We start from the raw sequence: 57,671 nt of genomic DNA, 5'->3' as shown, positions 1-57,671 counted from the left end.
CGAAAGCCTCTTGCCAGAGAGGATGCCGAGCGTGGGCACGCTACCAGTGTTGTTCGCTATGAGCCCGGCGCCTCGTTTAGCCGACACGAACACCCTCTTGGCGAGGAAATACTGGTTCTTGAGGGTGTGTTTTCAGATGAGACCGGAGACTATCCTGCTGGTACCTACTTGAGAAATCCGCCCGGAAGTGGGCACTCACCATTCAGTAAATCTGGCTGCACCCTGCTGGTAAAACTACACCAGTTCAGCGAACAAGATTCATCCGTTGTGCGGCTAGATACAAATAGCATCCCTTGGCTACCGGGAATTGGCGGCCTCAAAGTTATGCCGCTACATGAAATTGAGCATGAACATGTTGCTCTCGTTAAGTGGCCAGCCAATGAGAAATTTCAGCCCCACAGGCACTTTGGTGGAGAAGAAATATTCGTTCTTTCAGGCGAATTCTGTGACGAGCACGGGCGCTACCCTGAGGGCACTTGGATAAGAAGCCCCCACTTAAGCCAGCACCATCCGTTTGTAGATCAAGAGACCGTCATATGGGTAAAAACTGGCCACCTGCCCTTTTAACGGAGCTTTAGTTAACTGGACTATGGTCAACGATAACAAGCTCTTCAAGATCAAAGCCCGCACGTTGAGCCACGCTTTTAAATCGAACAATCTCGTCATCACTCACATCGGGTGTTCTTGAAAGAAACCACAAATAGTCACGGCTGTAACCGGTAATGAAAGCGTACTGATACTCGTCCGTGTCCAGCTCGAAAATCACATAAGATGCATAGAACGGGCCGAAAAATGACACTTTCAGATGCCCCGAGCTTTCGCTATCGACAAACACGGCTCTTCCCTCAGCGATGCTCCATTCTCCAGCCTTGGCATCGTACCCTTTGTTGGTTACTTTTATGCTCCCGTCATCCTGCAGCTCGTAGTCCGCAGTTACACGGCTAAGGCCCTCCTCGAATGAATGGTCCAGCCTTGCAATTTCGTACCACTTGCCTAAATATCGATCCGCATTCAACCCAGTCACTGGCTCAATACCCTTGGGCACGCCGGTGCAACCCGCCAACATCAACATACATGAAAGGGTGAAACATAAGCTCACCGTATTGCGGAAAAATACCATAAAGCGCGCCCTGTCAATGGCAATGTAAATATATGAAACACTGTTACCTTATTCTGACTTCTCTCCGAATCAGCCAAACAGCCATCAGTATTCCATGAACAATGACGAAGGGTATAGCAACCATCACTAATGAAGACCAGCCTAACCAGGAAAGAATAACGCCAGCCGATAAGGCGGCTGTGGCCTGAGAGCCAAACACAAATATATCGTTGAGGCCTTGTACCCTAAAGCGCTCAGCCTCTGTATAGCCACTTGGCAACAGGGTAGTGCCACCCACAAATAGGAAATTCCAGCCTACGCCCAACAGCAACAGAGCAGAGAGGTAATGATGGAAGCTAACACCGCTGGCAGCTAAAATTATGCAGCCAAGATAGGCCAAAAGCCCCACAGCCATCATCACCGGTATACCAATAACCCGGGTAAGCCAGCCACTAATGAGCGAAGGAAGATACATGGCCATTATGTGAAGCTGAATAACCCGCTTGGCCGCATCCAGATCATGACCGGCCATCTCAGTCATACTTAGGGGCGTTGCTGTCATGATGAAGCTCATAACTGCATAGCCGATTGCTGCCGAACTGATAGCCACCCATATGAGGGGGTTGGCAAGAATTTCCTTCAAAGGGCGACCACCGTCAGCGTGGGCCTCCCTCACCCTCTCGCTCCGAGCCCGGTAGCCTAGCCCTAGTATTATCAGTGCCGCCAACTGGACACCCGCAAGGCCCAGCCAACTTGCGAGAAACGGGTGCTCCGTACCCGCTTCGTTACCAAGCGTGGCAATCTCAGGCCCAAGCCAAGCAGCAACTAATCCGCCAAGCAGCACTCTTGCAGCGGCCGAGCCTGCCATATTATCAGGCACTGATTCCATGGCGGCAAAACGGTACTGATGTACCACTGCCAAACCCGATCCGCCTAAAACTGCGGCTGCGCAAAGCAGCGGGAATAGCGCAAGCCAAGACGCCAGAGCACCAAGCAAGCCTGCGAGCATGCCCATCGATGCGCCTAACAGCATTACCCGCTTACGCCCTAACCTTTCCATAAGCCAAGTGGCAGGCTTAATGGCAAGAACAGTGCCGACTACAACGAGACCCACGGGAAGAGTGGCGTATTCCGGTGCTGGAGCAAGCAAGCGTCCTTGAATACTGCCGATAAACACGATAAACGGCGCTGTGCACATGGCCAGCGCCTGAGCGGCAACCAGCACCCATACATTAAAGGGCATTGATTATTTTTTCCTGTAGATGATTCCCGGATGGCATTGGACCATTTCATAAAGATCCGGCAAGCCGTTCAGTGACTCCGAGGCACCTAAAATCAAATAGCCACCGGGATTAAGTGTTGCGTGAATACGAGTAAGAATGTCTTTTTTAAGCTCTGCAGAAAAATAAATCAGCACGTTGCGACACATGACTATGTCAAACTTGCCAAGCATGTAACGCTCAAGAAGATTCAGTTCCTTGAACTCCACCATGCTCTTAATCTGCGGACGAATCTGCCACCCGCCACTAGCGGAAGGCGTAAAAAATTGCTTCTGGCGCTCCGGCGACAGACCTCTTCCAATAGCAATCATCTCGTATTCACCACGCCGAGCAACCTCGAGTACGCTCCGCGAAATATCCGTTGCCGTTATCTTTACATCCCGAAGCTTGCCAGGTTTCTGGCGCCTGAACTCATCCACAATCATGCCAACCGAGTATGGTTCTTGTCCTGTGGAGCAGGCAGCTGACCAGATTCGTAAAGGAGGTGCTGGCGAGCGAGCCGCAAATTCAGGAAGCAGTTTTTCCTGAAGGATGCGAAACGGATGATTATCACGAAACCAGAGAGTTTCGTTCGTGGTCATCGCATCGATAACCACCTCCCTTAGGCTTCCCCTACCCGGCCGCTTAAGAAACTCAAGCAACTCCCCCAACGAGTTGAGGCTGTTCTCCTCCAGAATCCGCCGTAACCGACTTTTCACGAGGTATTGCTTGTTTTCGCCCAGCAAAATACCACACGCGTCCTGCAGGAACGACTTGAAGGCTTCATATTCCTGTGGCGTAATTTCCGCTTTCATTAGATCTCAGTTTTAAGTGGATTACCCAGCGAGTAAAATGTCAGTTCTGATCAATAATTTCCATGATTCGTTCGGCGAGTTCATCCGGGCTGAATTTCGCCATAAAATCATCTGCCCCTACCTTCTTGACCATCGCCTTGTTAAATACGCCGCTCAACGAGGTATGGAGCATAACAAAAAGGTCACTAAGGGCGGGATCGCCTTTGATTCGCGTAACCAGTGTGTACCCATCCATTTCGGGCATTTCCACGTCTGAAATAATCAGAGAGAAGTGATCGGTCGCTTTTGAGCCATCAGCCGTGATTTCTTTTAAGTATTCGTAAGCTTGTTTACCGTCATTTCGCATGACCACTTCCATACCGATCGCAGTGAGACACCTTTCGATCTGTCGGCGTGCTACTGCCGAGTCATCCACAACAAGGACCGGTAGGTGCCCTGGAACTCTCTCTGCACTCTTACTCAAAATTGCTTCAGTAACATCCTCACGAAGCGGAGCAACTTCCGAAAGAATTTTCTCTACATCGATGATCTCTGCAAGTTTGTCGTCAATTTTAGTAACAGCCGTAAGGTAAATATCCTTACCTGCGCCCTTAGGGGGTGGAAGGATATCCTCCCAGTTCATATTCAGGATACGGTCTACACCGGTTACCAGAAACCCCTGAGTTTTACGGTTGTATTCGGTAATGATAACGAAGCTGCTAGGCAGCTCTTCCTGAGGGATACCGGGCAGACCAATAGCCATGCCCAAATCAATAACCGGAATAGTCTCGCCTCGAGTATGCGCGACACCGCGCACTACAGCCCGGCTGTTCGGCATGGAAGACAGCTTGGGGCATTGCAGTACCTCTTTCACCTTAAAAACGTTGATGCCGTATATTTGGCGCCCGCGCAGGCGGAAAAGAAGAAGTTCAAGACGGTTCTGCCCGACCAGCTGCGTACGCTTGTTAACACTGTCTAATACGCCTGCCATCGAAGTCTCTCCTGATTGGCCGGAATTACCGGCACGCATTTTGCTGTAACTTATTGGTAAGTTATTGAGGCGACGTAATAACGTCATCCGCAAACGAATATGCTTGTTTAACGGCCAGATAGTCGCAAGCCTTAGGCATATTCGGTGAAATTTGACTTATTACTGACAGCATAGGACAAACCAGCACATATGCGCACCCAGCTTTTATTATGGATCTCACTCATATCGGCTCTGGCCAGCCCGGTGCTGGCGAAAACGACGGCAGACGAGATCCGTAAAGCAACGAGTTCATTCCTTGAAACTTTTGCCAAAGTTCAGGCAGACAAAGGTTATCAGGTGACTTATGAGGCTGGGAATATTGACAGCAGGCTGGCACTGGCTCCCTGCTCCTCTGCTCTTGAAGTTGAGTTCACAGGTGACCCCTGGAAAAGCGAGCACCCATCGGTTCAGGTGGCCTGCAGCGGCGAGCGCCCCTGGAGAATGTTTGTTACAACCACTGTTTCCGTAAATGGCCCTGCGCTCGTGGCGGCACGCCCTCTTGGTCGCGGTGAGCGCGTAACCAGTGACATGCTGCAAACCCGCTCCGTTGTGGTGAATGCTAGCCGGCGAGGGATTATCAACGACGCACAGTTGGTTCAAGGCATGGTTGTACGTCGGCCCGTCAATGCAGGCTCGGTGCTCACTCCCGATCTTCTGGAGGCGCCAGACGCCGTTGCCCGTGGCGATCATGTTATTATCACCGCCCGTCGAGGGTCCTTTTCCGTTCGCTCCCGAGGCAAGGCTTTAGCCAACGCGTCGATTGGGGAGCAAGTGCTAGTGGAAAATCTTGCTTCATCACGCACAGTGAAAGCCAGCGTGATTGCTCCAGGGCATGTTGAAGTGCCGATGTAACGCAAGTTCGCGGCATTTTTTTTCCGCTGGCAAAAAAGTGCCGCAACTTATGGCCTCCGATAACAACATTGAACTTTGTGAAGTAATGTTAACAAAAAATAGATATCTGCCCCTAAAGTATGTCGGCACCAAGCCGTTAAGTAGATATAAACCCGAGCCAGCCCACTAACTAAAGTGTGGCTTAACCGTAAAGCAGGTACTGATATGTCAGTTGACTTAAATGGAATTGGCCAAGGCCAGGTCAACACCCAGAGAACCACGGCCGACAAGTCCGTAGGCAACCAGAGCCCTAAGCAGGCTGTCCCAGATCAGACGGCTGCAAAAGCTCAGAGCGCACGCGGTGAAAACGTTAATTTGAGCAGTCAGGCCAGAAATCTTAAACAGCTTGAACAAAAGCTGGGAGATTACCCTGAAATGGACGATGAGCGGATTGAACAGATTCGTTCTGCGCTCGAAAACGGCACCTATAAAATCGATGCAGAAAAACTGGCCCAGAAAATGCTTGATATGGATAAAAGCATTTTTGGGTGAGTAAATTATGGCCGCAATCGATGATCTGAAGAACCTTCTCTTACTGGATATCCGCCAACTGGAAAAGCTGGCGGATACTCTAAAGAAAGAAAAAACCTGCCTTTCCGGCTCTGACACCAAAGTCCTTGAGGCGCTAACACGGGAAAAGAACGCCATTCTCGGAGATATTCGGGAGCGCGCAAAGCAGAAAATTCGCGTTTTAGTCGCAATGGGATTTCGGCCTGATAGCGGAGACCCTTCGCGCTTTATTCGTAGCGCAGGGCTTCATGAGGCTTACGCCCTGTGGCAGGAAGCCGATTTGAATCTCAAGGAATGTCATGCTCTTAACGAGAACAACGGGCGTATTATCAATCATCTTCAAAAGCGATTGACTCGCCTTACAGACATTTTCAGGGGCGCATCAGGCCAGCAAAAGCTCTATGGGGCCAAGGGCCAGCAAACAACCGTCTCCAGCAGAACGGTGCTCGCCAGCGCCTAACTATTTAGCGAGTATAGATAGTCATTCTGGAGTCCGGGTGGAAGCTAATATCCTGAATACTGATATTCCCCATGGACGGGCTTCCGCCGACCCGAATATTATCCATACGGATCTCTTCGATACGCTCAGGGAGGGCCATAGTTATTCTTCCGCCTTCACCCACTACATACCTTGGCTCTCCTTCACGGTAATGAACCCCGTTAATCGAAAAATCTGAATCAAGAAGATTCAGTACCGGAAAGAAGACATTCGCTGTGAGCTTCAGGCCTTCGATAACGTCTGGCTCAAGCAGCTGTTCCCCGTCCTTTTCGGAGCCGACAACCAGCCCTATTCGATCCAGCAGAGAATTGTTGCCCTGCCCCGTTACCGATGATAGTTCGTCCTCTGTCATCGGCGACATGCCCGCCGGATTAAAAAGCTCTCCGGCTTCTACTTCTTGTGCCGCGCTGGCATCGTTGCTCGCCGCAAATGAAACCAGTGGCTGAAAAGGAAGTGCTACCATGGTGACCATGGCCGCAGCGTTGCGATAGCGAGACTGGTGCTTCAATACCCGGTTGAGTTCCCTTTCGCTTACCCAACCTGCTGCAACGAACACCTCACCCAAACGTAGGCCGCTCTCACGCTGTAAGCTGAGACCTTCTTCAAGCTGATCCTCTGTTAGATAACCACGATTAACCAGTAGTCGCCCAAGCCGTGACTTTTCCTCAAACCCTTTATGGAATCTCACGAAGCTTCTCCCCTTTCAAACAGTGATTACCGTACAATCTGGCCCGATGAGTTAGATCAAGCTTAATTGCTACCAATAAAGATTAGTCGATACAAGTACATTCTACGACGGCAAGTGTCCCTAAAAATGTAATAGATTTGTTAAGATCGAGTGGACAATTGAGTCCATTTGATTATTACAGGTAACACACCTCCCGATAACACAATGAGAGCCCCGCAATGACAAATTCGGTAAATTCCCCAAGTAATGTGATGCAAGTCCTGCTAATGGTTATAGGTTTGTCATTTATGGCGTTTCAAGCTCACGCCCAAACCGTTGCGAATGAACAAAGTGAAGTATTGCCCAAGGTCCGCATTTTGACCAACGAGGGCGCAATTGAGCTACAGCTTCGCCCGGATGTTGCTCCCAAAACGGTAGAGAATTTTCTACAATATGCCCGCGACGGTTTTTTTGATGGCACGATTTTCCATCGTGTTATACCGGGGTTCATGGTTCAAGGCGGAGGGTTTACTGAGAACATGACCCGTAAGGATCCCCGTGCACCTATTAAGAACGAAGCCTCACAAACCCTGCCTAACTTGCGCGGCACCATCGCTATGGCCCGCACCAATGCGCCGGACTCAGCCACCTCGCAATTTTTTATAAACGTCGCAAACAACGATTTTCTGAACGCGGGTGTTCGCGGCGCGGGCTACGCAGTATTCGGCAAAGTGACGGCGGGAATGGGTGTAGCCGATAAGATTTCTGGTGTTAAAACCACTCGCGTGAGAGGAATGGCCGATGTGCCCGTAAAGCCAGTGATTATTGAAAGCATTACATTAATCGACTAATGCATAAATCTAGGCCGCCATTATGACACCCACCCCAAAACCACCAGCAGTTCAGCCAGCGGAGCTGCAGTGGCGCGATGGCGTACCGGAGTCAAAACATGGCGGCCCTTATTTGCTGCCTACAAAGGGTTTAGAAAGCCCCCTCAACGCACACATCAACCCAAATGATTTACCCACACGCTTTGCCGAAGTTTCGCAAGCTGGCTCCTTCGTTATTGCTGAGAACCGTTTTGGTGCAGGCCTGAACTTTCTGGCCGCGTGGCAAACATGGCAAATGTTTGGCCCATCACATGCAGCTACACTCCATTTTATATCCGCAGAGAGCTCTCCACTTAGCCCCAAAGATCTTGAGAATGTGCTTTCGAGTTGCCCTGAGTTTCACGATTTTTCAGAGCACCTGCTTGCCCATTACCCCCCACTGGTCACTGGCACCCATCGCCTTGTGTTAGCTGATGGCAGAGTTCGCCTGACCTTGTTCTTTGGGGATTTAAACACTGCTTGGGACGAGCTTTGCTTTTTGGCCGATGCGTGGTTTCTGCATGGAAATGTGCTGGCAACTCACCAAGAATCAGGTCGAGACGCCACCGTTAAACAGATCTGCCAACATAGTAAACCGGGCACCACTCTTTCCATAACAAGCATTGCGGATAACCATCGGCAAGTATTGGAAGCCGCCGGCTTTCGGCTGCTGCCATGCTCCAGTGCCGAGGACAGACCCGCTACGTTTTACAGCTATTTTGACTCCGCCAGCGACCCCAACACCGAGCCTGCAACACCCATTAAGCCAGTAACGTCTATCGCAGTCATTGGGGCTGGCATTGCGGGTTGTATGCTAGCAAACAACCTCGCACAAAGGGGCTATGACGTTACTCTTATTGATGCTGCACCCGAGGCCGGTTCAGCCGCCTCGGGCAATCTTCAAGGTGCCATGTACGTAAAACTCGGCGTGGAGTTTAACCACCAAACGCAACTTGCCCTCTCCGCTCTAACTTTCAGCCAGCATTACTACGATTCTTATGGTGGCCAATTTTGGCATCCTACAGGCCTATTGCAACTCGCTTGGAGCGACAGTGAGCGGGACCGACAACGCCGTTTCGTAGAGCGCAACCAATACCCAAGGGAGCTGTTACAGCCGGTTCCAAAAGAAGAAGCTGAAACTCTCACAGGTGCTCGCCTTGAGACCGGCGGGCTGTGGTTTCCCGGTAGTGGCTGGCTTGAGCCCGCAAAACTTTGCAAATCACTTGCCTCGAATTCCTGCGTTCACAAAGCAATGGGCTGCTCAGTAAGCAAATTGAGCACTTATGATGGTAAATGGCACCTTTCCACGACTAGCGCCAATAAACCGGAGCTTACTGCAGATCAGGTTGTGATATGTGCAGGTCACTTGAGCCCGCAACTCATTCCAAGCTCGAGCGCCTTTCGCTTCAAAGCTATTCGCGGCCAAGTCACTCACTTGCCAGAAGCTTTTGCAGCCAGTCCGCGGGCTGTTATCTGCGGAGCCCGCTACCTTAACCCAGCTCACAACCTTCAAGGCCAACAGTTAGGGGTTATTGGTGCCACTTTTGATCTCCATAGCGAGGAGCCAGAGACCACAACGGAAAGCCACCGGGAAAACATGTTGGCGCTATCGGCCATGGTACCGCAGATGCTGCAGGCAGACTTGGCAGAAGGTGACCTTCCAAAACAGCTTGCGGGCCGCGTCGGGTTTCGCTGCACTACCCACGACTATCAACCTGTTGCAGGGCAATACAGTGATGCTCAGGGACAAGAGATAGAAGGCCTATATCTTTTAACAGGCCTCGGCAGCAAGGGCTTAACTTACGCTCCCTTGCTAGCAGAATTCGTTGCAGACCAAATAACAGGCCAGCCCGCCGCGTTGCCAGAATCGCTTGCCAGACGATTGGCAACGCGACGCATGCATCAACCAAAGGTGGCTGTTTCGTAATCATTTTCTACTAATGGTCTGAGCTCTTGCGCCGATACGTTGTTAAATAGGTGTACTTTTTCAGAGGGAAGGACGAGTGTCTATTTTTGTCAGCGAGCCAGGCCGCCCAGTCGGAACAAGATTACCGGAGGTATTTCGGGGTCGGCGCGTGGGTGATGTCAGTGAACTGACGGAGAGCCAGCCCATCAATCCTGAACGCGGCGAAGCAACAGACGCCGAGTTTCAGATGGCGGCTCGCTCAGGCCGTCATCGCGCTCTCGAAGAGTACGGAGCTGCAGCGTCTGGAGAGCGAAAGGACCAACAGCCTTACTTGCCAGTGTCCAACATCTGTTCTCCGGCGCTCTACTCTTTGCCTGCTTCAGCTACCGTAGCCGAAGCCATTAACCTGATGGACGAACATGGCACGAATCATCTGGTGGTCACAGCCGATACACACGTTGCCGGGCTTGTTGCACAGCAATGGCTTCTCGCATGGCTTCACGAACATAAAACAGACGCTCTGGAACAGAGTCTCACTCACATCGAGTTACCAGCATTCCTAACCGCTTCCCCGGAAACTGATGCCCATCAGCTCGCTAGATTGATGCTCGCACACCAACTGAATGCCGCTTTGGTGGTTGATGCTCAGGGTGAGCCTACTGGTATAGTCACCAGCACCGATTATCTTCGCCTCTACGCCAGCGCCAGCGGCCAACAAGGTAGCGCTTGAAGGACCACCTCTAAACTAAAGGGTCAGCAACGCGCCTTCAGGGCTAAGTAGAAGTATCACCCAATTTCCACCCTTACGAGCCAGAGCCACAACCTCATCATCCCGATAATTGGCCAGTCGGACAATTTCTGAATCAGCGGCATCCCACTGGAAACGCCACTCATTGCGGAATACGGGAGTTTCTGCATCAGGGTCTGCCTCGGGTGTCAGTGACACTCGCGCGACGATAGCAGAACTGGCACCGCTGGCTCCGGCAGAGCCGGTAAAGTCACCGTCGGTGGCTCCTGCAGCTACCAAGTCGCCATAAAAGTCACTGAGTGCTGCGAACTGCTCGCTGGAGACATCATTTGCATCATTCAGATTAAACGACTGGACAATCCCCCCGCCTAAGGTATACGCCAAAACGAACCCACTCTGGCTGGAAAGAGGTAGACTTGTAAGAATCAGGGTTTCCTCTTCATCTGCATTATCATCTCCATCCTCGCTTTCTTCTTGGCGCTCCACAACGGTGTATTCATTGCTTCCATTACCAAGCAACCATAAGGTGCTGCCTTCTGTCACGCCACTGGTAATCCGTTCATCCGCCTCTGTACCACGCTGGCGCACGGTGAGGTCACTATCCGCGGATGCTGCTGTATAGAAATAGGCATCCACTCCACCCAACGCCGGCTCGCCTTTAACGGCACCTTGAGCAGAACCGAATAGTAAAGGGCTTGCTCCCAGCGCATTTGCACCAGCTACCCGGTCATCGGCAGAGGAACCCACTTGCCGTGTCCAAGCCACTGAAGGCGTAAAACCATTCCCTTCAGGCAAAGAGTCTATGCGCTGGAGAAAGCTATCGAAGCCACCCGCAGACGTTTGCCCCGGCCATTGGCCATTGGTTTCGCCAGCAATAACGATAAAGCCGCTTGCCGGGTTTATTCCTGCCGAACGGACCAAATCGTCGCCTTCGGTGCCGGTGCGGGCTGTCCAGGTTTCAACATACTCACCGCCATTGCTCGCCTCGTCATACCAGTACAGCGAAGAAACAACGTCGTTACCGCCAATCTCTGTAGTACCCCCCACAGAATTAGCTGTGCTGTAGGCCACCACAAGCTCAAAACGGATGGTTCGAACATTGTTTTTTGCCACTTCGCGTCTAGCTACACCTATGACCGGCGCCGGTGTCGACAGTTGATCCTCTTCGGAAGAGACATCGAGCTGCTGGAGCAAGGCACCCTTCTGATTAAAGACACGCACCTTTACCCTGTCATTGTCTGTGCGGTCATAACCCGCAACAAACATCTTACCCGCATGGCCCACTGCGATATCCGTCGGGACAAAGCCGCTTCCAGAACCGACAGCTAAGGGAGATGTCAGCTCATTGATGCTAACCCTGAGCATTTCATCGGCGTCTGCACGGGCATAGTTTTCCCGTCCGAGCTGATAGCTATTGTTCAGGCCCAACAGGATGAAACGATCATCAGGCTGGGCGTTGAAATAAGACCCGGCACCTGAACCGCCAATAACGACCGAAAAATTCACCTCATCGACACCTTCCTCAAATACCAGCTCATTTCCCGGCAGGTTGGTGCTGAATTCCGTACCCAATCGAGCGGATGAGCCCTCAGAGTGGAGCAATTTGGCGCGGATGGTTCCCTCACGGTCTCCCGTTAGACGCGCAACATACGTCTGTGCTGCGCCGACGTTGAGCGCATCCCGCGCTCCACCTTTCATGGTCTCTAGGCTGACCTTCGGCTCATTGTCATCAATGACTATCGCGGTTCGGACGCCTGCATTGGTCTCCCCGAGCGCAGCGATGCCACTTCTTACTTCGGTCAGGCTCAGTCGAGCCGCTTCTGAGGGCTCGGGGAATGTGTCATCCACAACTTCCAAACGAATGTAGCACTCGGTAATTCCCGGCTCGAAGGTGATAACCCCGCCGGTATAAACATCTGGATACTCGCCTGTAGTATCTGTTTCGTAGGTCAAGTAAGGAAGGTCTTCGAATGCAGAATTGCTGCCCAAAGCCACAATGTCTTGCCCGAGAATGGCATCACCTGTGTTGGTTCTGCCGTGTTCACAGCGCTGGTGCGGAGCGCTAAAGCCAGAATCGCAACTGGCGGCATCGAAATCCGACGTAAGCTCGAACGCGACCGCCACCCGGGTTACCGAAGGCTGATCTAGCAATACTTTTACAAAAACCGGACGCGTAGGCCGCGTAAGGTCACGTGTACCGTTGACTGCGCCGATTTCGTCATAGGTATTGACTGTAAAGCTATGTTCTCCCGACGTTTCTAGATCGGGCAGCTCACACCGTTCCCGGCGCGTGTCCGGAATTTCAGGTGATACTGATCCCTCGGTAAAGGTTTCGGCTTCCAACGATAAAGCGTTGTATTTGACCTCAATATCGAAGGGTTGCGAACCAGCCATCTGGCCGTCCGTGCCCACCAGCGTAATGTCCTCATAGTTGCCAAGATCAGCTTCGCCACGAGCGCCGCCGCTCAGACCGGGCACGCCACGCATAATAATGCCCTGTCGAGCCTTATTGCTGGTGTCTTCAAGGGCTAACCAGGAAGGATTATTGGTTAGGGAGTAGTCGAGTATGTCTTCTCCGCCGTAGGCACCAAAATTATAATAGTACTCAACACCCAGATAGGCGGTTCCCGGTGTAGCAGCCAAAATTGTTGGCTGATCGGGATCTTTCTCGGTTTTACAGCCTGAGGCAGTAAGGGCCAAAAGAAGAACAATGGTCAGCTTTTTGGTAATGACAGGGCGAGGAAACAACTCGGCGCGCATGGAAAAAATCCGTTTCAGAACATTGTTTTTATGGCAGTGCGTGGGTGCTGGCGTGAGCCACCGATAACACACGGTTACAGAATGCAGCCATGTTAGCCACTTTCGGAAACGGGGTATCTGCGCGAGTTCTCAGATTCATCGGTCTGCGTATTAATGCCCCTGATCATTGAGCATCGCTAGGAGGGCTGGCTCATCCAAAATAGGAATACCTAGCTGCTCAGCTTTTGCCAACTTAGAACCAGCAGCCTCTCCTGCTACAACACAGGCTGTTTTTTTCGACACGCTGCCAGCCACTTTGGCACCCAGCAACTCCAATTTTTCTCTGGCTTCATCACGGGTAAGTTCCGATAGCGTGCCTGTTAGCACCCATGTTTGCCCCTGCAGAGGTTTACTACCAGCGGTACCTTCCTCTTGCTGCCACTGAACGCCCTCTTGGCGCAGAGCATCGAGGGTTTCGCGGTTATGGGGTTGTTCAAAAAAGCTGCGGATATGGCCAGCAACAATAGGCCCAACGTCAGGTACCGCGATGAGCGCTTCTTCATTCGCTTCTGCCACTGCCTCAAGAGTGCCGAAATGTGATGCCAGTGACTTAGCTGTGGCCTCACCTACTTCTCGTATACCCAGCGCATATAGGAAGCGCCAGAGTACAGGTTCCCGGGACTTATCTATGGCTTCTACCAGATTAGCTGCGGACTTTTCCCCCATCCTATCTAAACGCATCAGATCCTTTGCAGTCAGCTTATAGATATCCGCAACGGTCTCCACCATGCCTTGATCAACAAGAATATCGATCCACTTGTCGCCAAGGCCCTCAATATCCAACGCTTTTCTGGACGCATAATGCCGAATCGCCTCCTTTCTCTGAGCTGGGCAAAATAGACCGCCGGAGCAGCGGGCGATGGCTTCGCCTTCAATCTGGATAATATCGGAATCACAAACAGGGCATTGCTTGGGAAGCTCCACGGATCGCGCGTTCACCGGGCGTTTTTCCAAAACAACCTTCACAACTTTTGGAATAACGTCACCTGCTCTACGGATAAATACCGTGTCGCCAATATGAACATCCAGCCTGCGAATCTCGTCCATGTTGTGCAGGGTGGCGTTGCTAACCGTTACGCCACCCACAAAAACGGGCTTGAGGCGGGCAACGGGGGTGACAGCACCCGTGCGCCCTACTTGAAACTCCACATCTTCGATAACGGTCAGCTCTTCCTGCGCCGGGAACTTATGGGCAATGGCCCAGCGCGGCGCCCGGGAAACAAAACCAAGGGTTGCCTGATAATCCAACCGGTCAACCTTAAATACTATGCCATCAATCTCATAGGGCAACAGATCGCGCTTCTGCATCAACTCTTCATAGGCTTCAAGGCATTCGGATGCGCCAAGTGCTTTACGCATCTCGGGATTAATTCTGAATCCCCAGCGCTGAACTTGTTGCAGACTCTCCCACTGAGTATCGGGTAGCAAGCTTTCGTCAGTGACCGCAACGCTATAAGCGCACATTTCTAGAGGTCGCCGTGCGGTAACTGTTGATTTCTTTTGGCGCAGGCTACCGGCTGCAGCGTTTCTGGGGTTTACAAAGGTTTTCTCGCCATGATCCGCCAGCCGATTGTTCAAGGCTTCGAAACCAGCCCGTGGCATGTAGACCTCGCCCCTGACTTCCACGAGATCAGGTACATCATTCCCTCGTAGGCGCAGCGGAACAGAAGGGATGGTGCGAATATTCGCAGTGATGTCTTCACCGGCATAACCATCTCCACGAGTTGCAGCGCGCGTAAGAGACCCTTTCTCGTAATGCAGGCTGACAGCCAGACCGTCGAGCTTGGGCTCGCAAACATACTCAACTTCGCTGCTTGTATTGAGCCGTTCTCTAACCCGACGATCAAAGTCTCGAAGCTCATCAGCGTTGAAGGCATTATCTAACGACAGCATAGGCAAGCGGTGGACGACCTCCTCGAAACTGGTTTCGGCGCTACTTCCTACCCTTCGGGTGGGTGAGTCATCCGATGCCAATTCAGGGTGCTCCATTTCGAGCATTTGAAGCTCCCGAAAAAGACGGTCGTATTCCGCATCCGGGATACCCGGATCGTCCAGCACGTAATACCGGTAGTTGTGCTCATCAAGAGCAGAACGCAGCTCCTCTGCCCGCTTGATAGTCTCCGGTGACGGCTTGCTCATAGGTTGGCGCTCTTTGTTGCTGTCGTTGTTGCTGTCAAAAAAATGCCCGGATAACTCCGGGCATTTTTATTTCAGTTCTGACCCCGCCCAACTCAGTGGCGTGGTGAACGCTGCTTGCGCTCAAATTCACGGATTCGCTGTCGGCAATGCTCTATTGTCTGGGCCGTCATCACGCTGCGGCGTTCATCCTTGAGTTCACCTCCAAGGTTACGCACAACGCATTGCGCAGTTTCGAGCATAAACTCAAAGGCCTGCAATGCATTCGTCGGCCCTGGCATGCTCATAAAAAAGCTGATGCCCGGCGTTGTCATAGCCGCTACGTTATTAGGCTTGAAAGTGCCAGGTTCTACGGCGTTAGCGACACTGAATTGCACCGGAGTAGTAGTATCCTCTGCCTCATGACGGTGGTAGATGTCCATATCGCCATGGGCTAGTCCACAGGCTTCAAACAGTTTCTGCAGGGCTGCTCCGCTGAAGTCCTCACCCTGACGGGCAAGCACGTTAATCACGATCACCTCGCGGGCTTCCGGTCGGTTAGCTCCCGCTAGTGGTTGCTCCGGGCCATCACTAGGTTGCGGCTCACGGCGCGCAGTATCTTCTTCAACATCGGTGATCGCTTCAGCTGGTATTTCCGGCGATGACAGTTCTTCATCTTCCGCGCCCCAGCCAGTATCAGCGGTCAGTTCGTCTTGCTCAACGGAGGAAAAGCCGGAGTCGCCCACATCCTCATCTATTTGCTCTTGTGCCCATACACCCTCCTCATTTGGAAGGGGTTCATCAAGCTCAGAAGTACATTTCCCCTGAGTTTCACGAACGGGCCGGGTCGGCTTTTGCTGCGGAGCACGAAAACGAGAGGGCTTTTCACGCCGCACATAGCCGCGTTCTTCCAAAGTATCATTTGAAATTGGCCTCGCTCCACCGTTAGGAAGCTCGGGGTTATGATACTCATCCAGCGGGGATTCTTTTAAGTCATCAACGCCCATCCCGGAAGAAATCGCAATAGATTCTTTGCGGGCCCGACGCATGCGCCTCAAGCCGTCTATTACAATACCGATAATAACAAGGGTGCCGATGGCAATTAACCATTCCCTAAGTGACATAGTGCTGCTGTCCTGTTTGCAGATCAGATCCGGAAGCGAATAAAAGGGCTCCGGCTGCTACTCTAAAAAAAGCCGGTACTGAATACAACGCAAAGCCGCATCACATGGCCTTTTTGTCATTCTTGGCGGTTTTCTGGCCAGCTACTGCCCGCCTTGCGTAAACAGGCGGAACTCTAGGCTTCTGCCAAAGCGGCCGCCTCTTCAACATCAACGGTAACCAAGCGCGAACAACCGGGCTCGTGCATTGTAACCCCCATAAGTTGATCCGCCATTTCCATAGCGATCTTATTATGGGTTATGTATATAAATTGTACCTGTTTCGACATTTCTTTGACCAGACTGGCATACCGGCCAACGTTCGCATCATCGAGGGGGGCGTCCACCTCATCCAGCATACAGAAAGGTGCCGGATTGAGCTGGAAAATGGAGAATACCAGCGCAATGGCAGTGAGTGCCTTTTCGCCACCGGACAACAAATGGATAGTGCTGTTCTTTTTTCCCGGCGGGCGAGCCATGATCGCCACACCGGTTTCCAGAAGGTCCTCACCGGTCAGCTCTAGATAGGCATTGCCTCCACCGAACACTTTCGGGAAAAGGGCCTGCAAACCCCCATTTACCTGATCAAAGGTTTCTTTGAAGCGCTGCCGGGTTTCCCGATCGATTTTGCGGATAGCCGTATCAAGTATATCGAGTGCTTCTGTCAGGTCGTCGTGCTGGCTGTCGAGGTAGGTTTTACGCTCACTTTGAACCTGATACTCGTCTATCGCCGCTAGGTTGATGGCGCCAAGGCGCTGAATGCGATTTCCAATTTTCTCCAGCTCCGCTGCCCATTCGTCCTGACTGGCATCCTCAGGTAACTGGGGTAGGATGTCTTGCAGTTTTACGTTCAGCTCACCAAGTTGCTCAATGTGGTTACTGGCACGAATCTCCAGCGCTTGGGATTCCATTTTCAGCTTTTCCAGTTTGGAGCGAACGTCTTGAATCCGGTGATCTGTACCGCTTCTGCCCTGCTCTTTCTCCCGCACTTCTCGGTCAATTTCTTCCAAGGCATCACGGGCTACACCAAGCTTCTCTTCCTCAGCTAACCGGCGATCCAGCAAACCTTCGAGTTGCATTTGCAGGTCTTCCATGGGTTCTTCCGCACCCTCTCTGGACTCCCTAAGGATTTCCAAGCGCTCTTCCAGACGCTCTTTCTGCATTTGCATGCGGTCTATGGTTTGGCTTAGGCCATCACGTTGACTAGCAAGAGTTTGGAGCTGCAATTGAAGTTGGTGAGCGTGGTCACGATCATGGCGAGCCTCCTGACGCAATCCGTCAAGTTTCTCCCGCCGAATGTCCCGTTGTTCAAGCAAGCGCTCTTTTTCGTCATCACCGTCTTCCGTCAAAGCCAACGCCTGTTGCCAGTCGTCTCTGGCGATACTAAGGTTTTCCTGCTGAGTTTCCAGATTCAGTGCTACGTCTGACGCTTCTTCGTGAATCCGAGTAAGTCGCACATCAATCTGCTCGGCACGGGCACGCAGTCCGCTCATTTTGGAGGCGACTAAGCTGAGCTCGCGATCGGTTTCGCTCAGCCTTGCCTGTGCCTCATCTCTTACGGATTCCGCCCTTTCTGTTCGTTCCTGCAGCGCTTCATGACGAGCTATTGCTTCTTCCAGTGACTCCTCCGCCAGTGCAAGCTGCTCGGCCAAGGCATCCACTTTTTTCTGCCGCTCAATAACACCAATTTGGCTGGCATCGGATTCAGGCATCCGCACCCAATCACGAGCTACCCAAACACCCTCACGAGTGATGATACTATTGCCTTTTGCCAGCCCTGACCTCTTGTCTAGCGCATCGGCGAGGGACTCAGCCACTCCGATTCCCGTGAGCATAGAACCAATAGCTTCCACACCGCGCACTTTAGAGGCCAATACATCCCCAGAAGCCGCTGGAATGCTGTCTTCGGAGCTCGCCTGTATAACGGCAAGACCCTTCGGCGCCTCCTGCAATGCCCGAGAAAGTGCGTCGATGCTTGGCAACAGTAGCCCCTGACTAAAGCGCCCAATGATCTGCTCTAACGCGAACTCCCAGCCATCCTCTATCTGAAGTTTGCCGGCCACACGAGGAAGATCTACTAAACCATGCTCTGCCAGCCATGCCTGTTGCACATCATCTTGTCCACCCATCTGTTCATCAAGCAGCGTTTGTTGAGATTCCAGTGCAGCTTGTAGGCTTTGTACCTTCTGTCGGGCACCGGTCAGAGCTTGTTCGGTATCGCGCTCGTTTTGCTTGGCATCCTGAAGCTCCCCCTGAACCGATTCAATTCGCTCGGCCGCTTCTTCACGCTGCAATTCCAAGACCTCTTGTTGTTCTTGGAGCTCATGCAGTTCGTCCCGATCAACCTGGCCATCCAATTGCGCCTGTTCGTCTTGGAGCTTACGCTGGCGAGCTAACAGTTGGTCTATGGCTTGCTCAAGAGATACGATACGAGATTGGGCAAGCTCTGCTTCGCGGCGGGCATCGGCAGAGCGTGAACTGAACTCTTCCCAACGCTGCTGCCATTCGCGCATGGCCTCTTCCGCTTGCTGAAGCTTCTCTCCCGACTCCTCAGAGCGAACAGCCAGAGCTTCCTGTTCCGGCTCAATCATCTCCAGCTCTTCCCGTATCGCAGAGAGCTTTTCTTCGTCCTGACTCAATTCCCGCGCGAGTTCTCGCTGGTTAGCCATCGCCTGATCCAGCTCCGCAGCCGTCTGGCGACTTCTTTCGCGTTGATGTTCAAGGCTTTGCTCAATACGGGCAATGTCAGCGCCAGCTTCATAATAACGCGCCTGCGCCCGGTTGAAGTGCTCTGTGCGTTCATGGTGGCTGTCACGAAGGGATTCCAGAGAGGTTTCCAAGCCTATGCGTTCGGTGAGCTGTTTCTCAAGCTCTAGCTCCGTATCGCGGATTTTGCTGCGCCAGGCCTGTAGATCCTTATCTAGTGATTGCCAACGCAGAACCGTAAGCTCGGCTTTTTTCTGGCGCTCTTCCTGCTTGTATGCCCTGTACTTTTCTGCGGCAGCAGCCTGCCGTTCGAGGTGCTGTAACTGTCGTCCCAGCTCCTCACGAAGGTCGGTTAGGCGCTCAAGGTTTTCCTGAGTGCGGCGCATGCGGTTTTCGGTTTCCCGGCGGCGCTCCTTGTACTTCGAAATGCCCGCGGCTTCCTCGATATAAATGCGCAGCTCTTCCGGCTTGGCTTCTATCAGCCGCGAGATCATGCCTTGCTCGATAATGGCGTAGCTGCGGGGGCCGAGGCCGGTGCCTAGAAACAAGTCTGTAATATCACGGCGACGGCATTTAGAGCCATTAAGGAAATACTCGGACTGCCCTTCCCGGGATACCCGCCGGCGTACGGAGATCTCATTAAAGCGAACGAACTCGCCGGGCGCAGAGCCGTCACTATTGTCAAATACCAGTTCTATAGAAGCTTGACCTACGGGCTTGCGGGCGCTGGAGCCGTTAAAGATAACGTCTGTCATGGATTCGCCGCGTAAATACTTGGCCGAGCTCTCTCCCATCACCCAGCGAACGGCATCAATAATATTGGATTTGCCACAACCATTAGGCCCAACCACGGCTGTCAGATTAGTCGGAAAAGGCACTGTGGTGGGATCAACAAAGGATTTGAATCCGGCCAACTTGATCGACTTCAGGCGCATGTCACGCGCTCTCCTCCTCCATGAGAATACTCAAAACCTGTTGTCTCTGGTGCTCACCGAAGGCCTGTATTGCAGACTGAAGCCGTTCAGCATCTCCACTCAAAGCTGCGTCACCCAAGCGCCGGAAAAAGACAGCAGTCTGCCCTATGCCGTCTCGAAAGTTCTCAAGCGCAACGAAATAGGTGCGGCTGATCGCAGGCCGGAAATTTTCCAGCGTTTCCTCCAAAAACGGGTTATCAACCAGTTCATAGGCGTAACGCATTACCCCAAAACCCGCTTCGATGACTTTTTCGGCAGAATCTGGCCCGGTTGAGTTTACAGCCTGAACAACAGTCTCAACTTCCCGAACCCGACCCATGACGCCGCGCAGCTCATCACCTGCCCAACGTTCAACAATTTTGCGCCCGAGCATGCAAAGCAAGTCAATATAAATATCATAAAGATTGTTGACGCTGGCAACCGTTAGGCTTGAAACCACAGCGCCTCTGCGCGGGAAGATTTGAATCAAATGCCTACGCTCCAAGATCAACAGGGCTTCCCGTACCGACCCTCTGCTTACATTAAGGTCGCTCGCAACTTTAAGCTCCTGAATTCTGGCACCGGGCATCAGATCCCGCGTAACAATCCGCTGGCCCAAATGTTGGGCGATCTGTTCGGAAAGACTTTCTGGGGCCTGGAACGTCATACGAAATAGTGCTCACTTCTGGAAACAACGCGGAAACAAGTCGGTCAGTTTACCACAGGCATTCTTCATCCCCACCCCTTAGAAATGCATTTCACTCCCGTGGGTGCCGCAGTGGGAAGGAGCTTGTCGTATTTTTGACGCTTGCGCACCGTAGAGGATATCTGGAAGCTAAATCACTTTATGTTATCGACTTATATTATTGTTATTATTCGGCATTTTATAAATGGCATGATCGATGCTTTATTCTGGAAAAGCACTGATACACTTTGAAAGAGAGTGAGCCGTAGTGAAAAACATACCGTCGATACAGCGAACCACCACTCAGCCAAGAAATCTGGCTGCACTTCGGCAGTCGTTTGAGGGATGGTCAAATACCCCCGACCCTCTCACAAAACTAACACGGCGCCTATCTACAACACTCTCTCTGGAAACCCAGCTTGGCATTCTGGCAGAAGAGTTACGGGACACTATCCCGTTCGACGCTTTAAACTACCGCCATCAAATAGCGCATCGCGACTTTGTGTTTGCAACCGGCATGGGTGGCCCGCACCGTTGCGAATACCGCCTAAATCTGGAAGGCATTTGCTACGGCACTCTTACCCTAAACCGTCGGCAGAAGTTCTCTGATGAAGAACTACAAGGTATTGAGATGTTTATCAGTGCGGCTATTTGCCCCTTACGCAACGCCTGCCAATTTATTGCCATTGAGCAAGCGGCTCTGACAGATTCACTGACCTCCATTCCAAACAAGCGAGCACTGGATGAGCATCTTCAGCGCGCAAGCTTGCTATCAGACCGCCATGGCGAAGAGTATTCATTAGTTCTATGCGACCTTGACCATTTCAAAGCAGTGAACGACCAGCATGGGCATGTTGTGGGTGATCATGTGTTGCAAATGACAGCAGAAGCCCTTGCGAACGCAATCAGAAGCTCTGATAGCGTTTACCGGTTTGGCGGTGAGGAGTTTGCCATTTTGCTGCCACACACCGGCGAACACGAAGCACGAGACGTTGCCGAACGTGTACGAAACGCCGTTGCTGATTTAAAAGTCGATTGCGGCGGAACCAAACTCTCTGTAACCATAAGCTGTGGTGTTGCTAGACATCTATCAGAAGAAGGTGCAAGCCAGTGGGTAGCACGCGCCGATGAGGCATTGTACAGAGCGAAAGATCAAGGCAGGAACTGTACTCGGGTTTTTGCAAGCATCGGTTGAATAGCCTGAGCGAGAGAGCAATCAGGCTATATACCCCACAGTTTATCTGTCGGTATGCGACTTACGAGGCCTACCAGAACCTCTTTGAGGTTTGCTGGCACCTCCACGGGGCTTATCAGCTCCGCCTTTACGCGCAGGTTTTGTGTCGCTTACATCCCAGCGCCGACCTCCTGTTTTCTTGCCTCCGCTGCCCGGGCTCTTCCTTCTTTGGCGATCGTGAGCGGCTTGTTCATCAGGGGTTTTTTGGGGTATATCGATTGAGGTAAGCCCAACAGTGCTACTAATAATATCCACTGTTTTCTGATCCAGCTCTTCCCATTTACCCAGCGTCAGTCTGCTAGGCAGGAAAACTGGGCCATAGCGAACTCGTTTAAGGCGGCTTACGCGGACGCCCTGCGACTCCCACAAACGCCTAACTTCGCGATTCCGACCCTCCAAAAGCGTCACATGGAACCACCGATTTATTCCACTGCCACCAGCAGGGCTGATATCGCTGAACTTTGCCATGCCATCCTCGAGCAGCACACCCGCCATCAGGCGCTCAATCATGGCATCGTCTACCTCACCAAAAACCCGTACTGCATACTCTCGGTCAATTTGGCTAGAGGGGTGCATCAAGCGGTTTGCCAGCTCACCGTCAGTAGTAAATAGCACTAGCCCTGTGGTGTTGATATCCAGCCGACCGATTGAGATCCAGCGGTTATCCTTCAGCCTTGGTAGGCGGTCAAATACCGTTGGCCGACCTTCTGGGTCTTTACGGGTGGTTACCTCGCCTTCCGGCTTATTGTAGATAAGAACGCGGCGCACAGTGACGGCTGCTGCTGCAACTTCCAGCCGTTTTTCGTCCAGTTCAAAGCGGTCGGTTACAGTGGTTTTCTGGCCGGGCGTCACCACCTCACCATTTACCGTAAGTCGGCCTGCCTCCATCCATCCTTCAATCTCTCGACGCGAGCCGATTCCAGCCCGGGCAAGGAGTTTCTGAATCCGCTCCGGGCCGTCGTTCGTAACCGCGTCGGCAACCGGCTTTGCGGTCGGTTTTGACTTTCTTCCGGGGCGTTCTGACGCCATGAACATAATCCTTAATCGCTGACTGACACCCGAATGGTATCAGTGAAATGTCTGGTCTGGCGGGTTGTCGCCCGCTGGCTTCGCCTGTGCTGAGTCAAACTCAATCTCAGCCTGCATATTCTTTTCAACTTCCCGGCCGATCTCTTCAAGATCCCGTATCTCGGACAACGGAGGCAACTGGCCCAAACCAGAAAGACTGAAATAATCGAGAAATTGCCGGGTTGTCGCATACATTGCCGGTCGGCCTGGAACGTCTCTATGCCCTACAACACGTACCCACTCTCGCTCAAGTAAGGTACGAATGATATTGCTGCTTACCGCAACACCTCGGATGTCTTCAATCTCACCGCGGGTGATGGGCTGTCGATAGGCAATCAGGGCAAGAGTTTCCAGCAGAGCACGGGAGTAGCGTTGGGGTTTTTCCTCAAATAGCCGACTAACCCAAGGAGCAAACTCTTCCCGAATTTGAAGGCGAAAGCCGCTGGCCACTTTACGCAGCTCGAAACCTCGGCCTTCGCATGCGTTGCCAAGAAGCATCATGACATGTTCCATGACTTGCCTTGCCGGGCGTTCATCTTCTGCAAAGAGCTCTCTTAGCTGCTCAAGGGAAAGAGGCTTGCCCGCTGCGAGTAACGCTGCCTCGGCAATTGCCTGAATTCTTGAGAGCTCTTCTTCGTTCATGATTGCTATCCGGTTTCCCTATGCAGCTTTCCACTAGGTAATCGTTTAACGCGCAGCTCGCGCACGCACGTGAATCGGACCCAACACTTCAGCTTGGACTACTTCTATCAACTGCTCTTTAACCAGTTCGAGCGTAGCCAGAAAGGTGACAACCACTCCAAGCCGACCTTCTTCAATGGTGAACAGGCTCTGGAAGGTGACAAACTGGTCGTCCCGCAATACAGACAAAATGGCGGACATTCGCTCTCTGGTCGACAACCTTTCTCTTTCTACATGGTGACTGGTAAACAGGTCAGCCCGGTTCAGTACACCCTGAAGCGCGAGAAGAAGATCCCGCATATCAACATCTGGATGCACCTGGCTCGTTGGCAGCTTCGGTAAGGAGGCAGATACGGCAAAGGTGTCTCGTTCCATGCGCGGCAGTGAATCAATATCTTCCGCGGCCTTCTTAAAGCGCTCGTATTGTTGCAACCTTCGAATCAGTTCTGCACGGGGATCTACCTCTTCATCTTCGTCGGCTTCGTGCCTTGGCAGAAGCATACGGGATTTTATCTCCGCGAGCGTGGCTGCCATCACGAGGTATTCCGCAGCCAGCTCAAAGCGCATGGCTTCAACAGCTCCAATGTACTCCATGTACTGCCGGGTAATCTCACTAACATCTATATCCAGAATATCCATGTTCTGGCGCCGTATGAGATAAAGCAACAGGTCAAGAGGCCCCTCGAAGGCCTCAAGAAATACTGCTAAGGCATCTGGCGGGATATACAGATCACTTGGAAGGTCAACAACTGCCTTCCCTGATACCCGCGCTAATGGTGCCTGATCTGGCTTATCGATAGCTCAATCCCATTGCGGCCCGAACTTCCTCAAGTGTATCTCTGGCAGCATCCCGCGCGTGCTCACGACCTTCTTGGAGAATAGAATGCACAAGATCAGGGCTGGCTTCGTATTCAAGAGCCCTTTCGCGCAACGGCCGCTGCTCTTCCAAAATTGCATCAATTAATGGTTTTTTGCAGTCAAGACAGCCTATTCCGGCACTGCGGCATCCAGTCTGAACCCACTCTTTGGTAGCTTCATCCGAATAGACTTTGTGCAGCCCCCATACTGGACACTTCTCGGGCTCTCCCGGATCTGTACGGCGCACTCTCTGAGGGTCAGTCTGCATGGTACGAACTTTCTGCGCCACACTGTCTGGCTCTTCTCGCAAACCAATATAGTTGTTATAGGATTTGGACATTTTTTGCCCATCCAACCCCGGCATTTTAGACTCAGGTGTTAGCAGTGGCTGAGGCTCCGGCAAAATAATCTTGCCGCCACCCTCGATGAAACCGTATAGGCGCTCACGATCTCCAAGGGAAATGTTCTGCTGCTCCATTAGCAAGGCACGGGCAGTCTCCAACGCTTCCATGTCGCCCTCTTCCTGATAGCGCTTTTTGAGGGTGCGATACAGCTTGGCGTTTTTCTTGCCCATCTTCACGATGGCTGATTCCGCCTGATCCTCAAAACCGGGCTCGCGTCCGTATATATGATTGAACCGACGAGCGATCTCGCGGGTGATTTCAACGTGGGAAACCTGATCTGCACCCACAGGTACTTTACCTGCGCGATACATCAATATGTCGGCGGTCTGGAGCAAGGGATAGCCGAGGAACCCATACGTTGCAAGGTCCTTTTCCCGCAGCTTTTCCTGCTGATCCTTATACGTGGGAATGCGCTCCAGCCAGCCCAGCGGTGTGATCATGGACAGCAGCAGGTGCAATTCTGCGTGTTCAGGCACCTGAGACTGGATAAACATGGTGGAGGAGCCAGGGTTAACCCCTGACGCCAGCCAGTCAATTACCATATCCCAGACGCTTTGCTCGATACCGGATGGGTCATCGTATTGCGTGGTCAGGGCATGCCAGTCGGCAATGAAGAAGAAGCACTCAAATTCGTGCTGGAGTTTCACCCAGTTTTTCAGCACACCGTGATAGTGGCCAAGGTGAAGCTTGCCGGTGGGACGCATACCGGACAAAACCCGTTGCTGGGAATCTACTGAACTCAAAGCACAAACTCCTTCTTTTAAATGGAATGCGCCCATACTAAACGAGGCGACCCGGCATTATAAATAAAAAACCCCCGCTCTGCAGAACAGAAACGGGGGTTTTATTGAAAGAAACCAGCTTACCAGCCAGTTACCTCCTTCAGAGCCTTACCAATCTCGGCCAAACTGCGCACGGTTTTAACACCGGCGTCGTTCAGAGCTGCGAACTTTTCGTCCGCTGTGCCCTTACCACCAGAGATGATAGCGCCTGCGTGGCCCATACGCTTGCCTGGGGGTGCTGTAACACCGGCAATGTAGGCAACCACTGGCTTAGTGACATTTTCTTTGATGAAAGCAGCCGCTTCTTCTTCAGCGGTACCGCCGATTTCACCAATCATCACAATCGCTTCTGTCTGCGGATCGTTCTGAAGCAACTGGAGGATATCGATGAAGTTGGAGCCCGGAATCGGGTCACCACCGATGCCTACACAGGTAGACTGGCCATAGCCGAAGTCTGTGGTCTGCTTAACTGCTTCGTAGGTCAGGGTGCCGGAACGAGATACGATACCGACCTTGCCAGGCTTATGGATGTGCCCTGGCATGATACCGATCTTGCACTCACCCGGTGTGATAACGCCCGGGCAGTTGGGGCCGATCATGCGAACGCCTTTGCGATCAACGTATTCTTTGGCGTACAGCATATCGATGGTCGGAATGCCTTCCGTGATGCACACAATCAGCTCAAGGCCCGCATCAGCAGCTTCAATGATCGCGTCTTTACAGAAGGGTGCGGGAACATAGATTACGGTCGCCTGAGCTCCGGTTTTTTCTACAGCTTCACGCACGGTATTGAATACCGGCAATCCCAAATGCTCAGTACCGCCCTTACCCGGGCTTACGCCACCAACCATTTTGGTGCCGTATTCAATCGCCTGTTCAGAGTGGAAGGTACCCTGTGCGCCGGTAAAGCCTTGGCAGATAACTTTGGTGTCTTTATTAATCAGGATGCTCATTATTTACCCCCTGCGGCTTTAACAACTTGCTCTGCAGCATCCGCCAGACTGGTGGCGGCAATAATGTTCAGGCCACTTTCGGCAAGAACCTTGGTGCCTTTCTCAGCGTTGTTGCCTTCAAGGCGCACAACCACAGGAACCTTAACGCCTACTTCTTTAACCGCACCAATAATGCCTTCTGCGATCATGTCACAGCGCACAATACCGCCGAAAATGTTTACCAGAACGGCTTGCACTGCGTCGTCGGAAAGAATGATCTTAAACGCTTCTGAAACGCGCTCTTTGGTTGCACCGCCACCAACGTCCAGGAAGTTGGCAGGACGACCACCGGAGAGCTTGATAATATCCATGGTTCCCATGGCAAGACCGGCGCCGTTAACCATGCAGCCGATGTTTCCATCAAGCGCTACATAGTTGAGTTCCCATTTGGCAGCTTCCGCTTCGCGGGAGTCTTCCTGAGAAGGGTCGTGCATCTCCTGAATCTTTTTCTGGCGATACAGTGCGTTGCCATCAACACCAATTTTGGCGTCTAGACAGTGCAAATCACCGGCTGGAGTGATAACTAGCGGGTTAATTTCCAGCAGAGCAAGGTCACGATCTTCAAACAACTTTGCCAAACCCATAAAAATCTTGGTGAACTGGCCAATTTGCTTACCTTCCAGACCAAGCTTGAACGCCAGTTCACGACCTTGGTATGGCTGTGCGCCAACCAAAGGATCGATCTCTGCTCTCAAGATTTTTTCCGGAGTTTCTTCGGCAACCGTCTCAATCTCAACACCACCTTCGGTGGAGGCCATAAAGACGATACGACGGCTACCACGGTCAACAACAGCACCTAGGTACAGTTCCTGATCGATATCGGTCAAGGACTCAACCAGAATTTTGCTCACCGGCTGACCGTTTTCATCAGTCTGATAGGTAACCAGATTCTTGCCCAACCACTTTTCAGCAAACTCACGAATCTCGTCTTTGCTCTTGACCAGCTTTACACCGCCAGCCTTACCACGGCCACCCGCGTGCACCTGAGCTTTAACCACCCATGCATCGCCGCCAATTTCATCAGCAGCCGCAACCGCATCTTTCGGAGTATCACAGGCAATGCCTTGGGATACGGGCAGGCCATATTCAGCAAAAAGCTGCTTGCCCTGATATTCATGCAAATTCATAGTTAATGTCCCGCTATTTGATGGAGGATAACCACGTACGGAAGTGAACTCGCTTCTCCCCAAACAGGGAGTCTTATAGGCGAATTCTGTTCGGTGAGCAGGGGATCACCTCAGCTCACCACGATCGCAAACGGAAATCAGCTCTTTTTATAATAAAGGGGCGCCATAATATGCGCCCCCTGCTTCCTAGTTTGCGTTACTTCTTTTTGCGGCGGTTCGCAATGTGAATTGCGCCACCGTTAACTGCCAGAGCTGCCTCGTGCACAGACTCAGAAAGAGTCGGATGCGCAAAGCAGGTCAACGCCAGATCTTCTGCACTTGAGCCAAACTCCATGGCAATAACGCCTTGAGCAACAATCTCAGACGCCTGTGGACCGACAACGTGGAAGCCCAGAATTCTGTCTGTCTTCTCGTCGGCGATAATCTTCACCATGCCCGAAGCAGAGTTGGCTGCCATAGCACGACCATTCGCTGCAAACGGGAAAGTGCCGACTTTGTAGGCTTCGCCTTCGGTCTTGAGTTGCTCTTCAGTTTTACCTACCCAGGCCACTTCAGGCGAGGTGTAAATGACGTTTGGAATGCAATCGTAATTTACCTGAGGCTTCTGCCCGGCAATACGTTCAGCAACCATAACACCCTCTTCCGAGGCCTTATGAGCAAGCATAGGTCCACGAACTACATCGCCTACAGCCCAAACGCCAGGGGCTTCGGTTTTGCACTTATCGTCAACGAAGATAAAGCCGCGCTCGTCCATGTTAACCCCGGAATCTGCAGCCAGCAGATTATCGGTATACGGCCGACGGCCAACAGCAACAATCAGCTTGTCGACTTTCAGCTCCTGTTTGCCTTTGCTGTCTTCGTAGCTCACGTTGACCAGCTTGCGCTTAACCTCGGCGCCGGTTACGCGGCCACCCATAACAATATCCAAACCCTGCTTGCGGAACTGCTTGAGAGCATCCTTGGCAACCTGCTGGTCAACAGCTGGCAAGAAAGTGTCTTGTGCTTCCAGCACTGTCACTTCTGAACCCAAACGTGCCCAAACGCTGCCCAATTCAAGGCCGATAACACCGGCACCGATAATGCCAAGGCGCTTAGGTACTTCGTCAAATTCCAGAGCACCTTCCGAGTCAACAATATAGCCCTCGGTCATAGGCGCAGGTGGGATTTCAATAGGCTTGGAGCCTGTGGCAATAATTACGTTTTCGGCTTCGTAGGTTTTGGTCTTTCCATCTTTGTCTGTAACTTCAACCTGACGGTTTGCCAACAACTTACCGTGGCCGTGAATGGAGGTTACGCCATTGGACTTGAACAAACCTGCGATGCCACCGGTTAGCTGCTTAACGATACCACTCTTGCGTTCCATCATCTTGGCGACGTCGATTTTGACATCCTTGGCGATGATGCCCTGCATTTCATAGTCGTGGCTTGCTTCCTCGAACTTATGTGAAATCTCTAGCAAGGCTTTTGACGGAATGCAGCCGACATTCAAACAGGTACCACCAAGCACCTGACTTTTTCCATCTTCAGAACTCCACGACTCGACACATGCGGTTTTGAGGCCAAGCTGTGCGGCTTTAATGGCAGCAACATAGCCACCGGGGCCTGCACCAATGACGATTACGTCGTACTTTTCAGACATAGTTAATCCTGTTTTCCGATTCGTTAAGTGTCAGCTCACACGTCCAGCAGAATGCGCGCTGGGTCCTCAAGCATGTCCTTGATGGCTACAAGGAACTGCACCGCTTCCTTGCCATCAACCATACGGTGGTCATAAGACAGCGCAAGGTACATCATCGGGCGTATTTCCACCTTACCGTTGACCGCCATCGGGCGCTCCTGAATTTTATGCATACCCAGAATCGCTGTTTGCGGCGGGTTCAGAATTGGCGTAGAGATAAGGGAACCAAAAATACCACCGTTAGTGATGGTAAAAGTACCGCCTGTCATATCTTCAATCGCAAGCTTGCCACCTTTAGCCTTGGTGCCGTACTCGACGATTTTCTTCTCGATATCGGCAAGACCCAATGCATCAACATCACGAACGACTGGTACAACCAAACCACGATCAGTAGATACGGCAACGCCGATATCCTGATAGCCGTGGTAAACCATGTCATTCCCGTCGATAGATGCGTTAACGGCAGGGAAACGCTTGAGTGCTTCGGTAGCGGCTTTTGCGAAGAAAGACATGAAACCCAGCTTGATATCATGACGCTTAACGAAGCTGTCCTGATACTGCTTGCGCATTTCCATAATGGGGCCCATGTCGACTTCATTGAAGGTCGTAAGCATGGCAGCGGTTTGCTGGGCATTAACCAGACGTTTGGCGATGCTGGCGCGCAGGCGAGTCATGGGTACGCGCTTCTCTGGCCGTTCACCTGCAGAAATGTTCACTTCAGGCATCGCAGAAGAAGCTGCCGCCTTTGACGAACCACTTGAGGAGCTTGCGCTATCCACATGATTCTGAACATCTTCTTTGGTTACGCGACCGTCTTTACCCGTGCCCTTCACTGCGCTCGGGTCAACATTATTCTCCTCCGCCAACTTACGCGCTGCTGGGCTTAGAATTGCATCGCCAGAGTCTTGGCTTTGCTCTTCTTTGGCCTCGCCCTTATCGGACTGGCTATCTTTGCTCTCTTTCTTGTCGGCGGAGCCGGAGTCACCAACGGCACCCTCTTTAAACTTACCGATGACCTCACCGCTTTGCACGGTGTCACCTTCACCTTTAAGGATGTCTTCAATCACGCCGTCAGCAGGTGCGACAACTTCAAGAACCACTTTATCGGTTTCGATATCGACAATTAGGTCGTCACGTGAACAGGCTTCACCGGGCTGTTTGTGCCAGGTCGCGACGGTACCCTCTGCGACCGACTCCGGGAATACGGGGGCTTTAATCTCAGTAGACATTACAGTTCCTTAGTTCGGTAGCTCGTCAGATTTCAAACGCGTCGTTAACAAGTTTTTTCTGCTGTTCAATATGTACTGACATGTGTCCTGCTGCAGGAGCAGCGGAAGCGTCACGGCCAGCATACTGAAGGTACAGTTTAGGATTCAGGCGCTGCAAAGCATTACGCATATGGTGCTGACTACAATACCAGGCACCTTGGTTCATTGGCTCTTCCTGACACCATACGACATGCTTAAGTTTAGGATACTGCGCCAAAGTTTCATCCAAATCTTCACCCGGGAACGGATAAAGTTGCTCAATACGAACAATCGCAACGTCATCACGCTCATCGGTTTTCTTCTTTTCCAGAAGGTCATAGTAGACCTTGCCGCTGCAAAGAATAACTCGAGTAACTTTTTTCGCTTCCGGCAGGTCTTTCTCAGGAAGCACTGTCTGGAAGGTTCCTGAGGTCAGGTCGTCCAGATCAGAAGTGGCCTCCTTGTGGCGCAACAGACTCTTAGGTGTGATGGCAACCAAAGGCTTGCGCAACGGACGCTTCACCTGACGGCGCAGCATGTGGAAGACCTGCGAGGGTGTTGTGGGCACGCACACTTGAATATTGTGTTCAGCAGAAAGCTGCAAGAAGCGTTCTAGGCGCGCAGAACTGTGTTCCGGCCCCTGCCCTTCATAGCCGTGCGGCAGCAACAGAGTGAGCCCACACAGGCGCCCCCACTTATGCTCGCCACTGGTCAAGAACTGGTCGATAACCATTTGGGCACCGTTCGCAAAATCGCCAAACTGCGCTTCCCAGATAACCAGTGCGTTCGGAGCTGTTGTTGCGTATCCGTACTCGAAGGCCATCACCGCCATTTCGGAAAGCAGCGAGTCGTATATTTCAAACTTCGGCTGGTCATCGGAGAGTTGCGCAAGCGCAATGTGTCTCGAGCCGTCTTTTTGGTTATGCAAAACTGCATGGCGGTGTGAGAAAGTACCACGCCCGACATCCTGACCCGTGATCCGGACGGGATGCCCCTCGTTCAACAGGGTTGCATAAGCCATGATCTCGCCATAGCCCCAGTTGATCGGGAGCGCACCAGCCGTCATTTTTTCCCGATCAGTAACAATCTTGGAAACCTGACGCTGAATACTGAACCCTTCAGGTACCTGAGTCAGTTTCTTACCGAGCTTCTGAATGGTTTTCAGTGGAACGCTGGATTTGCACTTTGCAGTCCAGGCGTGACCAAGATACGGAGCCCAGTCAACGTAGAGATCTTTATTTGGCTCTTTAACCAGCGACTTAACCACGTGTTCGCCATTATCTAGCGCATCACGGTATTCGTTCTCCATCTGCTTGGCTTCATCTTCGGTCACCACACCAGCAGCAACAAGCTTCTCTGCGTACAAGGTGCGCGTCGTTTTCAGCTTGCGAATCTTTTGATACATCATCGGCTGAGTTGCGGCAGGCTCATCTGCCTCGTTGTGCCCGCGACGCCGATAACAAACAAGATCGATAACCACGTCGCCCTTAAACTCGTTGCGATAGTCCATCGCCATTTGAGTTACAAAAACAACAGCATCCGGGTCGTCTGCGTTAACGTGGAGTATCGGTGCCTGAACCATCTTGGCGATGTCCGTGCAATACTCAGTAGAGCGCGCGTCTTCCTGTTTGCTGGTGGTAAAGCCAACTTGGTTATTGATAACAATGTGGATGGTACCGCCCACCCCGAAACCACGGGTCTGGGACATCTGGAAGGTTTCCATTACCACACCCTGACCGGCAAAAGCCGCATCACCGTGCATGATAACCGGAACAACCTGATTGCCTTCAGTGTCTGAACGACGAGTCTGGCGCGCACGCACAGAGCCTTCTACCACCGGAGATACAATTTCTAGATGGGACGGGTTAAACGCCATTGCCAGATGCACTTCACCACCATCGGTCATAACGTTGGAGGAAAAGCCTTGGTGGTATTTGACATCACCGGAACCCGAATCGGCTAATCGCTTGCCTTCGAATTCATCAAACAATTCTTTGGGGTTCTTGCCAAGCGTGTTGACTAGAATATTGAGGCGACCACGGTGTGCCATGCCGAGAACGATCTCTTTGGCACCATAATGACCGGCACGCTGAATCAGCTCATCCATACACGGAATAAGGCTCTCACCGCCTTCAAGCCCGAAACGTTTAACACCCGGATAGCGAGAACCAAGATATTTCTCAAGGCCTTCCGCTGCCGTTAGGCGTTCAAGGATATGGGTTCGTGTTTTTGCCTCGAAGCCGGGCTCAGAACGGACTGGCTCCATACGTTGCTGAAACCAGCGTTTAATGCGGGTATCAACTACGTGCATGTACTCGGCGCCGATGCTGCCGCAATATGTCTTGCGCAGCCCGTCGTAAATATCGCCAAGTTTCATGGTATCCGAGCCAAAGCTCAGGGAACCTGTTTGGAACTCCAAATCACGATCTGATTCTGACAAATCATGAAAAGACAAATCGAGATCTTCTACCTTTGGACGCTGCCAAACACCGAGCGGATCAAGCTTTGCTTCCTGATGACCACGGAAGCGGTAAGCGTTGATAAGCTGTAGAACACGGATCTGCTTTTTATCGGCATCCGACGTAGCACTAACAGGCACGCCGCTATTTGCGAGAAAACGCTGATTGCGGGAAATGTGTTCAAACTGCTCGCGGATCGAAGAGTGAATAACGTCTCGGCCCTGATAGCCGTCAACGCTGGGAAGTTTATCAAAATAACTGCGCCACTCTTCGGGAACGGCATTTGGATCTGTCAGGTAGGTTTCAAAAAGCTGTTCAACATAGGCCAGATTTCCACCTTGCAAGTGGGACGTCTGCCATAACTGCTCCATCATGCTTTCTTGCATTTTGAATAGCTCACCTTGGGCTGGTGCGGGGGAGCCAAGTATGGTCGGCCAGGGGTAACTATCAGTCAATACGGGTTTTTACGGGATCGACTGTGGCCACCACACCCAACATGGATGTTTTCCGTTCCCCAATGATTTTTGTATTCCGCAACGCCGCAAGAAAACCTGATTAGTTCCCGCTACGGCTTGCGTAGTGTGCACCCGGGTAAGACCTTTGACTATAAGCCTTTGGTTGAAGGCCCCGCAAAAATGCGAGGCCTTCCGGGGTTCCAACCTGTTCAGAACAGTATAGCGCCTGTCTGAAATCCTGCCGCTTAAGTGGCCCTATGCAGCAAAAGATTTCTAATATGGCCGATTGCCCTTGTGGGGTTTAGGCCTTTCGGGCAAACGCTGACACAGTTCATGATGCCCCTGCAGCGGAACACACTAAATGGGTCGTCCAAATCGGCAAGGCGCTCTGCCTGAGCGGTGTCGCGGCTATCCGCAAGAAAGCGGTAGGCCTGCAACAGCCCGGCAGGTCCAATAAACTTGTCCGGGTTCCACCAAAATGACGGGCACGAGGTTGAGCAGCATGCACAGAGAATGCACTCGTACAAACCATCAAGCTTTTCCCGGTCTTCTGGTGACTGCAAACGCTCGATAGCAGGCGCAGGCGTGTTATTCACAAGGTACGGCATAATCTTTTCGTACTGCTTGTAAAACAGGCTCATGTCTACGACCAAGTCGCGTATAACCGGCAGGCCCGGCAGTGGGCGCAGTACCAGCTTGCCATTCTTTACAACTTGCGACATGGGCGTAATGCACGCCAAGCCGTTCTTGCCGTTCATGTTCATACCATCAGAGCCACAAACACCTTCACGGCATGAGCGACGATAGGCCATGGACGAATCCTTCTCCTTGATGAGGTTAAGCACATCAAGAACCATCAGGTCTTTTCCTGCCGGAAGTTCGACTTCGACGTCCTGCATGTAGGGGGCGTTATCGGTTTCCGGGTTATAACGGTAAAGGCTTACCAACATAGTGTACGTTCCCCTTAGTAAGTCCGGACTTTCGGCTGGAAGGTCTCGACAGTTTTTGGCGCAAAATTAACATCACGCTTGCCAATACGCTTATCCAGCGGGAAGTAAAGCGAGTGCTTGAGCCAGTTTTCGTCATCACGCTCGGTGAAGTCGTTACGGGCATGAGCACCGCGGCTTTCTTTACGCTCGTTTGCCGCAATGGCCGTTGCCTGCGCAACTTCAAACAGGTTATCCAACTCCAGAGCCTCAATGCGCGCAGTATTAAACGCATTGCTGGTATCCGTCAGCTTGGTATTGCGCACGCGCTCACCAATAGCCTCGAGCTTTTTCAACCCCTCCTCCATGCTCTTACCGTCACGGAACACCCCGAAGTAGAGCTGCATGCAGTTCTGCAGATCCTTGCGGACCTCAGCAACGCTCTCACCTTCTGAAGCACTATTCAGGCGCTCCAGTCGAGCCATGGCTCGCTTAATGTCCTCTTCGGTTGCACCGTCGGTCTCAAAGCCTCCGCGCAACTGCTCTTCAATGTGCAGGCCAGCCGCACGACCGAAAACAACAAGATCCAGCAGCGAGTTGCCACCGAGACGGTTGGCACCGTGAACAGAAACGCACGCAGCCTCACCACACGCAAACAGACCCGGAATTGGTTGATCGTTACCGTTTTCATCTTGAGTCAATGCCTGACCGCCAACGTTCGTGGGGACACCACCCATCATATAGTGACAGGTAGGAACAACCGGGACCGGCTCTTTAACAGGATCAACGTGGGCAAATGTACGAGACAGCTCGCAGATACCGGGCAGCCGCAGGTTCAGTGTTTCTTCACCCAGATGATCAAGCTTCAACAGCACGTGATCCTTGTCTGGGCCACAACCGCGACCTTCAAGAATCTCAATAACCATGGAGCGCGCGACAACGTCACGGCCAGCCAGATCTTTTGCGTTAGGAGCGTAACGCTCCATGAAGCGCTCACCTTCGGAGTTGATCAGGTAACCACCCTCACCCCGGCAACCCTCGGTTACCAGCGTGCCAGCACCGTAAATGCCCGTTGGGTGGAACTGCCACATCTCCATATCCTGCATCGGGAAGCCCGCACGCAGAGCCATGCCAATGCCGTCGCCGGTATTGATCAGCGCGTTGGTTGTAGAGGCGTAAATACGACCCGCACCACCGGTAGCAAGAACCGTGGCTTTAGACTTGATATAAGCCACTTCGCCGGTCTCGATTTCAATAGCAACAACACCAACAACTTCGTTATTGCTGTTCTTAACCAAATCAACCGCGTACCACTCGTTCAGGAAGGTAGTGCCACCTTTAAGGTTTGCCTGATAAAGGGTGTGCAGCAACGCGTGACCGGTGCGGTCAGCCGCAGCGCAGGTACGTGCAGCCTGAGTGGGGTTATCCGGGCCTTTGGACTGGCCACCGAACGGGCGCTGGTAAATACGGCCCTGTTCGGTACGGGAGAAAGGTAAACCCATGTGTTCAAGTTCAAAAACTGCCTGCGGCCCCACAGAACACATGTATTCAACAGCGTCTTGATCGGCAATGTAATCGGACCCTTTTACGGTGTCATACATGTGCCAGCGCCAATCATCATTGGGGTCAGCGCTCGCGATCGCACAGGTAATCCCACCTTGGGCAGACACTGTGTGCGAACGGGTAGGAAATACTTTTGTGATACACGCAGTTTTAACACCGGATTCGGTCAACTGCAGGGCCGCTCGCATACCGGCACCGCCGCCGCCGATCACAATGGCGTCGTACGACATGGTCTTAATATTAGACATCGATCAAAGCCCCCAAATAATCTGAATACCCCAGACCACATACACAAGAATCACCAGAATGAATGCCGCCTGAAACAGGAAACGCTGCATTGCTGACTTGATGTAGTCGGTAGAAACGGTCCAAAGCCCGACCCAGGCATGAGCTCCAATTGAAAGCAGTGCTAGCAGAGTGAAGATCTTGAACCAAGATTGTTCAAACAGCGCCGACCAAATTTGGAAGTCCACATCGGTTGTGGCAAAAAAGCCAAGCAAAAACAGCGTATAAAAAGCTAATACGTAAGCAGAAACCCGCTGGATGATCCAGTCCTGGATACCGTTCCGACCAATATTGGTCACACTATTCATGCCCATACCCAGACTCCTGCCAGAACAATAAGGACAACGGAAACTCCGATGGTGATCTTAGCGGCCGCGCGCCCGCTTTCAAGCTCTTCACCGATACCCATATCCATGAGCAGGTGCTTTATACCTGCCACCAGGTGATACAGCAGAGCAGACAAGATGCCCCAGGTAATCAGCTTGGCAAGGAAGCTGTTCAGCAGTTCACTGACCTGACTGAAGCCTTCTTCCCCAGATAGGGAAAGTTGAAGCCCATAAAGCATGAATGCAACACCAACAAAAATGATGATGCCGCTCACACGGTGCAATATGGACGTAATGGCTGGCAGAGGAAAATGAAACTTGCCGAGATCGAGATTTACTGGTCGTTTGCTATTCACAGCGCTCTCACACTCTCTTTTGGTACCGCAGAACCGGCGAACCGGAGGCGGTTAGTTGGTATGTAAGGATCGAATGTTCAATACGATATCGACACACGATTGGTTCAGGAGGGTGAACACCAAACAGGTAGCTTGCTATGATCAAGCGTCCATGAAGATGTATCCCCGATTCCGGGCTAGGGATTATAAGGAGGCGCCCGTATAATTACAAACGCGCAACCCACGCTGAAACCGCACGGGTACTGTAACAGAGCAAGCTATTAGGCGTATTGACAAATACCTTTTTTGGCCAGAACCCGCATTATTCGTGATATCCCTGATTTACAACAAGGGAAAGATCACAAGGTTTACCTACACTTTCATTGACAAAAAAAGCATACACCCTATATTTTGCCGCCAGTTTTGCGATAATACGCGCCTTCTCGCGCAACTATAAAGACAGCTAGCGCTGTTAAAGCTGATAAACAGGAGAGCACTATGACCGACAGGAAAGCCACGCTCTCGGTGGGTGACGAGTCCATTGAGCTACCGGTTTATTCCGGCACCGTTGGCCCTGACGTTATTGACGTTCGAGGCCTAGTCCAGAATGGCGTTTTCACGTACGACCCCGGGTTTGTCTCTACGGCATCCTGCGAGTCTGCTATCACGTACATCGATGGTGAAAACGGCGTTCTCCTGCACCGGGGATATCCGATCGAACAACTCGCTGAGCACTCAGACTATCTAGAAGTCTGTTACTTATTGCTCAAAGGTGAACTACCGACTGCCGAACAGAACAAGCAGTTCCACGACACCATCAAAAACCACACCATGCTGCACGACCAGATGCGTAACTTCTTCCACGGCTTCCGCCGGGACGCGCATCCTATGGCCATCATGTGCGGTGTTGTCGGAGCGCTTTCTGCGTTTTATCACGACCAGATGGACGTTACAGACGAACATCAACGGGAAATCACGGCGCATCGCCTGATCGCGAAGATGCCAACTATTGCAGCCTGGTGTTACAAATACAGCATCGGCCAGCCATTTGTGTATCCAAGAAACGACCTCTCCTACTCGGAGAACTTTCTACAGATGATGTTTGGTGTTCCCTGCGAAACCTACAAGCCAAATCCGATTTTGGCCAAGGCAATGGATAAAATATTCATCCTGCATGCCGACCATGAGCAAAATGCTTCAACGTCCACCGTTCGTTTGGCAGGCTCTTCTGGCGCCAACCCGTACGCCTGCATTGCGTCTGGCATCGCTGCGCTATGGGGACCGGCTCACGGCGGCGCCAATGAAGCCGTGCTAGCCATGCTTGCGGAGATTGGGGACGAGTCGAACATAGAGACCTTCATTGCCAAAGCAAAGGATAAAGACGACCCCTTCCGCCTGATGGGCTTTGGTCACCGGGTATACAAGAACTTTGATCCGCGCGCCAAAGTTATGGCCGAGACCGCCCATGAAGTTCTTAGCGAGCTAGGCCTTGAAAATGATCCACTGCTGAAAATTGCTCAGCGGCTGGAGCAGATTGCTTTGGAAGATGAATATTTCGTAAAGCGTAAGCTTTACCCGAATGTGGACTTCTATTCCGGCATCATCCTGAAGGCAATCGGAATTCCGACATCCATGTTTACGGTTATTTTTGCCATGTCACGGACCATCGGCTGGTTCTCTCACTGGAACGAAATGGTGAGTGGCGACTACCGCATAGGCCGTCCGCGCCAGCTGTATACCGGTTCCCCGGCAAGGGACTACCCGGAGAAGTAACACCTTACAGCCTGCAAACTAGAAGGCCGCTAATTTAGCGGCCTTTTTTTATGGCTTGAACGGACGACCCTTTTACTCCGGCAACCCACAAACTCTGTGCTAAGTTAAGCTCCACAACCCTCTAAGGAGAAGCCAATGATAACCGCAACATTTATCGGCCTAGGTGTTATGGGATACCCCATGGCAGGCCACCTCGCCGAGGCCGGGCTAACCGTGCGGGTATGGAACCGCTCGGAAGAAAAATCTTTACAGTGGACCAAAGAATACTCAGGCACCGCTTGCCAGAGCATCCCAGAAGCCGTCAAAGGCGCTGATTTTGTTATAACCTGTGTCGGTGCCGACAAGGATCTTATTGCTGTTTACGAAGGTGACAATGGCATTCTTGCCCATGCGGAGTCAGGAGCCATTTTGGTGGACCACACCACCGCTTCTGCAGGCGTTGCGGAAAGACTGGACCAAGCTGCAAGCCGTAAGGGCATGGGTTTTATTGACGCACCAGTCTCTGGAGGCCAGCAAGGTGCGCAAAAGGGCCAGCTAACCATCATGTGCGGAGGTTCGGAGGCGGACTATGGCAAGGCCCAGCCAATACTGCAGCACTATGCCAGAGCTTTGAACCTAATGGGCCCAGCAGGCAGTGGCCAGAAAACCAAAATGGTGAACCAAATTGCTATCGCAGGTCTGGTACAGGGGCTTTCAGAAGCCCTGCACTTTGCCGAACAGGCAAATCTTGATGTTAAAAAAGTTGTAGATGTCATTTCCAAGGGCGCTGCGCAGTCCTGGCAAATGGAGAACCGCTCTGAAACCATGATCGATGGCGAGTTTGACCATGGATTTGCTGTGGATTGGATGCGCAAGGATTTGGGTATCTGCCTGGACGAGGCTCGCAAAGTAAATGCCTCGCTACCCGTAACAGCTTTGGTAGATCAGTTTTATGGGGACGTTCAAGAGATAGGCGGAAATCGCTGGGATACATCGTCGTTAATTCAACGGTTACGCAAGTTCCGAGAGTCCAAATAGCACCATCTAAAGCAAAAAGAGGCCAGGGCGTTTGCGCTGACCTCTTGTTCTAGCCAATCTAGCCACCACTACGTGATGGCTACTTTTTCCGGGGCTGCCACTTCCCGTTCACATACCATGCAGACCAGCCGGTAGCTTTGCCGTCTTTTTCCGACATTACGTACTGCTCTTTCGTTTTTCTGCTGTACCGGATAACCGTGGGGTTGCCCTCAGGGTCGCGTTCTGGAGCTTCCATCAAATAATCGTGTTTGGGATCGATTTCCTTCCGGTGCGGCTTTATCTCCATAACCAAAGGTGGCCGAGTCTCACGGTTCTTCGGAAACTTACTGGCTGCCAAAAACATTCCGGACGCACCATCACGCAACACATAGGTGTCATCCACTTTCTGGCATTTGAGCTCAGGCATTGGTACCGGGTCCATTTTGGGCGGCGCAGGCTCCCCATTTTTCAAAAGCTTCCGAGTGTTTTTGCAGGTGTCACTCATGCACCCAAAATACTTGCCAAATCGGCCTGTTTTCAGCTGCATCTCAGAACCGCACTTATCACACTCTAACGTCGGGCCATCGTAGCCTTTTATGCGGAAGGTGCCCTCTTCGACTTCATAGCCCGAACAGTCCGGATTGTTACCACATACATGAAGCTTATGGGTTTCATCCACCAAATAACTGTCCATAGCTGTCGAACATTTCGGGCAACGGCGCTTTTTGCGCAGCAAAAGGGTTTCGCCCTCACCTTCAACGTCGTCATCGGCGCTGACTACTTCATCGCCTGAAATTAGATTAATGGTTGTCTTGCAACGCTCTTTGGGAGGAAGGGAGTAACCCGAGCACCCAAGAAACACGCCAGTGCTCGCCACTCGAATCTGCATATTGCGGCCGCAAGTCGGGCATGGAATGCTGGTTTCAGTCGGATCGTTCGGGCGCATACCACCCTCACCATCAGCCGCCTCAGCCGACTCCAACTGCTGACGGAATCGAGCATAGAAATCGTTGAGTACCTTTTTCCAGTCAACATCACCCTCTGCAATGTGATCCAGATCGCCTTCCATTTTTGCCGTAAAATCAAAATCCATTAGATTGGAAAACGACTCACACAGCCGGTCGGTAACAATCTCACCCATTTTCTCGGCGTAGAAGCGTCGATTTTGGAGGCGAACGTAACCTCGGTCCTGAATGGTCGAGATAATTGATGCGTAAGTGGAAGGTCGGCCGATGCCCTGCTTCTCAAGCTCTTTTACCAAGCTAGCTTCAGTATAGCGAGGCGCAGGTTTCGTGAAGTGCTGGCTCGGGTCAAGCTTCTCAAGACTTAACGCCTCTCCCACCTTGATATCCGGCAAGGCCACATCTTCTTCTTTCTTAGTAGATTGGGGGGCAACCTTGAGGAAGCCCTCAAACTTGATAATACGCCCGCGTGTGCGGAGCTCGTAGCTGCCATTGGCCACGACGATAGACGTACTAAGGAATTCGGCCTCGGACATTTGGCATGCAACAAATTGACGCCAGATCAGGTCGTAAAGTTTCTCTGCATCCTTTTCCAGACCACTAATCGCAGACGCCTGCCGGGTCACTTCTGTGGGGCGAATGGCTTCGTGAGCTTCTTGAGCGCCTTCTTTGCTGCCATATACTTTGGGGTTTTCTGGCAGATAGCGGTCGCCAAACTGGTCTTTTATATAATCACGACAACTATTAATTGCATCCTGACTCAGATTGGTGGAGTCAGTACGCATATAGGTGATGTAACCGGCCTCGTAGAGACGCTGGGCTAGCATCATCGTTTTCTTAACACTAAACCCCATGCGATTGCTCGCTGCCTGCTGCAACGTCGAAGTGATAAACGGCGCACCTGATCGGGATTTGGTTGGCTTGTCTTCGCGCTTTGCTACTTCAAAACTGCCAGCCTTAAGCCGCTCTACGTGCTCATTGCTCTGCTGCTCGCTAACCGGACGATAAGGCTTGTCGTTATAGCGGGTAACCTCAAAGCGCACTGGTTGAGCACTGGCTTGGGCTCCTAGCCCAGCAAATAACTGCCAGTATTCTTCCGGGACAAATACTCGAATATCGCGCTCACGTTCTGCAATTAAGCGCACCGCAACGGACTGAACCCTACCGGCGGAAAGGCCACGAGCCAGCTTGGCCCAAAGGAGCGGCGATACCATATAACCAACAACACGATCCAAAAACCGCCGAGCTTGTTGTGCGTTTACCTGATTTGTGTCCAGAACTCCCGGGTTTTCGAAGGCCTCCTGAATCGCCCGCTTAGTGATCTCATTGAACACCACACGACGGTATTTTTCAGGCTCACCACCAATGGTCTGCTTGAGGTGCCAGGCAATGGCCTCCCCTTCACGGTCAAGATCCGTTGCGAGATAGATGTGGTCGGCATTCTTGGCGAGCCGCTTTAGCTCACTTACGACCTTTTCCTTACCTGGAAGAACTTCGTAACGCGCATTCCAGTCATTATCGGGATCTACACCCATACGGGCAACCAGTTGTTCCCGAGCCTTGCGCTTTTTATGAGCAATTTTGTCTTCGGGGCTGAGCTTGCGAGTGACTGCTGCCTGCCTAGCACGCTCTTTGGGATCCGACTGGGATCCGCTGCCACTGACGGGAAGATCACGAATGTGCCCAACGCTCGACTTCACAATGAAGTCGGAGCCTAGGTACTTGTTGATGGTCTTCGCTTTCGCTGGTGACTCGACAATTACGAGACTTTTACCCATATCGGAGATCTATATCCTTGGCGATAAATCGGTCGGTAAATAAGCAGACCCTAAACTCGCTGTAAAATCAATCGGCTGGAAAAACTATAAGAGCCGCCATTGTGTATAGGCTCACTGTTTTACAGGGTCGGGATTAGCAAGACAACCCATTCTTTGTTTCAGTTATCCATTTTTCAAGTTTCAGGAAAGGCTTTAGAGCCACCCTTAAAGCAGAAAGGCCCGGCGCGAGCCGGGCCTTCCATGAAAGCGTCACTGCACCCGCTTAGCGGATTACAGGCGCTCCCAGACCGTTGCAATACCCTGACCCAAGCCGATACACATGGTAGATACACCAAGCTTACCGCCTTTGGCCTGCATTACGTTCAACAGTGTCGTGGAGATGCGGGCGCCAGAACAACCTAGCGGATGGCCTAAAGCAATCGCGCCGCCGTTCAGGTTAACCTTCTCTTCCATTACACCCAGAAGTTTTAGGTCTTTTAGTACTGGCAGTGACTGCCCAGCAAACGCTTCGTTCAGTTCCCAGAAGTCGATATCTTCAACTTTCAGGCCTGCACGCTTAAGCGCTTTCTTCGTCGCAGGAACTGGGCCGTAACCCATGATTGCGGGATCACAACCTGCAACAGCCATGCTGCGAATCTTCGCAATCGGCTTCAGCCCAAGAGCTTCCGCACGCTCTGCTGACATTAGTACCATCGCTGCAGCACCGTCAGTCAACTGGGAGGAAGTACCCGCCGTTACTGTACCGTTTTTCGGATCAAAAGCTGGCTTTAGCTGGCCCAGAGATTCCGCAGTGGTTTCCGGACGAATAGTCTCGTCGTGCTCGATCAGCACTTTGAAACCGTTCTCGTCGTGACCTTCAATAGGTACGATTTCGTTCTTAAAGCGGCCTTCTACAGTCGCTTCCTGCGCCAGACGGTGCGAACGAGCGCCGAACTCGTCCTGCTGCTGACGGGTAATGCCGTGCATCTTAGCCAGCATTTCTGCGGTCAGGCCCATCATATTGGATGCCTTGGCAGTATACTTGGAAGCAGCAGGGTTATGATCGAAACCCGCTGTCATGGGCACATGGCCCATGTGCTCAACACCACCGACCATAAATACATCACCGTTTCCGGTCATGATGGCCTGCGCCGCTGTATGGATCGCGCTCATAGCGGAACCGCACAAACGGTTAACAGTCTGGGCTGCAGACTCGTGAGGGATACGGGTCAGCAGAGAGATCTGCCGCGCCACGTTAAAGCCCTGTTCTTTAGTCTGGTTTACACAGCCCCAGATTACATCTTCAACTTCTTTCGGGTCGAGCTTCGGGTTGCGCTCGAACAGTGCATCGATCAGCGCAGCCGACAGGGTCTCCGCACGCACATGGCGGAAACAACCGTTTTTGGCACGACCCATCGGAGTCCGCACGCAATCGACGACGACAACGTCTCTCGGATTAAGGCTCATAGATCTTTCTCCGTTCGGAAATCTCGTTCAGGGTTAACCAAAGAACTTTTCGCCAGTTTTGGCCATTTCACGCAGCTTCTCGGTCGGATGATACAAAGCACCGAGGTCTGCAAACTTGTCTGCTAGTTCCACGAACTTGTCGACACCCATGTCGTCGATATAACGCAGGGCACCACCACGGAACGGCGGGAAGCCGATACCGAAGATCAGACCCATATCGGCGTCAGCCGGGTCTGCAACAATTCCGTCTTCCAGGCAGCGAACGGTTTCAAGACACAGAGGCAGCATCATACGAGCGATGATGTCTTCGTCGCTGAATTCGTTCTTACCCTGAACAACCGGTTCGAGCAGCTTGTAGGTTTCTTCATCTACAACTTTCTTCTGCTTGCCCTTGCGGTCCAGTTCGTACTTGTAGAAGCCTTTGTCGTTCTTCTGACCATAACGGTTGTTTTCGAACATCACGTCGATGGCAGTCGTTTCTGAGTGCTTCATACGGTCCGGGAAGCCGTCGGCCATTACTTCACCAGCGTGCTTACCCGTGTCCATACCCACAACGTCAAGAAGGTATGCAGGACCCATGGGCCATCCGAACTTTTCCATAACCTTGTCTACGTGCTGGAAATCAGCACCGTCACGCACCAAGCCGACAAAACCGCCGAAGTAAGGGAATAGAACACGGTTAACCAGGAAGCCCGGGCAATCGTTTACAACGATAGGTGTCTTACCCATAGCCTTAGCGTAGGCGACGGTTGTTGCAATCGCACGGTCACTGGTTTTCTTGCCACGGATAACCTCAACCAACGGCATCATGTGCACCGGATTGAAGAAATGCATACCGCAGAAATTTTCAGGACGCTTAAGGTTTTTAGCCAGAAGATCGATGGAGATAGTCGATGTGTTAGACGTTAGAATGGCGTCATCACGTACCGCTTCCTCGACTTCACGCAGAACCGCATCTTTTACCTTCGGGTTTTCAACAACGGCTTCAACAACCAGATCTACGTTCTTGAAATCACCGTAGTTAAGAGTTGGAGTAATGCTATTGAGAACATCAGCCATTTTGCCTGCATCCATACGGCCTTTATCGACGCGCTTGGCCAACAGTTTTTTGGCTTCTTTCAGGCCCAGAGCGATGCCGTCCTGATTGATGTCCTTCATGATGATCGGCGTGCCTTTCAGTGCTGACTGATAAGCTACACCACCACCCATAATACCAGCGCCCAATACGGCAGCCAGCTTCACATCAGACGCTTCTTTTTCCCACGCCTTGGCTTTCTTCTTCAGCTCCTGATCGTTCAGGAACAAGCCAACCAGGCAAGCTGCGACGTTGGTCTTCGCCATTTTGGCAAAGCCTTTCGCTTCAACTTCAATCGCCTTGTCGCGGGTCATGCCAGCGTGCTTCTGCATAACCTTGATAGCTTCTACCGGTGCCGGGTAGTTCTTACCCGCTTTACCACCAACAAAGGCCTTGGAGATCTCGAATGCCATCATGCTTTCCATGGCATTCAGTTTGATCTTGCCTTTTTTCTCTTCGCGACGCGCTTCGTGGTCAAGCTTGCCTTCGTTGCACTGGTTAATAATAGCAACAGCAGCTTCAACCAGCTTTGCAGGCTCAACAATTGCGTCAACAGCGCCAGTTTTCAGAGCGGCGTCGGCTCGATTTTCTGAACCGCCACAGATCCACTCTACTGCGTTATCCACGCCAACAAGGCGGGACAGGCGAACAGTACCGCCGAAGCCTGGGAAAATACCCAATTTAACTTCAGGCAAACCAACTTTCGCCTTGGGTGCCATAACCCGATAATCGGTTGCCAGGCACATTTCAAAACCGCCACCCAACGCCATACCGTTGATGGCAGTTACAGTTGGGAACGGAAGATCCTCAACTGCACTAAAAATGGCGTTAGCTTTTAGGTTGTTGGCTACCAGATCTTCCTCGGAGCCGGCAAACAGATCGGTAAACTCTGTAATGTCGGCACCAACGATGAAACTGTCTTTAGAGCTGGTTACTACCAAACCCTTGAGTTTCGTCTGTGCTTTAAGTGCATCAGTCGCGGCGTGGAGCTCTTCAATGGTAAGACGGTTGAACTTGTTTACCGACTCGCCTTGCAAGTCGAAGTTCAACTGAGCGATCCCGCCTTCGATCTCTTTAACCGTGATGGCTTTACCTTCGTAAATCATCAACTGATCTCCAGTCTGTGTTTGGAACTGCCTCCAACTCTGAAAACTCGTTTGATTAAGCTGTCAGAGCTGTTTTGTGCAGCGAGATTTCGGTCACTGCCCGATTAATCGACCCTAAGATTCATACGGTCGTTTGAATCGCGAGGACACACGATGTGAAAAAACAACACGTTTGTCAATTTGTTTCTTTGTTGCGCGGGCAGAACATGCAAGACTTTCTCAGACGTTACAACACAGATATCTTTTATTTCAGTTAGCTACGCGATTATTCGGAGAGAAAACCTGAACTTTGCCCCGCAAAATTGAAACATATTTACATTTCCGGGAACCCGTACCGCCAAAACCGCTTGATTGGCTAGGAAAGTTACTTTACCTTCGATCTACGACTTTGGTACACAATAATAAATGCATTACGGAGAATCAATCCGATGAAAATCGTCCGTCTGCGTGTGCGCTCCTCTCTGGTTGCGACCATGTTCCTGCTTTTGCTCTCCTCCATGAACATCAAGGCTCAGGAGGCAAATAGCTTCTTATCACAGCTTCACACTTTTCGTGTGAGCAACTATATTGCTTTGGATGCGTACTACAGGTTTATCGGCGAAGGAAGCACTGATACCTTGAACGAGATCGTAGCAGGTATCAACTCCGCTAACGACTCCATGAATCTCCTCGCTACAACCACCAGTGGCGTACTATCGAAAGAGCAGCTTAAAGAGCTAAACAGCGAGTTTGATAAATTCAAAGGCCTAATGCGCAACAACATCAATGATGTACGTAATACCGGCTACCCGGATTTGCGCCTGGTATCAGACATGGCCAATCAAGCACTGGTAATGAACGATATGGCCACTGAGCTGTACCAAATCGCACAAGAGAAATCCCAAACAGAGACCAGTACCCGTGTTGAAGCTGCTAGGATGGGCGCGGTGAAAATTGCCCAAATGATGGCCAAATATTCAGTACGGACCAACTCCTCCGTTGCTCAAATATTTCAGGGCACAGCTACCGAAGTCTCTCTAGACGAACAAGCCAAGGAGTTCGATCAGTTATTGGCGGCGATGGGCTCTGCTCAAGACAAAGGCGAATTGAAAACAGTTTTAGATGACGCCAACGCAAAATGGCAGTTCATCCGCAACTCCTACATTAACTACAATGAAAACAACGTGGGCTTTGTAATCGACAGATACTCCAAGCGCATTCTGGAAAGCCTGACCGCTGCTATCTCTATACTCCAGCAAGATGCATGAGTTCTTGCGCGAGCCCTTTCCACAAGCCAGCTCGCGTATTATGCTGTAGCAAAGCCGATACATAAGGAGTTAGGGATGTCCGCCTACAACAAAATGCTTGTTGCCATCGATCTTACTGAGGAAGCGCCTCAAGTTCTGCTAAAGGCGAAAGCCATGAGCGAAGCCCACAACGCTACTCTGATTCTGGTTCATGTTGTTGAGCCTGTAGGCTATGCCTACGGTGGTGATATCCCTATGGATCTCACCGAGCTTCAGGATCAACTTGACAAAGCCGCCCGGGAACAACTTGGTGCCTATGGAGACCAATACGGCGTAGATAAAGTTAACCAAATTGTGGCGGTGGGCCGTCCGGAATCTGAAATTCACCGCTTGGTGAAAGAGCAAGAAGCTGATCTAGTGATTGTGGGAAGCCACGGCCGGAAGGGTTTTCAACTGCTACTTGGCTCCACCGCCAATGGCGTTCTGCATGGAACAGAGTGCGACGTTTTGGCGATTAGAATCCGCTAACGCTTTGCACAACCACAGAGTTTTATTAACAGGCCCGGGGTGTACGCTTACACCGCCGGGTTTGTTTTTTCTGTCCTTCAATCCTTGTTAGCCGAGGGATTGCTCTTCAAGCTCCATCCACCGCTCTATCACCTTCTCCAGGCTGGCTTCTTTTTTCTCCAGCGCTTCAAGCGTTGCTGCAACATCTTCCGGCGATCCCGAATAGAACTCAGGCGAAGCGATGCGTGCCTGAATACTGGCCACTTCTTGCTCCAACGTTTCTATCTGGCCCGGCAACTGTTCGAGCTCTAACTTCAGTTTATAGCTAAGTTTTACCGGTTTGGACTTACTCGCACTCCCTACATTCGAACCACTTCCACTCTGCCCGCTGTCTCCTGGCGAGTCTGACTGCTTCATTTTATCGCTCTGCTTACCAGACTTCGCCGACTTATCGTGACGGTCTGGACGTGCCCCAGCCACCTCCGCCGGAAAGCGCCCGCCTTGCCGGCGCCAGTCGCTATAACCGCCTACGTATTCTTGAACCTTGCCGGAGCCATCCAAAAAGACGGTTTCTGTAACAACGTTATCCAAAAACTCACGGTCGTGACTAATAACGATTACCGTACCGGCAAACTCGGCAAGCTGTTCCTCAAGCAATTCCAGTGTTTCCACATCTAAATCGTTGGTTGGCTCATCGAGCACAAGAATGTTCGCAGGCTTACTAAACAACTTAGCTAACAACAGCCTTGCGCGCTCACCGCCGGAAAACACGCGCACGGGTGATCTCGCGCGCTCAGGTGTAAACAGGAACTCTTGCAAGTACCCAAGCACGTGCTTGCTCTGACCGTTTATGTCAATGAACTCACGCCCTTCAGACAGGTTATCAAGAGCGTTGCGACTCAGATCCAATTCACCACGAAGCTGATCGAAGTAAGCAACCTGCAGGTTGGTGCCGAGGCGAATAGAGCCCGCTGTTGGCTCAAGATCCCCCAAAAGCAATCGCACCAAGGTTGTTTTGCCTGTTCCGTTTTCCCCTACGAGGCCAATTTTATCCCCCCTAAGAACAGTGAGGGTCATATCAGAAATGATTGGCGCCCCACCAGAGTACGCAAAACCAGCGTCAACCGCTTCTACCACTAGCTTGCCCGAGCGCGCCGCATCTTCCACTGCGAAGCTTGCAGTACCGCCACGAACCCTCCGCTGCCGGTGCTCTTCACGCATTGCCTTTAGTGCTCTCACCCTTCCCATATTACGGGTGCGACGCGCTTTAATGCCTTGGCGGATCCACGCCTCCTCTTGCTTTAAGCGTTTGTCGAACAGGGCGTTCTCGCGCTCTTCTTCCTCAAGGGCCTTTTCCTTGAGCTCCAGATATCGGTCGTAAGAGGCTGCAAAACTGATCAGCTTACCTCGATCTAGCTCCACAACCCGGGTGGCCATACGCCTTATAAAGGCCCTGTCATGGCTCACAAATAACATGGCACCTCGGAATGCTCCGAGCGCCTCTTCAAGCCACGCGATAGCGGGAACATCAAGGTGGTTGGTAGGTTCATCAAGCAATAGAATGTCTGGCTCACTCACGAGCGCTCTCGCCAACAGCGCCCGGCGCTGCCAGCCTCCCGAGAGGGTGTTGAGCCGCTGATCCGGATCTATTCCGTATTGCGCCAAAACAGCGGTAACCTTCTGATCAAGCCGCCAACCATCCAAGGCCTCAATACGCTCCTGAACCTTCATCATGCGGTCGAGACTGGCCTCATCCGCCTGCTGCGCGAGAGTATGAAACTCAGCCAAAAGCTGCCCTGTTTCCGGAAAAGCACCGGCTACAACTTCGTATGCTGTTCTCGTGTCGTCAGACGGGAGGTTTTGGGGCAAAACCGCCAGAACAGCGCCATCTTCAAGGCGAACCTTTCCGCCATCCGGAATAACCTCGCCGCTGACAACCTTCAACAGGGTCGACTTGCCCTCCCCGTTTCGCCCCAACAAACACACACGCTCTCCGGCCTCAATCGTCAAAGACGCCTGATCAAGCAAAGGGTGCATTCCAAAGGCTAGAGATATTGAGTCCAGCGTTAACAGTGGCACGTTGTTTTCTACTCCGATTCAATAACTGTGACGGAATCACCTACATGAATAATTCCGGGAAATTCGTGAATTGCGTTCTGGCCAAAAATTACGCCGTCAGGTGTTCTGCGGTAGCCCGAGAGGGCTCTCAAAGGCTGTAAGCCGGGGTCTTTGTTCCCGGTATCCGGGTTAACCGTCGTAAGAACGCAGCGTGAACAAGGCTTTACTATGTCGAAGTTTTGCTCGCCCACTGTTAGCTTCTGCCAGCGGTCTTCGTGCCATGCAACAGCTCCTTCAACGACAATATTGGGGCGGAACCGGCGCATATCCACCGGCTCTTCAAGGCGCCCGTTGAGCTCTTCTAGCGACGCCGTGCTCGTTATCAAAAATGGGAACCCATCAGCAAAACCGACGCGTCGATATTCGCTTACCCTTCCGGCATCAACGCGACGGAACGAAGAATCCGGCATGTAAACAAAGCGTAATTCTTTGCCGCAAAAACGACTCAACGCCTCACTCGCTGCAGCTTCTCCGCTATAAGCTAAAATCCAGTCCCGCCATACCAGAACCCGCAACTCTTGACTGGTGTGCTGTAATGTAAACTCACCCTCTCCCGGTATCGAAATGCTAACCAAGCTCTCCGATAGATCGGTCATCACGCGCGCGAGCTGAGGAAGAGACCGCTGGGTAACGAAGTTTCGATCCTCATCAATAATCATCCAGCGCCGATCATTTTTCGGGCCGAAGTCATCCATTTCAAAGCGGGAAACCTGAATGCCAGCAAGCGATTTAACAGGGTATAGATGGAGCGAGTGAACTTTCAAGGCGCGCCTCCGGAATCGGGCTGTGATATGAGTGTGGCGGCCGGTATAAACCAATAGCAAAAAACCCGACCTCTCGCGAGACCGGGTTTTTAAAATATGGAGCGGGAAACGAGATTCGAACTCGCGACCCCGACCTTGGCAAGGTCGTGCTCTACCAACTGAGCTATTCCCGCAATGTTGTTTAGCGTGTGCCGACAACGGAAACGTATTCTACTCATCCCGACCCTTTCGTCAACCTTCTTTCGAAATTTTTATTGGCCGTAGCGCGGGGCCGTACCTAAAAACTCCTTTTCAGCCTCGCTCGACACCCGCCCGAGAGCTTGATTTCTATGGGGGAAACGGCCAAAGCGCTCGATGACCTCCTGATGATCCCTCGCATAACGTAAAAAGCCTTTAAGGTTGTCTTGCAGCACTCCAGACGTAGATGCAACCAGCTGCTCAAAACATTCTACCGAAAGAGCCTGATCACCAGAGCGTTCGGAGTGCTGCAAAGGCATATATACAAATGCTCGCTGAATGGGTGGCAGCGCCATATCCTGCCCTTTGCGCATAGCCTCCTTGCAGAGCTTGTTCGCAGCCTTGTCCTGCTCGAATGCAAGCGCGCCACCGCGAAATATATTTCTGGAAAACTGGTCGAGCAATATAATTTCGGCCAACCGCCCGCCCGCAGCTTTGCGCCAGTGCTCAAGCCCTTGCTCAGACGCAAACAAAACCATAGAAAGAAACCGGCGGCGTATCTCCTGATCAAACTTCCGGGTTGACCGAAACCAACGATTACGGCGGGAGCTGTCGGGAAGCCCATTTTCATCTAAATCCCCAAACCAGAAATCCAGAATCTCTTTCCAATCGAACATTAAAGACCACCCTGTTATCTTGAATGATAGGTCAAGAAGAGAATACCGACCCACAATACAAATTACGACAGGCGCATTTTTAACCATAGAGTCAGGAGATTGGATGAGCAACCGACGTATTATTTTGCTAGCGCATGGCAGCAGCGATAAACGCTGGTGCGATACTTTCGAGGCTCTCGCCGAGCCCACGTTGAAAGCCGTGAGTAATTCGAGCATTGCCTACATGGAGTTGGCCGAACCCTCACTGGACGCGGTAATCCACGAGGGGGTTGCCGCTGGAGCCCGAGAGTTCACAATCGTTCCCCTTTTCCTCGCTGCGGGGCGACACCTACGCAAAGATGTGCCTGCAATGATCGAAGGGCTTGAGAGGGCCACGGGAGCACGAATCAAGCTTTCTGCTCCCATTGGGGAAAACCCTCTTTTAGGGCAGGCGATTAAAGATGTCGTAGCACTGCAGCTTGATCAAAGCACAGGCGAATAAAGGGGAAAGCGATGGACAAGCATGTTCTCATTACCGGTGGCACCGGCTTCATTGGCAGGGTGCTTTGCAGCGAATTGATTAGCCGCGGCTACCGACTGACTGTTTTGAGCCGACAAGCAGCTGACAAAGTTCGTTCTCTTTGCGGTCCAGTTGAGGTTATAGGCAACCTTGAACCGCTTCGCGCCCATGCTGGCTTTGATGGCGTTATCAATCTAGCTGGGGAAGGTATCGCAGACAAGCGCTGGACCGACGGGCGAAAACAAGCCCTGCGGGATAGCCGTATTAGCTTAACCTTAGCGCTTGTGGATATTATCAACACTTGGGAGCAATTGCCGGGGGTCTTGGTTTCCGGCTCTGCAGTTGGCTTTTACGGAGCTCAAGGTGACGCAAGAGTGACTGAAGATACCCCACCCAACGATGAGTTCACCCATAAACTCTGTAAAGACTGGGAAGAGGCTGCCCTCAAGTTGCAACCATCCACAGTGCGGGTGTGCCTTTCGAGAACGGGAATCGTAGCTGGCAACGGCGGCGGTTTTTTACAGCGAATGATCTTGCCCTTCAAACTTGGGCTTGGAGGCCGTCTCGGCATGGGCAGTCAATACATGCCGTGGGTTCACCGGGATGATGTGGTCGCCGCCCTTATTTGGATGCTGGAAACCCCAGAAGCTTCGGGCGCATATAATGTGGTTAGCCCGAACCCGACCACCAATCGTGAATTCACGCAATGCCTCGCTAATACTCTTAAACGACCAGCGATATTCCCGGCCCCAGCACCATTTCTTAAAATAGCGCTGGGGGAGATGTCCCGCCTTTTACTAACAGGGCAGCGAGCCATCCCCGCGCGCCTGCTCGACTCGGGATTCAAGTTCAGCTACCCCACACTTCGAGAAGCACTTGAAGACGCGACAAAATAAGTATTTACGTTTTTTTGGAAAAAGCGTTGACAGTTGAGGAAGGCTTACTTAATATACGCGCCACCTCGACGAGGCAAGGTTTTGAAGCGTTGCGTCCCCTTCGTCTAGTGGCCTAGGACTCCGCCCTTTCACGGCGGCAACAGGGGTTCGAACCCCCTAGGGGACGCCATTTCTACTTCTTTGCTGATTTAAGGCGAGAAGCAGAAAGCGCTACTAGCCTTCGATCAAAGCTCGCCTTTTCAGGCGGCTTTTCTGCTAGTTTTGATGCTTTTCTTAGCCTGAGCGCTACCGTGAGCTTTCTGATCCCGCATCACGAAAATACCCACGCCAACGAAAAACACTACCATCAGCAATACAGTTGCAATTCCAGCTAAAACGACTGCGTCCATATACATGTTTTTTCTCTCCACCTGTATCAAACTTGATTAAGCTCAGGTTACGCCACCCTACAATGCAGGTATTGATCTGTGTCAATGGACCGCAGCACTTTCGGAAGAAACAAACAAAAGCAGAAGCCAGTATATTTCTGCCCCTTTTTCGCCGAATTTCAGGGAATTTGAATATCAGGGCTGGTATAGTCGGCGAGTAATGGAATCTACGCAATAATCAACCGGTCTGGGTGGCTTGAGTACGACATGCCGAAACTGCCGACACGCCTTCAACGTTTTCGCTCCGGCTCTCCACTGTCGTTTAGGCTGCTGGCCTGGATACTTTTGTTCAGCTCGGCTTTCACCCTGATCGCATCCGCCATTCAGATCTATTCGGATTACAGTAAAGATCTTAGCCAAATCGATAGCCGTATGCAGGTAATCGAGTCCGGCTACGCCTCAAGCCTATCCAGAAGTCTCTGGGCGCTTGACCAGAAGCTGCTCCAGACACAAATGGAAGGAATTTTAAGCCTTCCCGACATTACACATCTTCGACTGGGCATAGAACCAGACTCCGAATTGGTCATGGGTGAAATTCCCCGCAGCGCTGACACCCAATCCCATAGCTTTGACCTAATTCATCAGGGCGACGAAGCCTTTAAGCTTGGCGAACTAACCGTAACGGCCAATTTGGACCGGGTTTACCAGAATTTGAAAGTAAAGATCGGCATCATTCTCGCCACCCAATTCCTGAAAACGTTTTTTGTATCCATACTCATCATTTGGGTGTTTCAGCACTTTGTTGCTCGTCACCTGACCACCATGGCGAATTACGCCAGAGATTTCTCGCTGACAAACCTCAGCACGCCGCTCACGCTCGACCGACCGGATACACCGTCGCACCGAAATGATGAAATCGGACGTGTATCGGAAGCAATCAACCAAATGCGCGAGCGCTTGAGTGCTGACATGGTGCGGCAGAAGAATGATGCGGCAGAGATCCACAAGTTTTCAATGGCCATTGAACAAAGCCCCTCCTCCGTTGTTATCTGCGATCGCCAATGGCGGGTCGAGTTCGCAAATCATAAGTTCACGCAGCTCACCGGTTACGACGCAAAGTCCATTGTCGGCCGACATCCTGGCGCTTTAAGCGATAACCCAATGGAAGTCCGGGATAACCGCCAACTCTGGCAATCCATCCGTTTGCAGGTTCAGCGCGTGGGTGTTTGGCAGGGTGAAGTGAACAGCACTCGACGCAATGGCGAGCGGTTCTGGGAGCAGCTGATCGTTACCCCTATAAAGGATAGCGATGGAGACGCCACAGGCTACCTTATTCTCGGGGAAGACATCAGCATCCGAAAACGCTACGAGCAACAGTTATTACGCCAGGCTAACTACGACATTCTAACTGGTCTACCCAATCGGATGCTGGCGTTGGACCGGCTCAAGCTCGCACTGGCTCAAGCCCGCCGAGAAAACTCCATGGTTGGCGTTATGTTTTTGGATCTCGATAATTTCAAACACATTAACGACACCCTAGGGCACGACGCCGGAGACAACCTGCTGATTGAAGCCTCCCGTCGCATTTCCAGTTGTTTGCGCGGTACTAGCACCGTTGCCCGACTGGGAGGTGATGAGTTCTTGGTCATTTTACCGGGGCTGACTGGCCCCGAACCTGCCTCTCAAGTTGCGGAACGCATTCTCGATAACTTTAGGCCAGCCTATACCCTAAATGGTCAGGAAGTTTTTGTTACGACGAGTATTGGTATAGCCATTTTCCCGAGCGATTCCGATAACAGCGGCACCCTGCTCCAACACGCTGATGCAGCCATGTACCAAGCAAAGCGGCAAGGCAAGAGCTCCTTCGCGCACTTCACTCCGGAAATGTCGGAGGTATCCCACGAACGCCTGCAAATGGAGTCTAGAATGCGGAGGGCGCTGGAGCAGCGTGAGTTTGAGCTCTATTTCCAACCGATCGTGGACACCGCCACCGGAGAAGTGCGCGCAGCGGAAGCCTTGTTGCGTTGGAACAACCCCGTTATGGGTATGGTTATGCCGGACCGTTTTATTCCTCTGGCGGAAGAAACAGGGCTTATTATTGGCATAGGAGCCTGGGTGCTCGAAGAAGCCTGCCATGCAGCTACCCGGTGGAAGGACATTACCGGCCAAGACATTGGCATATCAGTGAACGTGTCTCCGCGACAGTTTAGAGACTCTGGATTTACCAAAACAGTGATGCAGGCCCTATCCAACAGCAACTTGGCTCCGGAGCTGCTAGAGCTAGAAATTACCGAACGCCTGCTGCTCGACAATTCGATTGAAACAGCAGAAATTCTTAGAGAGCTCGACCGAGAAGGTATACGCCTGTCGGTCGACGACTTCGGTACTGGATACTCCGCACTTAGCTACCTCAAAAGCTACCCGTTCGACACTCTTAAAATCGACAAAACGTTTATCCACGATGTAACGAGAACCCAAGGGGGCGCCTCATTAGTCTGCGCCATCATCAACATGGCACATAGTCTAGGCTTGACCATCATCGCAGAAGGCGTTGAGGAAGAATCACAAACTCACTTCCTGAAGCAGGAAGGCTGTGATTTGTCCCAAGGCTATTTTTACAGTCGCCCACTCCCTAGCGATGAATTTACCGAGTGGTTAAAAGCTCACCTTCTTAAACAAACCTGATACTCAGGGAACAGTCAAACCATGAAGCAATCCATTCTTGTCGTTAACTGCGGCAGTTCGTCATTGAAGCTGGCACTATTCGACGAAAATGAAAACAAGCTCGCGTCTGCCATCGCAGAGCGATTGAATGGACAAGACGCATTTGCGCGCATCGATGGGGACCAACATGCTGTCGAATTACCAGCATGGGCTGACCACAAACAGGCACTTAAAGCACTGGTTTCTGCGTTTAGAGATCGCCAACTTATGCCAGCCACCCCCACGGCCGTCGGGCACCGCGTAGTTCATGGCGGTGAAACCTTTCGCGAGGCGGTGCTCATCGACAATGATGTGGTAAAAGCGATCAATGACTGTGCTGATTTGGCTCCCCTGCATAATCCGGTCAACCTAGCCGGAATTGAAGCAACGCGAGAGCAATTCTCTGAAACTCCGCAGGTTGCCGTGTTCGACACTGCGTACCATCAAACTTTAGCGCCTCGTGCTTATTTGTATGCATTGCCGGAATCTTACTACCGGGACTTGAATGTAAGGCGTTACGGGTTCCACGGGACAAGCCATTTTTTTATGGCGCGCGAAGCGGCACGCCTACTAGGAAAAACACCAGCAACCACCTCGATAATCTCTGCGCATCTTGGCAATGGCTGCAGCATTACGGCAATCAAAGACGGCTTAAGTGTGGACACCAGTATGGGGCTGACTCCCCTAGAAGGACTGGTTATGGGAACCCGAAGCGGTGATATCGACCCCGGACTCTTTGACTACCTGAGCTCGCGGGGCATGCAACAGGCGGAGGTCCACAAGATGCTTAACCAGAAAAGCGGGCTTCTCGGGATTTCCGGGCAAACTAACGACATGCGCTCGCTGTGTGAACTAGCGGACCATGGCCATGAGCCCTCGGCTTTGGCCATCGACATCTTTTGTTTCCGTTTGGCAAAGTACATAGGCGCAATGATGGCTTCGCTGAACCACCTCGATGCCCTAGTATTCACCGGCGGCATCGGGGAAAACAGTCATAGGGTCCGTGCGCAAACAGTTAACCACCTGACTCTGCTTGGTTTTGACATCAACGTGGATATGAATATACATCACGGCCGTTACAGCGACGGAAGAATAGACGATGCCAGTTCGCGGTTCCCTATCTTAGTCATTCCAACCAACGAAGAGCTTGTGATCGCCCGTGAGGCTACGCGTTTGGCGTCCAGCTTTTAGAAGTCTGATCGTTAGATTTCCCATTGGCCTATGAATCAAAACTTACTAATTGAATAACCCGGAACTCACTTATGGCTAAAAGTCTGTTTATTGCACCTACATCCATAAACTCAGGGCTCACCTCTAGCTGTCTGGGTTTATTGCGCGCCATGGAGCGTGTAGGTATCAGTGTTGGGTTCTACAAACCCTTTTGCCAGTCGGTTAACCACGGCGAGTCCTCACATAACGGTGGCAAAGACGCATCCGTTACGTTTGTACGTTCACGCAGCCACCTTCAGCCACCCGACCCGATGCCTCTT

Annotated in this window: 47 protein-coding genes and 2 tRNA genes (2 of these 49 cut by a window edge); 18 read left to right on the top strand and 31 right to left on the bottom strand. The window is 51.9% G+C overall.

The genetic code is table 11. The features are described from left to right. Window positions 1–567, top strand: the 3' portion of a protein-coding gene (locus tag MWU62_RS15915) for a cupin domain-containing protein (RefSeq protein ID WP_247115840.1). The gene continues 84 nt to the left of window position 1, outside the view; only the last 567 of its 651 coding nucleotides appear in the window; the start codon falls outside the window, past its left edge; its stop codon occupies window positions 565–567. Window positions 568–574: 7 nt separating this feature from the next. Here MWU62_RS15915 and MWU62_RS15910 read toward each other — a convergent pair whose 3' ends face one another. From MWU62_RS15910 to MWU62_RS15895, 4 genes are read right to left on the bottom strand one after another with little or no spacing between them, the layout of a single operon-like run. Continuing rightward, complete coding sequence (locus MWU62_RS15910) at window positions 575–1,120, bottom strand: lipocalin family protein (RefSeq protein ID WP_247115806.1); 546 nt, start codon at window positions 1,118–1,120, stop codon at window positions 575–577. 43 nt (window positions 1,121–1,163) lie between these two features. Beyond that, a complete protein-coding gene (locus MWU62_RS15905; protein WP_247115805.1) occupies window positions 1,164–2,342 on the bottom strand; it encodes an MFS transporter in 1,179 nt (392 codons plus the stop codon). 3 nt (window positions 2,343–2,345) lie between these two features. Then, window positions 2,346–3,173, bottom strand: a complete 828-nt coding sequence (locus MWU62_RS15900; protein WP_247115804.1) for a protein-glutamate O-methyltransferase CheR — start codon at window positions 3,171–3,173, stop codon at window positions 2,346–2,348. Between the two features lie 40 nt (window positions 3,174–3,213). After that, window positions 3,214–4,143 (bottom strand): chemotaxis protein CheV, encoded by a 930-nt coding sequence (locus MWU62_RS15895; RefSeq protein ID WP_247115803.1) that lies wholly within the window; start codon window positions 4,141–4,143, stop codon window positions 3,214–3,216. 189 nt (window positions 4,144–4,332) lie between these two features. Between MWU62_RS15895 and flgA the strand changes: the two genes are divergently transcribed. The 3 genes from flgA to MWU62_RS15880 all read left to right on the top strand — a co-directional run bounded on the left by flgA (window position 4,333) and on the right by MWU62_RS15880 (window position 6,043). Beyond that, window positions 4,333–5,034, top strand: a complete 702-nt coding sequence (flgA, locus tag MWU62_RS15890; RefSeq protein ID WP_247115802.1) for a flagellar basal body P-ring formation chaperone FlgA — start codon at window positions 4,333–4,335, stop codon at window positions 5,032–5,034. 204 nt (window positions 5,035–5,238) lie between these two features. Continuing rightward, a complete protein-coding gene (flgM, locus tag MWU62_RS15885; RefSeq protein ID WP_247115801.1) occupies window positions 5,239–5,565 on the top strand; it encodes a flagellar biosynthesis anti-sigma factor FlgM in 327 nt (108 codons plus the stop codon). Between the two features lie 7 nt (window positions 5,566–5,572). Further along, window positions 5,573–6,043: a flagellar protein FlgN gene (locus MWU62_RS15880; RefSeq protein ID WP_247115800.1), complete on the top strand. Its 471-nt coding sequence runs from the start codon at window positions 5,573–5,575 to the stop codon at window positions 6,041–6,043. A gap of 4 nt (window positions 6,044–6,047) precedes the next feature. On the opposite strand, the gene MWU62_RS15875 is transcribed toward MWU62_RS15880, so the two are convergent. Continuing rightward, the gene (locus MWU62_RS15875; RefSeq protein WP_247115799.1) at window positions 6,048–6,770 is read right to left on the bottom strand and encodes a pilus assembly protein PilB; all 723 of its coding nucleotides are present in this window, start codon (window positions 6,768–6,770) and stop codon (window positions 6,048–6,050) included. 287 nt (window positions 6,771–7,057) lie between these two features. On the opposite strand from MWU62_RS15875, the gene MWU62_RS15870 reads away from it, so the two are divergent. The 3 genes from MWU62_RS15870 (at window position 7,058) to MWU62_RS15860 (ending at window position 10,254) form a co-directional block, all read left to right on the top strand. Next, entirely contained in the window at window positions 7,058–7,600 is a 543-nt protein-coding gene (locus MWU62_RS15870) for a peptidylprolyl isomerase (protein ID WP_247115839.1), read from the top strand. Window positions 7,601–7,622: 22 nt separating this feature from the next. Beyond that, window positions 7,623–9,545, top strand: a complete 1,923-nt coding sequence (mnmC, locus tag MWU62_RS15865; RefSeq protein ID WP_247115798.1) for an FAD-dependent 5-carboxymethylaminomethyl-2-thiouridine(34) oxidoreductase MnmC — start codon at window positions 7,623–7,625, stop codon at window positions 9,543–9,545. A gap of 76 nt (window positions 9,546–9,621) precedes the next feature. Further along, a complete protein-coding gene (locus tag MWU62_RS15860) occupies window positions 9,622–10,254 on the top strand; it encodes a CBS domain-containing protein (protein ID WP_247115797.1) in 633 nt (210 codons plus the stop codon). A gap of 15 nt (window positions 10,255–10,269) precedes the next feature. Here MWU62_RS15860 and MWU62_RS15855 read toward each other — a convergent pair whose 3' ends face one another. The 5 genes from MWU62_RS15855 to MWU62_RS15835 all read right to left on the bottom strand — a co-directional run bounded on the left by MWU62_RS15855 (window position 10,270) and on the right by MWU62_RS15835 (window position 20,672). Then, the gene (locus tag MWU62_RS15855) at window positions 10,270–13,032 is read right to left on the bottom strand and encodes a hypothetical protein (protein WP_247115796.1); all 2,763 of its coding nucleotides are present in this window, start codon (window positions 13,030–13,032) and stop codon (window positions 10,270–10,272) included. Between the two features lie 150 nt (window positions 13,033–13,182). Next, the gene (gene ligA, locus MWU62_RS15850) at window positions 13,183–15,210 is read right to left on the bottom strand and encodes an NAD-dependent DNA ligase LigA (RefSeq protein WP_247115795.1); all 2,028 of its coding nucleotides are present in this window, start codon (window positions 15,208–15,210) and stop codon (window positions 13,183–13,185) included. 92 nt (window positions 15,211–15,302) lie between these two features. Further along, complete coding sequence (gene zipA / locus MWU62_RS15845) at window positions 15,303–16,310, bottom strand: cell division protein ZipA (RefSeq protein WP_247115794.1); 1,008 nt, start codon at window positions 16,308–16,310, stop codon at window positions 15,303–15,305. 173 nt (window positions 16,311–16,483) lie between these two features. Beyond that, window positions 16,484–19,987, bottom strand: coding sequence for a chromosome segregation protein SMC (smc, locus tag MWU62_RS15840; protein WP_247115793.1), 3,504 nt, complete (start codon window positions 19,985–19,987; stop codon window positions 16,484–16,486). A gap of 1 nt (window position 19,988) precedes the next feature. After that, window positions 19,989–20,672: a GntR family transcriptional regulator gene (locus tag MWU62_RS15835; protein WP_247115792.1), complete on the bottom strand. Its 684-nt coding sequence runs from the start codon at window positions 20,670–20,672 to the stop codon at window positions 19,989–19,991. Between the two features lie 286 nt (window positions 20,673–20,958). Between MWU62_RS15835 and MWU62_RS15830 the strand changes: the two genes are divergently transcribed. Further along, window positions 20,959–21,885, top strand: a complete 927-nt coding sequence (locus tag MWU62_RS15830; protein WP_247115791.1) for a GGDEF domain-containing protein — start codon at window positions 20,959–20,961, stop codon at window positions 21,883–21,885. Between the two features lie 42 nt (window positions 21,886–21,927). Here MWU62_RS15830 and rluB read toward each other — a convergent pair whose 3' ends face one another. The 13 genes from rluB to sdhC all read right to left on the bottom strand — a co-directional run bounded on the left by rluB (window position 21,928) and on the right by sdhC (window position 37,131). After that, on the bottom strand, window positions 21,928–22,953 hold the full coding sequence (gene rluB / locus MWU62_RS15825; protein ID WP_247115790.1) for a 23S rRNA pseudouridine(2605) synthase RluB: 1,026 nt from the start codon (window positions 22,951–22,953) through the stop codon (window positions 21,928–21,930). A 39-nt stretch (window positions 22,954–22,992) separates the two neighbouring features. After that, complete coding sequence (scpB, locus tag MWU62_RS15820) at window positions 22,993–23,634, bottom strand: SMC-Scp complex subunit ScpB (protein ID WP_247115789.1); 642 nt, start codon at window positions 23,632–23,634, stop codon at window positions 22,993–22,995. A gap of 45 nt (window positions 23,635–23,679) precedes the next feature. Continuing rightward, entirely contained in the window at window positions 23,680–24,471 is a 792-nt protein-coding gene (locus tag MWU62_RS15815; protein WP_247115838.1) for a segregation/condensation protein A, read from the bottom strand. After that, on the bottom strand, window positions 24,464–25,678 hold the full coding sequence (locus tag MWU62_RS15810) for a tryptophan--tRNA ligase (RefSeq protein WP_281494942.1): 1,215 nt from the start codon (window positions 25,676–25,678) through the stop codon (window positions 24,464–24,466). The genes MWU62_RS15815 and MWU62_RS15810 overlap by 8 nt, the downstream gene beginning before the upstream one ends. 119 nt (window positions 25,679–25,797) lie before the next feature. Beyond that, entirely contained in the window at window positions 25,798–26,670 is an 873-nt protein-coding gene (gene sucD, locus MWU62_RS15805) for a succinate--CoA ligase subunit alpha (protein ID WP_200364173.1), read from the bottom strand. Continuing rightward, window positions 26,670–27,836, bottom strand: a complete 1,167-nt coding sequence (gene sucC / locus MWU62_RS15800; RefSeq protein ID WP_216007795.1) for an ADP-forming succinate--CoA ligase subunit beta — start codon at window positions 27,834–27,836, stop codon at window positions 26,670–26,672. Before sucC ends, sucD begins: the two co-directional genes overlap by 1 nt. A gap of 196 nt (window positions 27,837–28,032) precedes the next feature. Next, on the bottom strand, window positions 28,033–29,475 hold the full coding sequence (lpdA, locus tag MWU62_RS15795) for a dihydrolipoyl dehydrogenase (protein ID WP_247115788.1): 1,443 nt from the start codon (window positions 29,473–29,475) through the stop codon (window positions 28,033–28,035). Window positions 29,476–29,510: 35 nt separating this feature from the next. Next, window positions 29,511–30,743 carry a 2-oxoglutarate dehydrogenase complex dihydrolipoyllysine-residue succinyltransferase gene (gene odhB / locus MWU62_RS15790; protein WP_247115787.1) on the bottom strand — a complete coding sequence of 411 codons (1,233 nt, stop codon included), beginning with the start codon at window positions 30,741–30,743 and terminating at the stop codon, window positions 29,511–29,513. A 25-nt stretch (window positions 30,744–30,768) separates the two neighbouring features. Beyond that, entirely contained in the window at window positions 30,769–33,606 is a 2,838-nt protein-coding gene (locus MWU62_RS15785) for a 2-oxoglutarate dehydrogenase E1 component (protein ID WP_247115786.1), read from the bottom strand. A 314-nt stretch (window positions 33,607–33,920) separates the two neighbouring features. After that, window positions 33,921–34,625, bottom strand: a complete 705-nt coding sequence (locus tag MWU62_RS15780) for a succinate dehydrogenase iron-sulfur subunit (protein WP_200364163.1) — start codon at window positions 34,623–34,625, stop codon at window positions 33,921–33,923. Window positions 34,626–34,639: 14 nt separating this feature from the next. Then, on the bottom strand, window positions 34,640–36,412 hold the full coding sequence (sdhA, locus tag MWU62_RS15775) for a succinate dehydrogenase flavoprotein subunit (RefSeq protein WP_247115785.1): 1,773 nt from the start codon (window positions 36,410–36,412) through the stop codon (window positions 34,640–34,642). A gap of 3 nt (window positions 36,413–36,415) precedes the next feature. Next, window positions 36,416–36,763, bottom strand: coding sequence for a succinate dehydrogenase, hydrophobic membrane anchor protein (gene sdhD / locus MWU62_RS15770; RefSeq protein ID WP_247115784.1), 348 nt, complete (start codon window positions 36,761–36,763; stop codon window positions 36,416–36,418). Next, complete coding sequence (gene sdhC / locus MWU62_RS15765) at window positions 36,754–37,131, bottom strand: succinate dehydrogenase, cytochrome b556 subunit (protein ID WP_247115783.1); 378 nt, start codon at window positions 37,129–37,131, stop codon at window positions 36,754–36,756. The genes sdhD and sdhC overlap by 10 nt, the downstream gene beginning before the upstream one ends. A 477-nt stretch (window positions 37,132–37,608) precedes the next feature. Between sdhC and gltA the strand changes: the two genes are divergently transcribed. After that, entirely contained in the window at window positions 37,609–38,883 is a 1,275-nt protein-coding gene (gene gltA, locus MWU62_RS15760) for a citrate synthase (protein ID WP_247115782.1), read from the top strand. Between the two features lie 135 nt (window positions 38,884–39,018). Further along, window positions 39,019–39,900 carry an NAD(P)-dependent oxidoreductase gene (locus tag MWU62_RS15755; protein WP_247115781.1) on the top strand — a complete coding sequence of 294 codons (882 nt, stop codon included), beginning with the start codon at window positions 39,019–39,021 and terminating at the stop codon, window positions 39,898–39,900. Window positions 39,901–39,979: 79 nt separating this feature from the next. Here MWU62_RS15755 and topA read toward each other — a convergent pair whose 3' ends face one another. From topA to fadB, 3 genes are all read right to left on the bottom strand, one after another. Further along, window positions 39,980–42,619 carry a type I DNA topoisomerase gene (gene topA / locus MWU62_RS15750; protein ID WP_247115780.1) on the bottom strand — a complete coding sequence of 880 codons (2,640 nt, stop codon included), beginning with the start codon at window positions 42,617–42,619 and terminating at the stop codon, window positions 39,980–39,982. Window positions 42,620–42,889: 270 nt separating this feature from the next. Next, complete coding sequence (gene fadA / locus MWU62_RS15745; protein ID WP_200364150.1) at window positions 42,890–44,065, bottom strand: acetyl-CoA C-acyltransferase FadA; 1,176 nt, start codon at window positions 44,063–44,065, stop codon at window positions 42,890–42,892. A 33-nt stretch (window positions 44,066–44,098) separates the two neighbouring features. Then, complete coding sequence (fadB, locus tag MWU62_RS15740; RefSeq protein ID WP_247115779.1) at window positions 44,099–46,246, bottom strand: fatty acid oxidation complex subunit alpha FadB; 2,148 nt, start codon at window positions 46,244–46,246, stop codon at window positions 44,099–44,101. A 428-nt stretch (window positions 46,247–46,674) separates the two neighbouring features. Between fadB and MWU62_RS15735 the strand changes: the two genes are divergently transcribed. Further along, the gene (locus MWU62_RS15735) at window positions 46,675–47,493 is read left to right on the top strand and encodes a hypothetical protein (protein WP_247115778.1); all 819 of its coding nucleotides are present in this window, start codon (window positions 46,675–46,677) and stop codon (window positions 47,491–47,493) included. A gap of 75 nt (window positions 47,494–47,568) precedes the next feature. Further along, window positions 47,569–48,000, top strand: coding sequence for a universal stress protein (locus tag MWU62_RS15730; protein ID WP_247115777.1), 432 nt, complete (start codon window positions 47,569–47,571; stop codon window positions 47,998–48,000). An 87-nt stretch (window positions 48,001–48,087) separates the two neighbouring features. On the opposite strand, the gene MWU62_RS15725 is transcribed toward MWU62_RS15730, so the two are convergent. The 4 genes from MWU62_RS15725 to MWU62_RS15710 all read right to left on the bottom strand — a co-directional run bounded on the left by MWU62_RS15725 (window position 48,088) and on the right by MWU62_RS15710 (window position 51,715). Continuing rightward, window positions 48,088–50,058, bottom strand: coding sequence for an ATP-binding cassette domain-containing protein (locus MWU62_RS15725; protein WP_247115776.1), 1,971 nt, complete (start codon window positions 50,056–50,058; stop codon window positions 48,088–48,090). A gap of 8 nt (window positions 50,059–50,066) precedes the next feature. Beyond that, entirely contained in the window at window positions 50,067–50,861 is a 795-nt protein-coding gene (locus MWU62_RS15720) for an MOSC N-terminal beta barrel domain-containing protein (protein WP_247115775.1), read from the bottom strand. 97 nt (window positions 50,862–50,958) lie between these two features. Next, window positions 50,959–51,034 (bottom strand) — tRNA-Gly (locus MWU62_RS15715). A gap of 78 nt (window positions 51,035–51,112) precedes the next feature. Continuing rightward, window positions 51,113–51,715 carry a DUF924 family protein gene (locus MWU62_RS15710; RefSeq protein WP_247115774.1) on the bottom strand — a complete coding sequence of 201 codons (603 nt, stop codon included), beginning with the start codon at window positions 51,713–51,715 and terminating at the stop codon, window positions 51,113–51,115. 103 nt (window positions 51,716–51,818) lie between these two features. Here MWU62_RS15710 and MWU62_RS15705 point away from each other — a divergent pair, with 103 nt between their 5' ends. From MWU62_RS15705 to MWU62_RS15695, 3 genes are all read left to right on the top strand, one after another. Next, the gene (locus MWU62_RS15705) at window positions 51,819–52,196 is read left to right on the top strand and encodes a CbiX/SirB N-terminal domain-containing protein (RefSeq protein WP_247115773.1); all 378 of its coding nucleotides are present in this window, start codon (window positions 51,819–51,821) and stop codon (window positions 52,194–52,196) included. Window positions 52,197–52,207: 11 nt separating this feature from the next. After that, window positions 52,208–53,110 carry a TIGR01777 family oxidoreductase gene (locus MWU62_RS15700; RefSeq protein ID WP_247115772.1) on the top strand — a complete coding sequence of 301 codons (903 nt, stop codon included), beginning with the start codon at window positions 52,208–52,210 and terminating at the stop codon, window positions 53,108–53,110. A gap of 93 nt (window positions 53,111–53,203) precedes the next feature. Further along, window positions 53,204–53,279, top strand: a tRNA-Glu gene (locus tag MWU62_RS15695). 70 nt (window positions 53,280–53,349) lie between these two features. Here the strand turns inward: MWU62_RS15695 and ccoM are convergent. After that, window positions 53,350–53,505 carry a cytochrome c oxidase subunit CcoM gene (ccoM, locus tag MWU62_RS15690; protein WP_200364132.1) on the bottom strand — a complete coding sequence of 52 codons (156 nt, stop codon included), beginning with the start codon at window positions 53,503–53,505 and terminating at the stop codon, window positions 53,350–53,352. A gap of 240 nt (window positions 53,506–53,745) precedes the next feature. Between ccoM and MWU62_RS15685 the strand changes: the two genes are divergently transcribed. The 3 genes from MWU62_RS15685 to pta form a co-directional block, all read left to right on the top strand. Beyond that, the gene (locus MWU62_RS15685) at window positions 53,746–56,163 is read left to right on the top strand and encodes an EAL domain-containing protein (protein ID WP_247115771.1); all 2,418 of its coding nucleotides are present in this window, start codon (window positions 53,746–53,748) and stop codon (window positions 56,161–56,163) included. 21 nt (window positions 56,164–56,184) lie between these two features. Continuing rightward, window positions 56,185–57,372, top strand: a complete 1,188-nt coding sequence (locus MWU62_RS15680) for an acetate kinase (RefSeq protein ID WP_247115770.1) — start codon at window positions 56,185–56,187, stop codon at window positions 57,370–57,372. Between the two features lie 71 nt (window positions 57,373–57,443). Then, window positions 57,444–57,671, top strand: partial view of a phosphate acetyltransferase gene (gene pta / locus MWU62_RS15675; protein WP_247115769.1) — the 5' end (the start) only. Its footprint extends 1,929 nt past the window's final position; only the first 228 of its 2,157 coding nucleotides appear in the window; the start codon lies at window positions 57,444–57,446; its stop codon lies off the right edge, out of view.

This window comes from Marinobacter sp. S6332, from assembly GCF_023016045.1.
GTDB lineage: Bacteria > Pseudomonadota > Gammaproteobacteria > Pseudomonadales > Oleiphilaceae > Marinobacter.
This window is presented reverse-complemented; position numbering and strand designations above follow the sequence as displayed.

Excerpts from the sequence above, each read along its gene's own strand:
- MWU62_RS15910 (WP_247115806.1), bottom strand. The coding sequence starts at position 1,120 with ATGGTATTTTTCCGCAATACGGTGAGCTTATGTTTCACCCTTTCATGT.
- MWU62_RS15905 (WP_247115805.1), bottom strand. The coding sequence starts at position 2,342 with ATGCCCTTTAATGTATGGGTGCTGGTTGCCGCTCAGGCGCTGGCCATG.
- MWU62_RS15900 (WP_247115804.1), bottom strand. The coding sequence starts at position 3,173 with ATGAAAGCGGAAATTACGCCACAGGAATATGAAGCCTTCAAGTCGTTC.
- MWU62_RS15895 (WP_247115803.1), bottom strand. The coding sequence starts at position 4,143 with ATGGCAGGCGTATTAGACAGTGTTAACAAGCGTACGCAGCTGGTCGGG.
- flgA (WP_247115802.1), top strand. The coding sequence starts at position 4,333 with ATGCGCACCCAGCTTTTATTATGGATCTCACTCATATCGGCTCTGGCC.
- flgM (WP_247115801.1), top strand. The coding sequence starts at position 5,239 with ATGTCAGTTGACTTAAATGGAATTGGCCAAGGCCAGGTCAACACCCAG.
- MWU62_RS15880 (WP_247115800.1), top strand. The coding sequence starts at position 5,573 with ATGGCCGCAATCGATGATCTGAAGAACCTTCTCTTACTGGATATCCGC.
- MWU62_RS15870 (WP_247115839.1), top strand. The coding sequence starts at position 7,058 with ATGGCGTTTCAAGCTCACGCCCAAACCGTTGCGAATGAACAAAGTGAA.
- mnmC (WP_247115798.1), top strand. The coding sequence starts at position 7,623 with ATGACACCCACCCCAAAACCACCAGCAGTTCAGCCAGCGGAGCTGCAG.
- MWU62_RS15855 (WP_247115796.1), bottom strand. The coding sequence starts at position 13,032 with ATGCGCGCCGAGTTGTTTCCTCGCCCTGTCATTACCAAAAAGCTGACC.
- ligA (WP_247115795.1), bottom strand. The coding sequence starts at position 15,210 with ATGAGCAAGCCGTCACCGGAGACTATCAAGCGGGCAGAGGAGCTGCGT.
- zipA (WP_247115794.1), bottom strand. The coding sequence starts at position 16,310 with ATGTCACTTAGGGAATGGTTAATTGCCATCGGCACCCTTGTTATTATC.
- smc (WP_247115793.1), bottom strand. The coding sequence starts at position 19,987 with ATGCGCCTGAAGTCGATCAAGTTGGCCGGATTCAAATCCTTTGTTGAT.
- MWU62_RS15835 (WP_247115792.1), bottom strand. The coding sequence starts at position 20,672 with ATGACGTTCCAGGCCCCAGAAAGTCTTTCCGAACAGATCGCCCAACAT.
- rluB (WP_247115790.1), bottom strand. The coding sequence starts at position 22,953 with ATGGCGTCAGAACGCCCCGGAAGAAAGTCAAAACCGACCGCAAAGCCG.
- scpB (WP_247115789.1), bottom strand. The coding sequence starts at position 23,634 with ATGAACGAAGAAGAGCTCTCAAGAATTCAGGCAATTGCCGAGGCAGCG.
- sucD (WP_200364173.1), bottom strand. The coding sequence starts at position 26,670 with ATGAGCATCCTGATTAATAAAGACACCAAAGTTATCTGCCAAGGCTTT.
- sucC (WP_216007795.1), bottom strand. The coding sequence starts at position 27,836 with ATGAATTTGCATGAATATCAGGGCAAGCAGCTTTTTGCTGAATATGGC.
- lpdA (WP_247115788.1), bottom strand. The coding sequence starts at position 29,475 with ATGTCTGAAAAGTACGACGTAATCGTCATTGGTGCAGGCCCCGGTGGC.
- odhB (WP_247115787.1), bottom strand. The coding sequence starts at position 30,743 with ATGTCTACTGAGATTAAAGCCCCCGTATTCCCGGAGTCGGTCGCAGAG.
- MWU62_RS15785 (WP_247115786.1), bottom strand. The coding sequence starts at position 33,606 with ATGCAAGAAAGCATGATGGAGCAGTTATGGCAGACGTCCCACTTGCAA.
- MWU62_RS15780 (WP_200364163.1), bottom strand. The coding sequence starts at position 34,625 with ATGTTGGTAAGCCTTTACCGTTATAACCCGGAAACCGATAACGCCCCC.
- sdhA (WP_247115785.1), bottom strand. The coding sequence starts at position 36,412 with ATGTCTAATATTAAGACCATGTCGTACGACGCCATTGTGATCGGCGGC.
- sdhD (WP_247115784.1), bottom strand. The coding sequence starts at position 36,763 with ATGGGCATGAATAGTGTGACCAATATTGGTCGGAACGGTATCCAGGAC.
- gltA (WP_247115782.1), top strand. The coding sequence starts at position 37,609 with ATGACCGACAGGAAAGCCACGCTCTCGGTGGGTGACGAGTCCATTGAG.
- MWU62_RS15755 (WP_247115781.1), top strand. The coding sequence starts at position 39,019 with ATGATAACCGCAACATTTATCGGCCTAGGTGTTATGGGATACCCCATG.
- topA (WP_247115780.1), bottom strand. The coding sequence starts at position 42,619 with ATGGGTAAAAGTCTCGTAATTGTCGAGTCACCAGCGAAAGCGAAGACC.
- fadA (WP_200364150.1), bottom strand. The coding sequence starts at position 44,065 with ATGAGCCTTAATCCGAGAGACGTTGTCGTCGTCGATTGCGTGCGGACT.
- fadB (WP_247115779.1), bottom strand. The coding sequence starts at position 46,246 with ATGATTTACGAAGGTAAAGCCATCACGGTTAAAGAGATCGAAGGCGGG.
- MWU62_RS15735 (WP_247115778.1), top strand. The coding sequence starts at position 46,675 with ATGAAAATCGTCCGTCTGCGTGTGCGCTCCTCTCTGGTTGCGACCATG.
- MWU62_RS15730 (WP_247115777.1), top strand. The coding sequence starts at position 47,569 with ATGTCCGCCTACAACAAAATGCTTGTTGCCATCGATCTTACTGAGGAA.
- MWU62_RS15710 (WP_247115774.1), bottom strand. The coding sequence starts at position 51,715 with ATGTTCGATTGGAAAGAGATTCTGGATTTCTGGTTTGGGGATTTAGAT.
- MWU62_RS15705 (WP_247115773.1), top strand. The coding sequence starts at position 51,819 with ATGAGCAACCGACGTATTATTTTGCTAGCGCATGGCAGCAGCGATAAA.
- MWU62_RS15700 (WP_247115772.1), top strand. The coding sequence starts at position 52,208 with ATGGACAAGCATGTTCTCATTACCGGTGGCACCGGCTTCATTGGCAGG.
- ccoM (WP_200364132.1), bottom strand. The coding sequence starts at position 53,505 with ATGTATATGGACGCAGTCGTTTTAGCTGGAATTGCAACTGTATTGCTG.
- MWU62_RS15685 (WP_247115771.1), top strand. The coding sequence starts at position 53,746 with ATGCCGAAACTGCCGACACGCCTTCAACGTTTTCGCTCCGGCTCTCCA.
- MWU62_RS15680 (WP_247115770.1), top strand. The coding sequence starts at position 56,185 with ATGAAGCAATCCATTCTTGTCGTTAACTGCGGCAGTTCGTCATTGAAG.